This window comes from Pseudomonas sp. MPR-R2A5 (assembly GCF_058793055.1).
The window spans coordinates 1-41,007 of sequence record NZ_JBXAFK010000060.1 but is presented as its reverse complement, the minus strand read 5'-3'; the positions used below and the strand labels follow the sequence as shown (position 1 = coordinate 41,007).

36 protein-coding genes are annotated in these 41,007 nt (G+C 62.7%); 21 read left to right on the top strand and 15 right to left on the bottom strand.

The genetic code is table 11. The annotated features are described in order from the left end of the window. Positions 1-123: 123 nt before the first annotated feature. The 3 genes from AC1Q6I_RS30495 to AC1Q6I_RS30485 all read right to left on the bottom strand — a co-directional run bounded on the left by AC1Q6I_RS30495 (position 124) and on the right by AC1Q6I_RS30485 (position 3,208). The gene (locus AC1Q6I_RS30495) at positions 124-1,152 is read right to left on the bottom strand and encodes a purine-nucleoside phosphorylase (protein ID WP_102650822.1); all 1,029 of its coding nucleotides are present in this window, start codon (positions 1,150-1,152) and stop codon (positions 124-126) included. 14 nt (positions 1,153-1,166) lie between these two features. Continuing rightward, positions 1,167-2,114 carry a nucleoside-specific channel-forming protein Tsx gene (locus tag AC1Q6I_RS30490; protein ID WP_102625151.1) on the bottom strand — a complete coding sequence of 316 codons (948 nt, stop codon included), beginning with the start codon at positions 2,112-2,114 and terminating at the stop codon, positions 1,167-1,169. Between the two features lie 155 nt (positions 2,115-2,269). Beyond that, a complete protein-coding gene (locus AC1Q6I_RS30485; protein WP_024074847.1) occupies positions 2,270-3,208 on the bottom strand; it encodes an AraC family transcriptional regulator in 939 nt (312 codons plus the stop codon). A gap of 210 nt (positions 3,209-3,418) precedes the next feature. Here AC1Q6I_RS30485 and AC1Q6I_RS30480 point away from each other — a divergent pair, with 210 nt between their 5' ends. Beyond that, on the top strand, positions 3,419-4,744 hold the full coding sequence (locus AC1Q6I_RS30480) for an ABC transporter substrate-binding protein (protein ID WP_102625150.1): 1,326 nt from the start codon (positions 3,419-3,421) through the stop codon (positions 4,742-4,744). Between the two features lie 17 nt (positions 4,745-4,761). After that, a complete protein-coding gene (locus AC1Q6I_RS30475) occupies positions 4,762-5,535 on the top strand; it encodes an L-iditol 2-dehydrogenase (protein WP_102625149.1) in 774 nt (257 codons plus the stop codon). 156 nt (positions 5,536-5,691) lie between these two features. On the opposite strand, the gene AC1Q6I_RS30470 is transcribed toward AC1Q6I_RS30475, so the two are convergent. Beyond that, the gene (locus tag AC1Q6I_RS30470; RefSeq protein ID WP_069075773.1) at positions 5,692-6,384 is read right to left on the bottom strand and encodes an NUDIX hydrolase; all 693 of its coding nucleotides are present in this window, start codon (positions 6,382-6,384) and stop codon (positions 5,692-5,694) included. Between the two features lie 146 nt (positions 6,385-6,530). Between AC1Q6I_RS30470 and AC1Q6I_RS30465 the strand changes: the two genes are divergently transcribed. From AC1Q6I_RS30465 to AC1Q6I_RS30450, 4 genes are all read left to right on the top strand, one after another. Further along, positions 6,531-7,178 (top strand): nicotinamidase, encoded by a 648-nt coding sequence (locus tag AC1Q6I_RS30465; RefSeq protein WP_102625148.1) that lies wholly within the window; start codon positions 6,531-6,533, stop codon positions 7,176-7,178. Between the two features lie 11 nt (positions 7,179-7,189). Continuing rightward, positions 7,190-8,407, top strand: a complete 1,218-nt coding sequence (pncB, locus tag AC1Q6I_RS30460; RefSeq protein WP_102625147.1) for a nicotinate phosphoribosyltransferase — start codon at positions 7,190-7,192, stop codon at positions 8,405-8,407. 1 nt (position 8,408) lies between these two features. Then, positions 8,409-9,218: an NAD(+) synthase gene (nadE, locus tag AC1Q6I_RS30455; protein ID WP_024074853.1), complete on the top strand. Its 810-nt coding sequence runs from the start codon at positions 8,409-8,411 to the stop codon at positions 9,216-9,218. A 422-nt stretch (positions 9,219-9,640) separates the two neighbouring features. Beyond that, on the top strand, positions 9,641-10,120 hold the full coding sequence (locus AC1Q6I_RS30450) for a hypothetical protein (protein WP_256582052.1): 480 nt from the start codon (positions 9,641-9,643) through the stop codon (positions 10,118-10,120). 45 nt (positions 10,121-10,165) lie between these two features. Here the strand turns inward: AC1Q6I_RS30450 and AC1Q6I_RS30445 are convergent, their stop codons facing one another. The 7 genes from AC1Q6I_RS30445 to AC1Q6I_RS30415 are packed head-to-tail and all read right to left on the bottom strand — an operon-like array spanning position 10,166 to position 16,605. Next, positions 10,166-11,197 (bottom strand): ABC transporter substrate-binding protein, encoded by a 1,032-nt coding sequence (locus AC1Q6I_RS30445; RefSeq protein WP_024074856.1) that lies wholly within the window; start codon positions 11,195-11,197, stop codon positions 10,166-10,168. 14 nt (positions 11,198-11,211) lie between these two features. Next, on the bottom strand, positions 11,212-12,309 hold the full coding sequence (locus AC1Q6I_RS30440) for an NAD(P)/FAD-dependent oxidoreductase (protein ID WP_102625145.1): 1,098 nt from the start codon (positions 12,307-12,309) through the stop codon (positions 11,212-11,214). Next, the gene (locus tag AC1Q6I_RS30435; protein ID WP_102625144.1) at positions 12,306-13,649 is read right to left on the bottom strand and encodes an FAD/NAD(P)-dependent oxidoreductase; all 1,344 of its coding nucleotides are present in this window, start codon (positions 13,647-13,649) and stop codon (positions 12,306-12,308) included. Before AC1Q6I_RS30435 ends, AC1Q6I_RS30440 begins: the two co-directional genes overlap by 4 nt. Then, the gene (locus AC1Q6I_RS30430; protein WP_102625143.1) at positions 13,646-13,936 is read right to left on the bottom strand and encodes a (2Fe-2S)-binding protein; all 291 of its coding nucleotides are present in this window, start codon (positions 13,934-13,936) and stop codon (positions 13,646-13,648) included. Before AC1Q6I_RS30430 ends, AC1Q6I_RS30435 begins: the two co-directional genes overlap by 4 nt. Next, entirely contained in the window at positions 13,936-14,730 is a 795-nt protein-coding gene (locus AC1Q6I_RS30425; protein ID WP_024074860.1) for an ABC transporter permease, read from the bottom strand. Before AC1Q6I_RS30425 ends, AC1Q6I_RS30430 begins: the two co-directional genes overlap by 1 nt. Before the next feature lie 4 nt (positions 14,731-14,734). Then, complete coding sequence (locus AC1Q6I_RS30420) at positions 14,735-15,580, bottom strand: ABC transporter permease (RefSeq protein WP_069075768.1); 846 nt, start codon at positions 15,578-15,580, stop codon at positions 14,735-14,737. Further along, positions 15,577-16,605, bottom strand: a complete 1,029-nt coding sequence (locus tag AC1Q6I_RS30415) for an ABC transporter ATP-binding protein (RefSeq protein ID WP_024074862.1) — start codon at positions 16,603-16,605, stop codon at positions 15,577-15,579. Before AC1Q6I_RS30415 ends, AC1Q6I_RS30420 begins: the two co-directional genes overlap by 4 nt. Before the next feature lie 245 nt (positions 16,606-16,850). On the opposite strand from AC1Q6I_RS30415, the gene AC1Q6I_RS30410 reads away from it, so the two are divergent. Next, positions 16,851-17,681, top strand: coding sequence for an IclR family transcriptional regulator (locus AC1Q6I_RS30410; RefSeq protein WP_102625142.1), 831 nt, complete (start codon positions 16,851-16,853; stop codon positions 17,679-17,681). Between the two features lie 430 nt (positions 17,682-18,111). On the opposite strand, the gene AC1Q6I_RS30405 is transcribed toward AC1Q6I_RS30410, so the two are convergent. Beyond that, positions 18,112-18,777 (bottom strand): response regulator, encoded by a 666-nt coding sequence (locus tag AC1Q6I_RS30405; RefSeq protein WP_024074864.1) that lies wholly within the window; start codon positions 18,775-18,777, stop codon positions 18,112-18,114. Next, positions 18,752-22,135, bottom strand: coding sequence for an ATP-binding protein (locus AC1Q6I_RS30400; protein WP_102625387.1), 3,384 nt, complete (start codon positions 22,133-22,135; stop codon positions 18,752-18,754). Before AC1Q6I_RS30400 ends, AC1Q6I_RS30405 begins: the two co-directional genes overlap by 26 nt. A 312-nt stretch (positions 22,136-22,447) precedes the next feature. On the opposite strand from AC1Q6I_RS30400, the gene urtA reads away from it, so the two are divergent. From urtA to AC1Q6I_RS30355, 9 genes are all read left to right on the top strand, one after another. Further along, complete coding sequence (gene urtA, locus AC1Q6I_RS30395) at positions 22,448-23,656, top strand: urea ABC transporter substrate-binding protein (RefSeq protein WP_024074866.1); 1,209 nt, start codon at positions 22,448-22,450, stop codon at positions 23,654-23,656. A gap of 184 nt (positions 23,657-23,840) precedes the next feature. Continuing rightward, complete coding sequence (urtB, locus tag AC1Q6I_RS30390) at positions 23,841-24,758, top strand: urea ABC transporter permease subunit UrtB (RefSeq protein ID WP_173903840.1); 918 nt, start codon at positions 23,841-23,843, stop codon at positions 24,756-24,758. Between the two features lie 10 nt (positions 24,759-24,768). Then, positions 24,769-25,929, top strand: a complete 1,161-nt coding sequence (gene urtC / locus AC1Q6I_RS30385) for an urea ABC transporter permease subunit UrtC (RefSeq protein ID WP_102625386.1) — start codon at positions 24,769-24,771, stop codon at positions 25,927-25,929. Beyond that, positions 25,926-26,684, top strand: a complete 759-nt coding sequence (urtD, locus tag AC1Q6I_RS30380; protein ID WP_024074869.1) for an urea ABC transporter ATP-binding protein UrtD — start codon at positions 25,926-25,928, stop codon at positions 26,682-26,684. The genes urtC and urtD overlap by 4 nt, the downstream gene beginning before the upstream one ends. A 10-nt stretch (positions 26,685-26,694) precedes the next feature. Further along, positions 26,695-27,384 (top strand): urea ABC transporter ATP-binding subunit UrtE, encoded by a 690-nt coding sequence (gene urtE / locus AC1Q6I_RS30375; RefSeq protein WP_024074870.1) that lies wholly within the window; start codon positions 26,695-26,697, stop codon positions 27,382-27,384. 108 nt (positions 27,385-27,492) lie between these two features. Then, positions 27,493-28,083 (top strand): antibiotic biosynthesis monooxygenase, encoded by a 591-nt coding sequence (locus AC1Q6I_RS30370; RefSeq protein ID WP_024074871.1) that lies wholly within the window; start codon positions 27,493-27,495, stop codon positions 28,081-28,083. Beyond that, a complete protein-coding gene (locus tag AC1Q6I_RS30365; RefSeq protein ID WP_102625385.1) occupies positions 28,080-29,918 on the top strand; it encodes an amidohydrolase in 1,839 nt (612 codons plus the stop codon). Before AC1Q6I_RS30370 ends, AC1Q6I_RS30365 begins: the two co-directional genes overlap by 4 nt. A 36-nt stretch (positions 29,919-29,954) precedes the next feature. Beyond that, positions 29,955-30,572, top strand: coding sequence for an isochorismate family cysteine hydrolase YcaC (gene ycaC / locus AC1Q6I_RS30360; RefSeq protein ID WP_024074873.1), 618 nt, complete (start codon positions 29,955-29,957; stop codon positions 30,570-30,572). 198 nt (positions 30,573-30,770) lie between these two features. After that, positions 30,771-31,652, top strand: a complete 882-nt coding sequence (locus tag AC1Q6I_RS30355; protein WP_102625384.1) for a LysR family transcriptional regulator — start codon at positions 30,771-30,773, stop codon at positions 31,650-31,652. On the opposite strand, the gene AC1Q6I_RS30350 is transcribed toward AC1Q6I_RS30355, so the two are convergent. Further along, on the bottom strand, positions 31,639-32,676 hold the full coding sequence (locus AC1Q6I_RS30350) for an AraC family transcriptional regulator (RefSeq protein ID WP_102625383.1): 1,038 nt from the start codon (positions 32,674-32,676) through the stop codon (positions 31,639-31,641). The two genes, AC1Q6I_RS30355 and AC1Q6I_RS30350, sit on opposite strands and share 14 nt — an antisense overlap. Position 32,677: 1 nt before the next feature. Further along, positions 32,678-33,592 (bottom strand): GGDEF domain-containing protein, encoded by a 915-nt coding sequence (locus tag AC1Q6I_RS30345; RefSeq protein ID WP_102625382.1) that lies wholly within the window; start codon positions 33,590-33,592, stop codon positions 32,678-32,680. A gap of 777 nt (positions 33,593-34,369) precedes the next feature. Between AC1Q6I_RS30345 and AC1Q6I_RS30340 the strand changes: the two genes are divergently transcribed. From AC1Q6I_RS30340 to AC1Q6I_RS30320, 5 genes are all read left to right on the top strand, one after another. Beyond that, complete coding sequence (locus AC1Q6I_RS30340) at positions 34,370-36,883, top strand: TonB-dependent receptor (RefSeq protein WP_102625381.1); 2,514 nt, start codon at positions 34,370-34,372, stop codon at positions 36,881-36,883. A gap of 138 nt (positions 36,884-37,021) precedes the next feature. After that, a complete protein-coding gene (locus tag AC1Q6I_RS30335; RefSeq protein ID WP_102625380.1) occupies positions 37,022-38,887 on the top strand; it encodes a phytase in 1,866 nt (621 codons plus the stop codon). A gap of 47 nt (positions 38,888-38,934) precedes the next feature. Next, on the top strand, positions 38,935-39,627 hold the full coding sequence (gene tolQ / locus AC1Q6I_RS30330; RefSeq protein ID WP_024074879.1) for a protein TolQ: 693 nt from the start codon (positions 38,935-38,937) through the stop codon (positions 39,625-39,627). A 14-nt stretch (positions 39,628-39,641) separates the two neighbouring features. After that, positions 39,642-40,088 (top strand): protein TolR, encoded by a 447-nt coding sequence (tolR, locus tag AC1Q6I_RS30325; RefSeq protein ID WP_024074880.1) that lies wholly within the window; start codon positions 39,642-39,644, stop codon positions 40,086-40,088. Continuing rightward, a complete protein-coding gene (locus AC1Q6I_RS30320; protein ID WP_024074881.1) occupies positions 40,085-40,852 on the top strand; it encodes an energy transducer TonB in 768 nt (255 codons plus the stop codon). The genes tolR and AC1Q6I_RS30320 overlap by 4 nt, the downstream gene beginning before the upstream one ends. Positions 40,853-41,007 lie beyond the last annotated feature (155 nt).

Below are 41,007 nucleotides of genomic sequence, written 5' to 3'. Positions count from 1 at the left end.
TCAACGATAACGCGCGCTTCCTGAATGAACGCGGCGCCTGTGAGTTTTTCGCGAGCAAGAACTAGGCGTCCCCCTCGCTCCTACAGACGGCGATGGACGCTGCCCCCTACATTTCGCTCGGCACTAGGCGTCGGGAACGCCTTTTTCCCATGCCGACCAGTTCTTCAGGATCGCCTGTACCAACGGATTGCCCGTGCGGTACAGGTTCTCCAACGCGGGTACGAACCCTCCCTGGTCGGCGTATTTGAGCAGGTTGTCCACTTCGCTGTAGCCAGGGTACGGGCGGTCGAAGTCCGATCCGGCACGTACGACGGCCAGGCGCTGGATATCTACTAAGCCTTCACGGCTGGCGCGTAGCAAAGCTTCATAGGTGGAGTTGTCTTCCTGCTGGGTGGTGCAGTATTCGCCTTTGTTGTCCGTGAGCAGCTTGGTCCACACCTCGGCGCGTTCGCTCAGGCGCGTGCCGGAGAACCAGGTATTGCCCGCCAGGGTGTCGCAACGGGTGACTTGCGGCGGCTGGTTGGCGGGGGCGGCGGGGTAGTGTTTGCGCCAGGCGGCGGACTCTTTGCTTTCCGTGAGTTCGACCTTGTGCGACAGGGCGAACGCCTTGGCCTGCAGCTTGGGGTTCAGCTCGAACACTTCGGTCTTGTAGTCCAGCGGCGTCTTTTCGTTGGGCCCCTTGGTGTTGATGCCGATATACCCGGTCGGCCAATCCTTGGGTGCATCCCGCGAATCCAGCTCCCACTGGGTGCCGAATTCCACCAGGTAGTGGGCCCAGGCGGCCGTGCCGAGGGTGCCGTGCTTGGGGCTGATGCCGGCGATCCCGGCGATCAGGAAATAGCTGTGGCGCAGGTCGAACTTGGGCGACAACGCCAGGGCCAGGGTGGACGCGGCGGCGTTGGTCTGGCCCATGCCGGTGACCAGCAGGCATACGTCCTGGGTGTTGCAGCGGATCACTGGGTAGTCGGCGGACAAGCCCGGTACGCGCACCTCCTGCTTGAGTTCCAGGCGCTCGATCCAGGTTTGCGCCTCAGGGGCGAACATGGTGATCAGCATCACTTTCGGTTTGATCGGCGTGGGTGTGTCAGCCAGCACCATGTGGGGCAGCAGGGTCAGGCCGATAGCCAGCGTGAGACGGGTAAACGCTTTCATCCAGTACTCCTTGATCAGAATTGGTAGCCCACGCCAGCGTAGTAACCCCAGCCGTCGGAGCGTGCGCGGAAGTTGCCTTCGCCGAAATTCAATTCGCTGCCATCCTCCCAGTTGCCGCCGTTATGAAAATAACGGCCGACCAGGGTGAAGCGCAAATGGGTGAATGAATACAGCAGCACGTTGGTTGCCACCAGCGCGTTGGCGGTACGGGCCGGGTTGTCCTTGTGCAGGTCCGAGCCGAAATCGTAGTTGGTGAAACCGATATAGGTCAGCGAGGCACCGTTGTCGAACGTGTCGATGGGCACGATGTATTTCATCTGCGCACGGTAGCCGTCCCACGAATATTCATTGCTGGCGCCATAGTTTTCCCACTGGTAACGCCCGTAGAAGTTCGCCGAGAGGTTGACACGCGAGTGGGTGTCGATATCGGTGCCGAGGCCGCTGTACAGGGTGTTGGCACGGTTGGCCTGGTTGCTGCCGTGGTCGTAGATCCAGTCAAAGGCCACGTACCATTCCTTGAAGGGGCCGATGGCCAGGCTGCGGCCGGCCAGGTAATCGATGGAGATACGCGGCTCGTGCTCCATGAACACCGGCGAGCCATGGTCCCACGCGCCTTTGTCGTGACTGTTGCCGATGCCGAGGATCTTCGGCACGTCGATGTAGCCGTACAACTCGAAGGGGCCCTTGCGGCCGAAGTACTCGTATTCCAGGTAGACATCGTCCTGCGGTTTGGGGCCGAGGCTGATGTCCTTGCTGCCGATCAAGGTCAGGTCCTGGTTAAACCAGTCCGACAGGTACACGCCTTTTTTCGCCGGGCTGGCTTCCGGGCTGAGGGTTTCGCCCTGTGCTGAGTCATCGATGGGCGGTTGCTGCGCCAAAATGGGCGGGCTGAGTACTCCCGTAACGGCAACCAGTAGCAGGGAAACACCAAAATAAGCAGGACGCCTTGAGGTCAAGTGCATTGAAAATCCCTATTCGTACGCGGTTTGAACCCGATTCTTCGGGTTGAGGCGAACTTGGCGACCAAGTTCGTTGCGCACACGCTCGCACAGGTCGTACCAACTTTGCGCAATGGCTTGAATAAACTGGAAAAAATCGCGATTAATCGACCTTTTGATCAGAAATGACGCGGTGTCATTGTTTCAATCCGATTGAACAAGTGCATGGCGGTTTCGCGCCGGTATTCGCTGGGTGTCTGGTGCATCTCGATGCGAAAGTGCCGGTTGAAGTTGGACAGGTTGGCGTAGCCCACCTCAAAGCAGATATCCGCCACCGACATCTCGCTTTGCAGCAACAGGCGACAGGCGCGCTGCACGCGGAACTTGCGCATCAGGTCAATGAACCCGTGGCCGGTGTTGCGCTTGAAGAAGCGTGAGAAGCCCGGTTCGCTCATCTCCAGTTGCTGCGCGATGACCGACAGGCGCAAGTCGCCGGTCAGTTCACGCATCAGGTAGTCGAACGCCTTGTTGATGCGCTCGGCGCTGCGCGCGTCCAGGGTTGGTGCGTAGCAGGCGCTGGCCAGGGCTTTCACCTCGGGTGGCGGGGCGTTCCTCAGGGTGTCGAGCAGTTGCAGGAACAGGATCAGGCGTTGCAGGCCGTGGGCGCTGCCGATGGCCTCGAGCAAGCGTGCAGCCTGCGCGGCGGTGTCGCCGCTGAACTCCAGGCCGCGCCGGGCCTGTTCGAACAGCGTGTGCAAGTCGCCGAGCTCCGGCAGGGTCTTGCGCAGGGCGAGGAGGGCGGCGCCGTCGAATTGCAGCACCACATCGCGACCCTTCAGGTATTCGCCGGGTGCCAGCTCGCCAATCCAGTCGTGGGGCAGGTCCGGGCCGATCAGCGCCACATGCCCGGCGCTGAACGCCCCGATATAGTCGCCCGCCACCAGCTTGCCACTGCCCTGGCGGATCAGGTGGATTTCGAATTCGGGGTGGTGGTTCCAGCGCGCCAGCTCAAAAGGGTAGTCATGTTCGAACCAGCGAAAGCCGTGCTCAGGTTCGGGCAGGATCACTTCCAGCTCGGCAGGGCGGTGTTCGAACAGGGCGGCGCGGTCGACGGGCATGCTGATGCCTCTTTTGCTTGTGGAATCGCCTCAAAATACGCGGGTTGGCAACGGCAGCGCTACCTCTGGTTTCGTCCGGCGCTGATACTTTTTTGATCCGGGGCCGGCGGTTAAAAAAGTATCAGTCGTGCATGCGCCATGGGTTTGTTAGGGCCTGGCCAAGCTGCTGTAATCGGCCCTCGACAACAAAAACAACAGGTGCAAACCGCCATGCTCCAGTCCTGCAAAGCCACGTTCCCGCAAGCACTGTTCCTGCTGTCCGGCCTGGCACTGGCCGTGCCCAGCCAGGCCGCCGACACCGTGACCATCGCCACGGTCAACAACAGCGACATGATCCGCATGCAACGCCTGTCCAAGGTGTTCGAGCAGCCGCACCCAGACATCCGGCTCAACTGGGTGGTGCTGGAAGAAAACGTGCTGCGTCAACGCCTCACCACCGATATCGCCACCCAGGGCGGGCAGTTCGACGTGCTGACCATCGGCACCTACGAAACCCCGCTGTGGGGCGCCAAGCACTGGCTGGAGCCGTTGACCCAACTGCCCGCCGACTACGACGCCGAAGACATCTTCCCCTCGGTGCGCCAGGGCCTGTCGGTCAACGACACCCTGTACGCCTTGCCGTTCTACGGCGAAAGCACCGTCACTTATTACCGCACCGACCTGTTCAAGCAAGCCGGCCTGAGCATGCCCGCGCACCCCACCTGGACCCAGCTCGGCGAGTTCGCCGCCAGGCTCACGGCTAAAGACCAAGACCAATACGGGATGTGCCTGCGCGGCAAGGCCGGCTGGGGCGAGAACATCGCGCTGCTCAGCACCATGGCCAACGCCTTTGGCGCACGCTGGTTCGATGAGCAGTGGAAGCCGGAATTGACCAGCCCCGAGTGGACCGCGGCGGCCACCTTCTACGTCAACACCCTCAAGCAATACGGCCCGCCGGGTGTGTCCAGCAACGGCTTCAACGAAACCCTGGCACTGTTCAACAGTGGCAAATGCGCCATTTGGGTGGATGCCAGCGTCGCCGGCTCGTTCACCACCGACAAGAGCCAGAGCAAGGTCGCCGACAGCGTAGGGTTCGTCGCCGCGCCCACGGAAGTCACCGACAAAGGCTCTTCCTGGCTCTATGCCTGGTCCCTGGCGATCCCCGCCACGTCCAAGCACAAGGACGCCGCCAAGACCTTTATCACCTGGGCCACTTCCAAGGACTACATCCAGTTGGTGGCTGACAAGGAGGGTCTCGCCAACGTACCGCCGGGCACGCGCCAATCCACCTACAGCGCGGCCTACCTGAAGGCCGCACCGTTCGCCCAGGTCACCCTGGAGATGATGAAGCACGCCGATCCCGCGCATCCCTCGGCCCAGCCGGTGCCGTACGTGGGCATCCAGTACGTGACCATCCCCGAGTTCCAGGCCATCGGCACTTCCGTCGGCAAGCTGCTTTCGGCGGCGTTGACCGGCGGCATGTCGGTCGATCAGGCATTGCAGCAGGCCCAGTCCACCACCGAGCGTGAGATGAAACGCGCCGGCTATCCCAAATAACGTTGACGGACAAACCCATGAAACGACTCGAAGGAAAGAGCGCGCTGATCACCGGATCGGCGCGCGGCATCGGCCGCGCCTTTGCCCAGGCCTATATCGCCGAAGGCGCGACCGTGGCCATCGCCGATATCAACCTGCAACGCGCCCAGGCCACAGCGGCCGAACTCGGGCCCCAGGCTTACGCGGTGGCGATGGACGTCACCGACCAAGCCTCCATCGACAGCGCGATTGCCGCCGTGGTGGCCCAGGCCGGCAAGCTGGATATCCTGGTCAACAACGCCGCACTGTTCGACCTGGCGCCCATCGTCGATATCACCCGTGACAGTTATGAGCGGCTGTTCTCGATCAACGTTGCCGGCACGTTGTTCACGTTGCAGGCGGCGGCACGGCAGATGATCAGCCAGGGCCATGGCGGCAAGATCATCAACATGGCCAGCCAGGCCGGGCGTCGTGGCGAGCCGCTGGTGGCGATCTACTGCGCGACCAAGGCGGCGGTGATCAGCGTCACGCAATCGGCGGGGCTGAACCTGATCAAGCAGGGCATCAACGTCAACGCCATCGCGCCGGGGGTGGTGGATGGCGAGCATTGGGACGGGGTGGATGCATTGTTCGCCAAGCACGAAGGGCTGGCGCCGGGCGAGAAGAAGCGGCAGGTGGCGGCCGAGGTGCCGTTTGGGCGGATGGGGACGGCCGAGGATTTGACCGGGATGGCGATTTTCCTGGCGTCGAAGGAGGCCGATTATGTGGTGGCGCAAACCTATAACGTCGATGGCGGCAACTGGATGAGCTGAAGCCATACCCCAATCAAAATAATGTGGGAGGGGCGGTGCGACGATTCGACTTGCCCCCGATGGCAGTGTGACAGTCAGTACATATATAGACCGATCTACCGCCATCGGGGGCAAGCCCCCTCCCACATTGGATGATCGGTGTTCTTTAAATCGAGGCTAGTCAGCAAAACTGCGATCAAAGAAATAAACCTCCCCAGGTCTCAGGTTCTCCACCGTCGCCTGGGGCCTGCCGCCTTCGCCTTGCTTCTTGCGCCCCGTCTCGCGCAAGTACCCTGCCTCCGTCAGTTTCAACAAGCGCTGGCGAATACTGGTCTTCAACACTGGCCGCGCCAGCACCAGCGAGAAGATCGTCGTCGCTTCCGGCGCGCTGAACTCATGGCCCAGGAACATCAAGGGCAAGTTGCTGTACAGCGACTTGGACAACAGCCGCTCCTGCACGGCCGCGACGATGCTGTTGTGATCGAACGGCAACTTGATGCTGCCATCGGCCACCGCCTTCAGCGAAAACCAGCCCTGATGCTCACCCAGCGCCACCTCATCGGCGACGATCGCCAGGTAATAAGTGGACGACGACCAGCAACGCGGGTCGCGAAACGCATCGCCCACCGTGCCCACTTGCTCGCTCCAGGCCAACGCCAGGCCAACCTTGCTGCTGGCGCGCAAGCGTTCCACGGCATCCTGGAGGCTCAGATCCTGCACCCCACCATTCACCACCACGCCCGGCAGCGCCCAATGCCCGGCGAACGGCTCGGCGTCGCGTTTATTCAGCAGCAGCTTTAATTCTCCCGCCGCGCGGCAGTAGCACAGCACGCAGAGGTCGACGGTGTGGAGGTAGGCGCTCAGTGGCATGTGGAGTCCTTGTAAACAGCGGTGGGGCACAGTCTAACGGATCGAATAGATATGTCATGTACTGAGTCCAGAATAGATAAACAAATGTTTCTTGCAATGAAAGTACATGACGTGTACTTTTGTTTCCAGGCCACAGGAGAACCGCCATGACCCTCTCGAAAACTGCCATCGCTTCATTCGACGTCGACGCCCAGAAGAGCTTTACGCCGCTGTGCCCCAACGAGTTGCCGGTGGCGGGTGGTGACCAGATCGGTGCCGAACTCAACTACATGGCCAGCCTCGCCGGCCACCGCATCGGCAGCAAAGATGCTCACAGCCCGCACGCCCCCTGGGTGGTTGCCCAGCCCAGCGAGATGCTGCAACCCACCGGCCTGGCGCACGCCGATGTCACCTGGGTCAGCCACTGCGTGCCGGGCACCGAGGGTTTCACCCTGCTGGACGAGTTGCCCGCCCCATATGACTACGATTACTTCATCTGGAAAGGCGTCGAACCCGACCTGCACCCTTACGGCGCCTGCTACCACGACCTGCACGACAAGCTCTCCACGGGCGTGATCGAATACCTCAAGGCCCAAGGCGTGGTCCGTGTGATTGTCGGCGGCCTGGCCCTGGACTACTGCGTCAAGACCACTGCGCTGCAACTGCTCAAGGCTGGCCTGGAGGTGGTCCTGCACCTGCCGGCATGCCGGGGAATCAGCGACGAGGGGAGCGTGCAGGCCGTCAATGAGTTGCTCAAGGCCGGGGCTGTGATCAGCAGCACCCGCGAAGAACTGGCCGCGATGGCCACGTGTTAAGGAGACACACCATGGAAAGTGCCTACGACTACGAAGCCTCGGTGATCCAGGGCTTGCTCGACACCGACTACTACACCTTCACCATGATGCAGGCGGTGTTGCACCAGCACCCCAACGTCGACGTCGAATACAACTTCATCGTGCGCTCCAGGGAAAAACTCGGCCACTTGATCCCTGAGTTGCGCGCCGAGCTGGAGAAACTCGCCGGCCTGCAAATGCGCGAAGGCGAGCTGCGCTTCCTGTTCAACCCACGCTTTCGCGAATACCTCACCCCCGACTACGAACGCTTCCTCGGCCTGTTCCGCTTCAACCTGCGCTACATCCACGTCAGCGAAATCGACGGCCAGCTGAATATCCGCGTGGTCGGCCCGATGCTGCACTGCATCATGTTCGAGCAGCCGGTGCTGGCGCTGGTCAGTGAGTTGCGCAACCGTGACAAGTACCCGGACGTGACCCTGGAAGACGTCACCCGCAAGCTCTACCAGAAATTCGATTGGCTGGAGAAACACCTCAGCCGCGACGAGCTGGCCGACCTGCGCGTCTCTGACTTTTCCACCCGTCGGCGCCTGTCATTCAAGGCCCAGCGTGAAGTGGTGGACATCATGCGCCGCGACTTCCCCGGCCACTTCGTGGGCACCAGCAACGCGCACCTGGCCTACGAATTCGACCTGCCGCTGATTGGTACCATGGCTCACCAGTGGATGATGGTGCACCAGCAACTGGGGCGCTTGCGCGAAAGCCAGAACGCCGGCCTGGAAAACTGGGTACGTGAATACCGCGGCCGCCTGGGCATTGCCTTGACCGACACCATCAGCACCGACTTTTTCCTCAAGGACTTCGACCTGTACTTCGCCAAGTTGTACGACGGTTTGCGCCAGGACTCCGGCGATCCCATCGCCTGGGCCGACAAAGTCCTGGCCCGCTATAAAGCATTGGGCATCGACCCGATGACCAAGGACCTGATGTTCTCCGACGGCCTGAACTTCGAAAAATGCCTGCCGATCCTGCGTCACGTGCGTGGCAAGGCCAAGTTCGGTTTCGGCATGGGCACCAGCCTGGCGTGCGATGTGGAGGGCGTCGAGCCGCTGAGTATCGTCATGAAGCTGGTGCGGGTGCACGGCGAACCGGTGGTGAAATTCTCCGATGATCCGATCAAGAATGTCTGCGAAGACGCTTCGTTTTTGCAGTACGCGGCACAGGTGTTCAACGTGGGCAGGGTGGAGGTGTGACATGCAAGAACGTATCGCGCAGGAACTGAATATCGATCGGCAACTGGTCAAGGGCGGTGAAGCCAAGGAAATCCAACGGCGCATCGACTTCATCAAGACCACCTTGCGCCACTCAGGCTGCAAGGCCCTGGTACTGGGCATCAGCGGCGGCGTCGATTCGCTCACCGCCGGTCGCCTGTGCCAGTTGGCGGTGGAGCAACTGCGGGCCGAGGACTACGCCGCGCGTTTTATCGCCATGCGCTTGCCCTACAAGAGCCAGGCCGACGAACACGACGCCCAGGCCTCCCTGGACTTCATCGCTCCGGACCAGATCGACACCCTCGACATCGCCGCCAGCGTCGACGGCCTGATGGCCAGCCTGAGCGCCACTGAAGCCAGTGCGGAGCATGTCGACTTCATCAAAGGCAACGTCAAGGCCCGTACCCGCATGATCGCCCAGTACGCCGTGGCCAACCTGCACAACGGCCTGGTCGTCGGCACCGACCACGGCGCCGAGGCATTGATGGGCTTCTTCACCAAATTCGGCGACGGCGCCTGTGACCTGGCACCGCTGTCGGGCCTGACCAAGACCCAGGTGCGTCTGTTGGCCAGTGCCCTTGGGGCCCCGACGAACCTGGTGCACAAGCAGCCCACTGCCGACCTGGAAGAACTCGTACCGGGCAAGCTGGATGAACATGCCTATGGCTGCACGTACGAAGAGATCGATGCCTACCTGATGGGCGAGCCGGTGAGTGAGCGGGTGAGGACGATTGTCGAAGGGGCGTACAGCAAGACAGCGCACAAACGCGCGCTGCCGATAGTTCCCGCTTGAACGGACGATCAAATGTTGATGTGCTCGCGAATATTCCAGCCGAACCGGATCGGCCCGCCATCGGCTTTCTGCGGCGGTACCTTTCCCATTCCCAGGATTGACTACAAGGCGCTGAGACCAGATCGGGAAGTGCCTGTCTTAAAAAAGGAAACCTTCCTACATTCTTGACGGATATTGATTCTTTACGCTCTGCGCTCTTGTGAGTTCAGGAGTAAAGGAATGGCTAGCAGCGTATTGAAGGACGGTTTCCCCTGGGCCCACCTCACGCCCCGTGAACGGGTAGAAAGTCGCAGGGTTCGACGTTTCAACGAACCATTAAACGATGTTCTGGGCGGGATTTCGGGGCTGGCTGGAAGTTATCAACAGGGTCACGTTGGAAATGCCACGACGATAGTTGTGGGCTGGTACGAGGAGATTTCAGCGTGAATGAGTCACCTCTCCGTTTTCTCCGCCGTAACTTTCCAGTGTTCATGAGCACGATATTCATGGCTATCTTCTCAACCGCTATGGTGACCGTGCTGGTTGATGATCACTATTTGCGCAAGCTCGAGCCGTCACTGAGAACCGAATTGATGGGGTGGGGGCTTCTGTCGCTGACGTTTTTCTTCGGGTTTTCCAATTTCATGATTGTGCGTGGCTTCAACTGGGCAGTTGGACTCCTGGCGGGCTATTTCGCTTTCTGCCTGATGCTGGTCATACCAACGATTCAATACCGCCCGCATACCGTGGCGTTTTCTCTGGGCGTTGTATTTCCACTCCTGGGATTGCTTCTGCTCAATACCGAACGCCACCGGGAAATGCGGCAAAAATTATTTGAAATCCGCATTCAACGAAATACCGCGAGAGCGATCTACAAAAATTACTGCAATAAACTCAAGGCCAGGGCGGGCAGGGAAGGGTAACGGCGGCTCCCACGTCAACAACGTGGGAGCGCAAGCTATACCCGCCTACCGCTCAATCGACCGACTCCACCGCGCATTCCACTCCGGCCGCGCCTGGTTCACCTGGTCCCAATCGATCGAAATCGCCGTCTGCAAATACCCCTGCATCGCCTCTACCCGCGCGCGGGTCTTGTCGGTGGTCGGGGTGGTCGGGTTCGACGGGATCTGGTCGCCTTCCTCCAGCGCCGGGGCCTGGGCCTCGGCGGTCAGCAAAAAGGCGGCGAGTTTCTGTGCCAGTTCCGGTTGGTCATTACGCGCGATCACACACTCGGCCACGTTCAGCACCACGGCGCCTTCCTTGGGTTGCGCGTATTCCATTGGCACACCGAGCAGTTTCTGGGTGGCCACCTGGGTTGGGGTGAGGGGGAAGATCGCCGCTTCGTCGGTTTGCACCATCTCGGAAATTTTCGCGGAGCTGGCGATATATTCCAGCACGTTGGGGCCAACGGTTTTTGGCCAGGCCTTGAAGCCGGGCTCCACGTTGGTTTCGTCGCCGCCCTGGAGGCGGTTGAACATGAGGAAACCGTGCAGGCCGAAAGTGGAAGAGGCTACGGACTGGAACACCACTTTGTCCTTGAAGCGCGGGTCGGCCAGGTCCATCCATGAGGTGGGGGCGGCCCAGCCTTTTTCCTTGAACATCCTGGCGTTGTAGCCCAGGCCGGTGACGCCCAACGTCACGGCCACGGCCTGGTCCTTGATCTTCGCCTTGGCCGGGATCTGTTCCAGGGTCGGGCTGGCTGCCAGTTTGTCGCACAAGCCCATGGAGATGGCGCGGTACATGATGCCGTCGTCGAGGAACATCACGTGCATCTGCGGGTTGTCTTTGTTGGCCTGGACCTTGGCGAGGATGTCCGACGACGTGCCGGGCACGATCACCACCTTGACGTTGTTGGCCTTCTCGAACGCAGGCAGCACCTTGTCGGCGTACACCCGTTCCATGGTGCCGCCGTTCATGCCCAGGTACAGCGTCGGCGCGGCATGGGCGGTGGAGGCGAGCAGAGCGAGGGACAAGCAGGACAGCGCAATACGAGTGTTCATGGATGTTTTTCCTCTCAGGCTTGGAAACGACGGATGGAAAACGCTTCGATGGGTTGGCGGCTGGCCCCGTCGCAGACGATCTCTGCCAGGGCTTCACCGACCGCTGGGCCCAGCTGGAACCCGGCGCCGGCAAAGCCGAAACCGTGGAGCAGGCCAGGTTGGGTGCTGCTGGGGCCGATCACCGGCTCGTGATCGGGTAGGTAACCTTCGGTGCCGCTCCAGGTGCGAATCGCCTGGGCGCCCTTGAGGAACGGGTACAGCTCGGCGGCATTGCGCAGGATTTCCAGCACTGCCGCTTGCCCGGGTCGCGCCTGCCGGGGGCCAAGGGCAAAGCCGCGCCCGCCGCCAAGGATGCAATTGCCGCGGGCCACCTGGCGTGCATAAATCCCACCGCCTTCGACACCGGTGCTCACGTTCATCACCACCGGCAGCGGTTCGGTGACCAACATGGCCGGGTGCGCCGAAATGATCGGCACCGGCTCGCCAAATTGCGCGGCGAGGGTGCCGGCCCAGGCGCCGGCGCAGTTCAATAACCAGGGGGCTTGCAGGTGCAGGCCGTTGGCGCAGTGCACGCGGAAATGGCGGCTGTCATGTTCGATGCGGATCACTTCGGCCTGCTCGTATACCGATGCGCCCAGGCGTTGCGCCGCACGGGCGAAGGCGGGGGACACCAGTCGCGGGTTGGCGTGCCCGTCCTCAGGGCACAGTGAAGCCCCCACTGCGATATCGCCGACCCAAGGGAAGCGGGCGCGCAGTTCGGCGTGATCGAGCAGCTGCAAGCCCAGGCCAAAACCTCGGGTTTGCTCGGCATAGGCCTGCAACGCGGCGAAATCCGCATGGCTGTGCGCCAGTTTCAGATGCCCGGAGCGCACGTATTCGCCCTCGATACCGATCAACCCCGGCAGGTCGGCCCACAGCTGGTGGGCACGCTGCGACAGCGGCAACTGATGCAACGGCCGACCCTGGCGCCTGACGCCGCCGTAATTCACGCCACTGGAATGCGAGCCACAAAAGTCCCGCTCTACCAGGGCCACGCGCTGGCCTTTGTGCGCCAGCATCAAGGCCGCCGAAGCCCCGACGATCCCGCCGCCCAACACGATGACGTCGATCATGGCTGCACCTGCACGCCAAACGGCAGCGGCTTGATCGGTGCCTGGCCACGCAAGCGGCCGACGTGTTCAATCCCGCGGCCACTGCGCTCAGCGACGATCTCGGCTGCCGCCAGCCCGCACATGCGGCCCTGGCAGCGGCCCATGCCAACCCGGCAATGGGCTTTGACCCGGTTGATCTCCCAGTGGCCTTCATCCACCACGGCGCGTACATCGCCGACGCTGACTTCTTCACAGCGGCACACAATCAATTCATCCGGTGCCTGCGCCGCCCAGTCTTCAGGGAAGGGGAACGCAGTCTCCAACCCCTGGCGAAAGCGTTGGATGCCTGCCAATTGCTGCTCCAGCACAGCGGGGCGGCGATGATCGATGGCCACGCCTGCGTCTTCCAACACCGCCAACGCCGCCCGCTCGCCCGCCAGCTGTGCGGCATCCGCGCCCATGATCCCGGCACCGTCGCCTGCCAGGTACACGCCTGCGAGGCTGCTGCGCCCAGCGTTGTCCCGGCGCGGCAACCAGGCACGGTTCAAGGCATTCCATTCAAATTCACAGCCGAGCAGATCCGCCAGTTGGGTTTCGCTGCGCAGGGCGTGGGCGAAGGCCACGGCGTCACAGGCCAAATCTTGCCTATCCCAACGAATACCGCTGACCCGCTGTTCGCCCTCGATCTGCTGGAGCGTCACGCCCTGATGCACGGGAACCCCATGGGCGCTCAGCCAGGCGCGGTAATACAAGCCCTTGGCCAACGTCGCCGGTTGACCGAGCAGCGCCGGCAACGCACGGCATTGCGCACGGAACGGCGCACTGTCGAGCACCGCCACCACCTTGGCCCCGGCCTTGGCGTATTGATAAGCCACTAAATACAGCAATGGCCCGCTGCCACAAAACGCCACCCGTTCGCCGATGGCGCAGCCCTGGTACTTCAAGGCGATTTGCGCGGCGCCCAGGCTGTAGACGCCGGGCAAGGTCCAGCCCGAAACAGGCAGGATGCGGTCGGTGGCGCCGGTCGCGACGATGATCCGCGAATACTCGAGGCTCTCGGCACGGCCGCTCTTGAGCGTGTCCAGGCGACCGTCCTCGGCATTCCACACCAGGGTTTCGGGCCGATAGTCGATCAAACCGGCCAACTCATCCATCGTGCGGTGCACGGCGTCTGCCTTGCGCGCGTCAAAACCGTAGACCTGCTTGGCTGAGCGTTGGAAACCCGCTGGTTGGCGCCGATAGATCTGCCCGCCACCGCGCAGGCTTTCATCGATCAGGCAAGGTTTGATGCCGTGGTCGAGCAGGGTGCGCGCCGCGCTGATCCCCGCCGGGCCTGCGCCCACAATCACCACCGGCTTCATAGCTGGCGCCCCGGATCACGGCTGATCACCTGGCCTTCTTCCAGCAACGTCGAGCAGGCGCGTACCCGCCGCCCATCCTCCAGGCGCACCCAGCAGTCCTGGCAGGCGCCCATCAGGCAAAACCCGGCGCGGCGCTCGGCGCTGAAATCGCTGCCGCGCAGGTGCTCGGTGCAGGTCAGCACGGCGGTCAGCAGGGTGTCGCCGCGCAGGCCGGTGGCCGGTTGCCCGTCGAGGGTGAAGGCCACGGCAGGGCGCGCGGTCTCGGCCAATCGTTTGAACAGAGCCATCAATGTTTCCCCACCAGCACGCGGTCCAGGCCGTAGACCCGGTCGAGCAGAATCATGGTCGCCGCCGTCAGCGCAATCACCAGCGCCGACACCGCCGCCATCATCGGGTCGATGGACTCGGTGGCGTACACATACATGCGCACCGGCAGGGTTTGCGTGGCTGGCGAGCTGACAAAGATCGACAAGGTCACCTCATCAAAACTGTTGATGAAGGCCAGCAACCAGCCACCGGCCACGCCGGGCAAAATCATCGGCAACGTCACCCTGAGAAACAGCGTGATGCGCCCGGCGCCGAGGGACTCGGCCGCCTGCTCGGCGCTGCGATCCATGCCGACCGCCGCCGCCAATACCAGGCGCAGCACATAGGGCGTGATGATCACCACGTGCGCCAACATCAGCCAGGTGAAGCTGCCATTCACCCCCATCAGCGCAAACAGGCGCAGCATCGCCACGCCCAGTACCAGGTGCGGGATGATGATCGGTGACAGGAACAAGGTGCTGAAGAAGTTGCGCCCCGGGAACTGATAGCGACTGATCGCCAACGCTGCCGGCACCGCGATCAGTGTCGCCAAGGTCGCGGCGGTAAACGCCAGGATCAGACTGTTATAGAACGCCTGGATAAAGTCGGCCCGCTCGAACACGGCGCGAAACCAGCGCAGTGAGAAACCCGAGGTGGGCAGGCTCAAGGTGTTTTCCGGGGTGAAAGCCACCAGGCACACCACCACCAGCGGCGCCATCATGAACAGCACCACCAAACCATGGAAACCGAGGGCCAAAGGACCGTTTCTGGACATGCGCTTAAACCCCCAGGGACTTTTTGTAGCGGCCTTCGACCATGCGGTTCCAGCTCAGCATGATCAGCAGATTGACCAGCAACAGCACCACCGCGATGGTCGCGCCCATGGGCCAGTTGAGTTCCGAGAGGTACTGGTCGTACACCACGGTGGCGACCATTTTCAGGCGGCGTCCGCCGAGCAGGCCGGGGATCGCAAAGGAGCTGGCGGCCAGGCCGAACACAATCAAGGTGCCGGACAGCACGCCGGGCATGACCTGTGGCAACACGATCTTACGCATCACCGTGGCCTGGCTTGCGCCCAGCGACAACGCCGCCTGTTCGGCCGAGGGGTCGAGCTTTTGCAGCGAGGTCCACACCGGAATGATCATGAACGGCAGCATCACGTGCACCAGCGCAATGATCACCGCGAACGGCGTGTACAACAGCTTCACCGGGCGCCCGCCCAGCGCCTGGATCATCTGGTTCACCAGCCCGTCGGCACCGAGCAGCAGGCTCCAGCCGAACGCCCGCACCACCACCGAAATCAACAGCGGCGTGAGGATCAAAATCAGGAAGATCGAGCGCCACGGTGTGCCCATGCGGCTGAGGATGTAGGCCTCGGGCACGCCAATCACCACGCACAGCAAGGTCACCAACGCGCTGATCCAGAAGGTGCGCCAGAAGATCTCGTAGAAGTACGCATCGCTGAACAACGACAGGTAATGGGCCAAGGTCCATTCATCCGCCTTTACACCCACCTGATAGTCGAACACGTTGAACGACAGCACCAGCGTCAGGCCCAACGGCAGGATCAGCAGCCCGGCGAACAGCACCAGCGCCGGCAGCGAGAGCCAATAACCCCGACTCATGCGTGCACCTCATCCGTCGCCAATACCCGCAGCAGGTCGGCCTGCCAATCCAGGCCGACCGTTGCGCCATGGCCCAACGGCGCGCTGCCGTCGTTGCTACGCACCACGGTGATTTCGCCCAGCGCGGTCTGGAGGCGGTACAGCCACTGGCTGCCGAAGAAGTAGCGGTTGACGACCTGGCCTTGCAGGCGGCCGGTGCCGGCGTCCACCAGCTGGATTTTTTCCGGGCGCAGGCTCAACACCAACTCGCCGTCGCCCTTGGCGTGGCGGACCTGCGCAGTGCCGAGCTCGTCATAGTCGCCGGGCAGCAGGTTGGCCTTGCCGACGAAGTCCGAGATAAATCGCGTGCGGGGGTGTTCGTACAGGGTGTACGGCACATCGATCTGGGTCACGCGCCCGGCTTGCATCACCACCACACGATCGCTGATGGACAGCGCCTCGGCCTGGTCGTGAGTGACCATCAAGGTGGTGATGCCCACCGCGCACTGGATACGGCGGATTTCAAACTGCATCTCTTCGCGCAGGTTGGCGTCGAGGTTGGACAGCGGCTCATCCAGCAGCAACACCGGCGGCTCGATCACCAGGGCGCGCGCCAGGGCCACGCGTTGGCGCTGGCCGCCGGATAACTCCCGTGGGTAACGGTCGGCGTGGGGCGCCAGGCGCACCAGCTCCAGCACGGTCTTGACCTTGGCGGCGATCTCGCTGCCCGGCACCTTGCGCATCTTCAGGCCGAAGGCGACGTTGTCGCGCACGCTCATGTGCGGGAACAGCGCGTAGCTCTGGAACACCACGCCCAGGCCACGGCTGGCGGGCTTGGCATGGGTGATGTCGCGGCCGTCGAGCAGGATCTGGCCGCCGCTCACCTCGACGAAGCCGGCGATCATTTGCAAGGTAGTGGTCTTGCCGCAGCCCGAGGGGCCGAGCAGGGAAACGAACTCGCCTTTTTCCACCGCCAAGTCAGTGGCGACCACCGCGTCGACGGCGCCGTAGCGTTTGCTCAAGGCGTTGAGTTGGAGAAATGCCATGTCTGCGTTCCACCTTTTTTTTCAGTCGCGTCGAAACGCGCTTTTTTTGTTTTGGGCAGATGCGAAAAGAGTGTTGCGGGTGCGTTGGCGCTCGATCTCAAGTCGGCTGCCGGTTGTTGTTCATTTCGCCCCTGTGGACGCAGATTAGGACGAAGACTAGGATGGGCGGAAGATGGAATTTCACTGGGTGAGCAATTATTTTAAGATTTATTCACTGAACAGAATTACTTATGAGATAGCGTGTTATGGATTCCACTGAGCGGAATAACAACAGTAAGGAAGTAGGGGCGGGCGGGGTGTCCCGTCTGTTCGCGTTGCTGCGTACCCTGGGTGAGGTGCCGGAAGGTGGTGAGCGCGTCACCCAGCTCGCCCAACAGGTCGGCCTGTCCCAGCCCACCACCCACCGCCTGCTGCGCAGCCTGAAGGACGAAGGCATGGTCGAACAGGACGCGCGCAGCAAACGTTATCGCCTGAGCCTGGAGTTCTTCGCCTTGGCGGCGAACGCGGGCAAGACCGGCAACCTGCGCGACCTGGTGCGCCCGAGCATGCTGCGCTTGAGCGCGTCCTTGGGCGACTCATTGTTTTTGCTGGCGCGCAGCGGCTTTGACGCGATCTGCCTGGACCGCAGCGAGGGCCCGTACCCGATCCGCACCTTCACCGGCGACATCGGCGGGCGCGTGGCATTGGGCGTGGGGCAGGGCAGCCTGGCCATCCTGGCATTCCTGCCGGAAGAAGAGCGCGAGACGGTGATCCGCTACAACTTGCCACGGCTCAAGGACTTCCACCTGTATGACGAGGTGCTGTTGCGTTCGGAGGTGGAGAACGTGCGCAACCTGGGCTATGCGGCGCGCAACACCGGGGTGCTGGAAGGCATGGCGGGGCTGGCGGTACCGATCCTCAACCGGGACGGGCATGCGGTGGCGGCATTGAGCGTGGCGACCATCAGCGATCGCCTGGGGCCGAGCCGGTTGCCGATGGTGGTGGAGTTGTTGAAACGCGAAGCGGCGGCGATCGGTCCCAGGATCAACCCGTTTGACCCGACATTGCGCCGGCCTTCACAAACCTTCGGCGGTTAACTTATTCCCGGCAATGAAGATCCCATGTGGGAACCGCACTTCAGTGCCGAGCGGACTGTTGTGGCATGTGGGCTGTTATGGCAGACGGGCTAACTGTGGCGAGCGGGCTTGCCCTAATGCCGTTCAGTTAAGCGTACATCGACTTCTGTAGGAGCGAGCTCGCTCGCGAAAAACGTCAACGATAACGCGTGTTTCCTGAGTGAACGCGGCGCCTGTGAGTTCTTCGCGAGCAAGCTCGCTCCTACAAAAAAGCCTTAACTGAACGGCATTAGGGCTTGCCCCGCGTTGGGCTGCGAAGCAGCCCCAATAAGGCCGCCGCATTCCTTCTGGTAGAACCGGGAGACTGGTTTCAGGGCCGCTTCGCGCCCCAACGCGGGGCAAGCCCGCTCGCCACAGGGGGGGGGCCGCAGATTTGGCGGGACCTTCCACATCAGATTGCCGCTAACGCCACTGACGTCGCGGCGGTGCGGGTCTCCACTCCCAACTTCACATACACATGCTCCAGGTGCTTGTTCACCGTGCGCGGGCTCAACCCCAGGATATCGCCGATATCCCGGTTGGTCTTGCCACACGCGACCCAGCGCAACACCTCCACCTCACGCTCGGTCAGTTGGAACCTGGCGGACAACAGCCGGTGCGCCGGCTCATCCTCCAGGGTCAACGCACTCGGTTGCGTCGCCGCCCGTGCAGACATCAGGATGCGTGAGGTGCGCAAGTGCGCCGCCACCCGCGCCAGTACTTCGTCGGTCTGGATCGGCTTGGTCACGTAGTCGCTGCCACCGACCTCGAAGCCTTGCACAACATGCTTGCTGTCGGTCAGCCCGGTCATGAACACCACCGGGATATCCGCGCTGGCCGGCATTGCCTTGAGCCGGCGGCAGGTTTCGAAACCGTCCAGGCCCGGCATCATCGCGTCCAGCAGGATCAGATCGGGGCGCCGCCGTTGCACGCGGTTCAGCGCGCTGAGGCCATCGAGAGCCACCAGCACCATGTAGCCGGCGTCGTCGAGGGCGTCGGAGAGCATCGCCAGGTTGTCCGGCGTGTCGTCGACGATCAGCACCACGCCAGGTTCAGTGCTGCGGGTGAGAGCATTCATCTTCGGCCTCCTTGAGGGTTCGGTTGAGTTCATCCAGGCGAAAACCCTTGAGCAGCCCGCGGACTTGAGTGATGAACGGCTCTACGTCGGGGCGCTGGGCAAGGATCGTGTCGAGTTTTTCGTGCAGGCCACGCACATAGCCAATGGCGCTGAGTTCGGCGAGTACCGCGAGGTCGTCGGCGCTGGGCAGTACGCTGGGTGGCGGCGGCGGGACCAGGCTCTTGGTGCGCCGTACCCACTGCAAGCCCAGGTGCTGTTGCAGGCACCCGAGCAGCTCCGGGGTACGCACTGGCTTGGCCAGGTAGTCGTTGCAGGCGGCGGCGATGCTGCGTTCGCGATCGTCGGTAAACGCGTTGGCCGAAATCACGATGATCGGCGCCGTGGACAGCGCATTGCGCCGGATCAGCCGGCTGGTCTCCCAGCCGTCCAGGGTCGGCATCGACAGGTCCATCAGGATCAGGTCCGGCGCCAGCAACGCCACCTGGCGAATGGCGTCCTGGCCGTTGCTCGCCTGGATCACCTCGAAGCCCAACGGCGTGAGCATGCCGCTGAGCACCTTGCGGTGGTCCACATGGTCATCCACCACCAGGATGCGTCGGCGCTCGCCTTGATAGCCGATGATGTCGTGTTCCACATGCACCACCGCTTGCGGCGCGCGCACTTGCGACAGGAACAGCCGCACCTGGAAGCAGGTGCCCTTGTCCAGCTCGCTGGTCACGCGCAATTCGCCGCCCATCAAGGCAGTGAGCATGCGCGTAATGGTCAGCCCCAGGCCCACGCCGTTGTCCTGGCGCATCAGGTCGCCACGCTCGAACGGCTGGAAAATCCGCTCGATCTGCCCCGGATCAATACCGATACCGGTGTCGATGATTTCAAAATTAGCCGTCTCGCGCATGTAGCTGACCCGCAGGCACACTTCGCCGCTGTCGGTGAAATTCACCGCGTTGCCCAGCAGGTTGATCAGGATCTGGCGCACGCGTTTTTCATCGCCGCGCACCACCGCCGGGATCTTGCCCACGCAGTCCAGGCGAAAGCGCAGGCCCTTGTCCTGGGCCTGGGGGGTGAACATCTGCTCCAGGTCGTGGATCAGTTCGGGGAAGGGGATTTCCGTCAGCTCCAGGCGCAGCTTGCCGGCCTCGATCTTCGCCACATCGAGCAGGCCATCGATCAGCGACAGCAAGTGCGAGCCACTGCGCAGGATGGTCGCCAGTGCGTCCTGGTGCTGCTCGGGCATGGCGCTGTCACGCTGCAGGATCTGGGTGAAACCGAGGATGCTGTTGAGCGGCGTGCGCAGTTCGTGGGACAAGCCGGTGACATAGCGGCTTTTGGCGGCGTTGGCCGCTTCCGAGGCTTCCTTGGCCTGTTGCAAGGCCTGGTCGGTGAGGCTGTGGGCGTCGATTTCCTGCATCAGCAACAGGGTCTGGCGGTCGGATTCCTGCTGGGCGACGCGGCGGCTTTCGCGGGTCAGCACCACCCACCAGGCGAGCACGGCGGCCAGCACCGAGAGGGTGAGGAACGCCTTGAAGAACGCCTGGTACAACGTCTCCGAATGCGGCAACCCTTGGGCGGCCTGCACGTAGATCAAGGCCAAGGCGCCGGCGAGCAGCAACACCAGGACCAACAGCAGCCCCAGGTAATGGGCCAGCCGCGTATGCAGGCGCGGCATCAGCGTGTTGGGCAGCAACCCGCGCAATACGCCTTCGAACTGGCTGACCAATCGCGCATGGGGTTTGCAGCGGTCGCCACAGCGCGCATCCAGCGAGCAACACAACGAGCAGATCGGCGTGCTGTAGGCCGGGCAGAACGCCATGTCGGCGGTCTCGAACGGGTTACTGCACAGCCCGCACACGGCATGGGTCGCCGGTGCAACCGGGTGAATCAAGCGCACGTCGCTGCTGCGCGCGATGTAGTACTTGCCCTTCGTCAGCCAGGCCAACAGGGGCGCCATGATCAATGCCGTGCCCAGCGCTACGAAGGGCGGCGCCGCCTGTGCCAGGGCGCCAAACAGGCCGAAGTGGGCGAGGATCGACAGCAGCGAGGCAATCAGCATCGAGCCGACGCCCACCGGGTTGATGTCGTACAGATGCGCGCGCTTGAACTCGATATGTTTGGGTGACAGCCCCAAGGGTTTATTGATCACCAGGTCGGCCACCAACGTGCCGATCCAGGCAATCGCAATATTGGCGTACAAGCCCAGCACCTGGTCGATCACATCGAACACGCCCAGCTCCATCAGCATCAGCGCGATCGCCACGTTGAACACCAGCCACACCACGCGCCCAGGGTGGCTGTGGGTCACGCGGGCGAAGAAATTCGACCAGGCCAGGGAGCCGGCGTAGGCGTTGGTCAGGTTGATCTTCATCTGTGAAATGAACACGAACAGCACCATTGCGCCGAGGGCCCATTCCGGCGAGCTGAACACATAGCGGAAGGCGACCAGGTACATCTGGGTCGGCTCGGCGGCGCGCTCCATGGGGATTTCATGTTGCAGGGCGAGAAAGGCCAGGAACGCCCCGCCAAACATCTTCAACGCGCCGGGGATAATCCAGCCGGGGCCGGAGCAGAGCAGGGCGGCCCACCAGCGCTTGCGGTTGGCCGCGGTTTTTTCCGGCAGGAAGCGCAGGTAGTCCACCTGTTCGCCGATCTGCGTCACCAGCGACAGCGCCACGGTACAGGCGGCGCAGAACGCCAACAGGTTGAAACCGCCGCCATCGCCGCTGCGCCCGACAAAACTGGTCCAGTCGCTGAAGGCATCGGGGTTTTTCCACCACACGAAGCCGTACGGCAGCACCAGCAACAGCAGCCACAACGGTTGCGTCCACAGTTGCAGGCGGCTGATCAGGGTCACGCCGTAGGCCACCAGCGGGATCACCAGCAACGAGCAGATCACATAGGCAAAGGCCAGCGGTATATGGAAATACAACTCCAGGGCCAGGGCCATGATCGCCGCTTCCAGGGCGAAGAACAGGAAAGTGAAGCTGGCGTAGATCAGGGAGGTGATGGTCGAGCCGATATAACCGAAGCCGGCTCCACGGGTCAGCAGGTCCATGTCCACGCCGTAGCGCGCCGCGTAGTAGCTGATGGGCAGGCCGGTCAGGAAGACCACCAGGCTGATGGCAAGGATCGCCCAGAAAGTGTTGGTGAAGCCGTAGCTCAGGGCCAATACACCACCGATGGCTTCCAATGCGAGGAACGACACCGCGCCCAGGGCGGTGTTGGCAATGCGCAGCTCCGACCATTTGCGAAAGGATTTGGGCGTGTAGCGCAGGGCATAGTCTTCCATGGTCTCGTCGGCGACCCAGGTGTTGTAGTCGCGGCGGATCTTGACGATGCGCTGGGTGCCGGGAGGGGATTGCACGGTGGGGAGGCTCCGCAGGGTGGACGAAGGGAGTGAGCAAGTTCCATGCCCTCGCGGGCGCTGCGAGTCAAATGTGGGAGGGGGCTTGCCCCCGATGAGGGAGTGTCAGTCACTTATTTGTTCGCTGACCCGGCGCTATCGGGGGCAAGCCCCCTCCCACATTGGTCAGCGGTGGCTGGGCGGACGCGATCCTGCCCTGCATTGGTGCGCAGTGGCATACGTCAAATGACGTATCCCGTTACGTCAGGCTGCGTATACCCGCGTGGGTCGGCTGCCGCCATGCTGGAGCCCTCATTGCAGAGGAGTCGCCCCATGGAACCACGATTGATCCGCTCCAAACCGCTGTTGGCCCTGTCATTGCTGGCGGCCGCGCTGTTCAGCCAGGGCGTGCTGGCCGATAACGAAGGCTTGGCCGTGACGCCTACCGAAGTCACTGTCGGCCAGTTGCACTCGGCCACCGGCACCATGGCGATTTCCGAGACTGGCTCGATCCAGGCCGAGCGCCTGGCCATCGAGCAGATCAACGCCTCGGGCGGGATTCTGGGACGGCAGATCAAAGTGATCCAGGAAGACGGCGCGTCCGACTGGCCGACCTTCGCTGAAAAAGCCAAGAAACTGCTGGTCAACGACAAGGTGGCTGCGGTATTCGGCTGCTGGACCTCGGCCTCGCGTAAAGCGGTGCTGCCGATCTTCGAGAAAGAAAATGGCTTGCTCTACTACCCGACCTTCTACGAGGGCCTGGAACAGTCGAAAAACGTGATCTACACCGGGCAGGAAGCCACCCAGCAAATCCTCGCCAGCCTCGACTGGATCGCCAAGACCAAGGGCGCCAAAACGTTTTACCTGGTCGGCTCCGACTACATCTGGCCGCGCACGTCGATGAAGATCGCGCGCAAGCACATTGAAAATGTGCTGCACGGTACCGTGGTCGGCGAAGACTACTACCCGCTGGGCAACACCCAGTTCGGCTCGCTGATCAACAAGGTCAAGCTGAAAAAACCGGACGTGGTCTTTGCCGCAGTGGTGGGCGGTTCCAACGTGGCGTTCTACAAACAGCTCAACGCGGCGGGTGTGAACGCGTCCAAGCAAACCCTGCTGACCCTGTCGGTCACCGAAGACGAACTGCTCGGCATCGGCGGCGAAAACATGGCCGGCTTCTATGCCTCGATGAAGTACTTCCAGAGCCTGGACAACCCCAACAACAAAGCCTTCGTCGAAGCTTTCAAGGCCAAGTACGGCAAGGACGCGGTGATCGGCGACGTGACCCAGGCGGCCTACCTCGGCCCTTGGCTGTGGAAAGCGGCGGTGGAGAAGGCCGGCAGTTTCGACGTGGACAAAGTCGTCGCCGCCTCCCCGGGCATCGAGCTGAAAACCGCGCCGGAAGGCTACGTGAAGATCCACGAAAACCATCACCTGTGGAGCAAGTCGCGCATCGGTGAAGTGCAGCCGAACGGGCAGTTCAAGGTGATCTACGAATCGGATCTGATCGAGCCGAACCCGTTTCCCAAGGGTTACCAATAACCCTCAGGCATAAAGAGATCTAAATGTGGGAGGGGCGGTGCGACGATTCGACTTGCCCCCGATGGCGGAGTGTCAGTCGACATTTCTATAACTGAACCACCGCTATCGGGGGCAAGCCCCCTCCCACATAGAGCAAAAGCAGATCGCATTCTAATTACCACCTCCCGCTCAGGAGACCATCATCATGGAATGGCTATCGGAATTTGGAGCCATCGCGGCGATGCAGGGGTTCAACGGCTTGTCCGTGTTCTGCGTGCTGCTGTTGATGGCATTGGGGCTGGCGATCATTTTCGGGCAGATGGGCGTGATCAACATGGCCCATGGTGAATTCCTGACGATCGGTGCCTACACCACCTACGTGTGTTCCAGCCTCACCGCGCACTTTGCGCCGAGTTTCCAGCCCTATTACTTCTTCTTCGCCATCGCCCTGTCGTTCCTAGTTGCCGGCGCCGTTGGCTGGCTGGTGGAATGGGCGATGATCAGCCGCTTGTACAAGCGCCCGCTGGACACCTTGCTGGCGACCTGGGGCCTGTCCCTGGTGATGCAGCAAACCTTCCGCTCGGTGTTCGGCGCCCGTGAGGTCAGCGCTGAACCACCGGCCTGGTTGATGGGCTCGGTGAACTTCACCGACGCCATCGAGATCCCGCGCAACGGCCTGTTCATGATGGGCCTGACCCTGCTGCTGACCGGTGCGATCTTCCTGATGCTGTACCGCTCGCGCTGGGGCCTGCAGGTGCGCGCCACGGTGCAGAACCGCTTGATGAGCCGCGCGGTGGGGATCAACACACGCAAGGTCGACCGCATGACCTTCGCCCTCGGCTGTGGCGTGGCCGGGGTGGCCGGTGCGGCGTTCACCACCATCGGCTCCACCGGCCCCATGGCGGGCTCGCAGTACATCGTCGACACCTTCCTGGTGGTGGTGTTCGGCGGCGCGCAAAGCCTGTTCGGCACGATTGCCTCGGCGTTCGTGATCGCCCAGACCCAATCGCTGTCGGAGTTTTTCCTCAGTGGCTCGATGGCCAAGGTACTGACCTTGTCGTCGGTGATTCTGATCCTGATGCTGCGCCCGCAAGGGTTGTTCTCCATCAAAGTGCGCAAGTAGAGGCGAGCAGATGAAGGCTTTAGACAAGCTGCTGGGCGGCCAGCAAAACCTGATCGGCATCGTGCTGTTGGCGCTGTTGATCCTGGTGGTGTTTCCCCTGACCCTGGATGCATTCCGGCTGAACATGGTCGGCAAGTACCTGACCTACGCGTTCGTCGCGGTGGGGCTGGTGCTGTGCTGGGGCTATGGCGGCATTCTCAGCCTGGGGCAGGGCGTGTTCTTTGGCGTTGGCGGCTATTGCATGGCGATGTTCCTCAAGCTGGAGGCCTCGGACCCGGAGAGCACCAAGATTCAGTCCACCCCCGGCATTCCGGACTTTATGGACTGGAACCAGATCACCGAATTGCCCTGGCTGTGGCAGCCGTTCCACAGCTTCAGTTTCACCCTGGTGGCGGTGATCGCGGTGCCGGTGCTGCTGGCCTTTATCATCGGCATGGCGCTGTTCAAGCGGCGCGTGGGCGATGTGTACTTTTCCATCGTCACCCAGGCGATTGCGCTGATCCTCACGGTGCTGATCGTCGGCCAGCAAGGCTTGACCGGTGGCGTCAACGGCATCACCGACCTCAAGACCCTGCTCGGCTGGGACCTGCGCACCGACAGCGCAAAAATGCTGCTGTACTTCATCAACGCCGGCTTGCTGTTCGGTTGCATCTTCATTGGCCGCTTTATCCTCGCCTCCAAGCTGGGCCGGCTGTTGATGGCGATGCGCGACAAGGAAGAGCGAGTGCGTTTCTCCGGGTATGACGTGGCCAGCTTCAAGATCTTCGTGTTCTGTGTGGCGGCGGCGTTCTCGGCCATCGGCGGGGCGATGTTTGCCTTGCAGGTAGGCTTTATGTCGCCGTCGTTCGTCGGCATCGTGCCGTCGATCGAGATGGTGATCTTCGCGGCGGTGGGCGGGCGCATGTCGCTGCTCGGCGCGGTGTATGGCGCGCTGCTGGTGAACTACGGCAAGACCTATTTCTCCGAGTCCTTCCCCGAGTTGTGGCTGTACCTGATGGGCGGGTTGTTTATCGCCGTGGTCATGTACTTCCCCAATGGCCTGGCCGGGTTGTGGGACAGCCACGGGCGCCAGGCGCTGGCCAAGCTGCTGCGCCGCCCACCGCCGATGAAAGCCGTGGTCCCCAAGGCCAGACCCAAGGCTGAAAGCAAGATCCTGGAGACCCAACCATGACCGCCGTTGGCTTTGAAATGAACAAACCGGTGCTGGCCATCGAGGGCCTGACGGTGTCCTTCGACGGCTTCAAGGCGGTCGACAACCTCAACCTGTATATCGACCGCAACGAAGTGCGCGTGGTGATCGGCCCCAATGGCGCGGGCAAGACCACGGTACTGGACCTGATCTGCGGCAAGACCCGCGCCACCAGTGGCAGCATCCAGTTCGATGGCCAGGAACTGACCAAGATGCGCGAGTACAACATCGTGCGCGCAGGCGTGGGGCGCAAGTTCCAGAACCCGTCGATCTACGAAAACCTCACCGTCTTCGAAAACCTCGAGATGTCCTACCCGGCCGGGCGCAAGGTGTGGGGCGCGCTGTTCTTCAAGCGCAACGCCCAGGTGATCGCACGGGTGCAAGAGGTAGCGCGGGAGATCTTCCTCGGCGACCTGTTGCAACAACAGGCCGACCTGCTGTCCCACGGGCAAAAGCAGTGGTTGGAGATCGGCATGCTGCTGATGCAGGACCCCGAGCTGCTGATGCTCGATGAACCGGTGGCGGGCATGAGCGTCAACGAGCGCGCGCAGACCGCCGAGCTGCTCAACCGCATCAGCCAGGGCCGTTCGGTGCTGGTGATCGAGCACGACATGGAATTCGTCAAGAGCATTGCCCACAAGGTCACGGTGCTGCACCAGGGCAAGGTCCTGGCCGAGGGCAGCATGGAGTCGGTGCAAAGCAATCCGAAAGTCATCGAAGTGTATCTGGGCCACTGAGGAGCCGCGCATGTTCAAGATCGACCAGTTGTCCTGCGGCTACGGGCAGAGCCAGATCCTCCACGACCTGGACCTGCACGTGGCCAAGCGCGAGATCGTCGCGGTGATGGGCCGCAACGGCATGGGCAAGACCACCCTGTTCAAGAGCCTGATGGGCATCCTGCCGCAGTGGCAAGGCCAGGTCAGTGTGGACGGCCATGAGGTGTCGGCGCTGGAAACCCATGAGCGGGTAGCGCGGGGCATTGCCTATGTGCCCCAGGGCCGCATGATTTTCCCCAGCATGAGCGTGCTGGAAAACATCCAGACCGGCCTGCCGGCCTCGGCCCGAGGCAAGGTGCCGGAGGACTTGTATGCGCTGTTCCCGGTGCTCTACGACATGCAGTCGCGCAAGGGCGGCAACCTGTCGGGCGGGCAGCAACAGCAGTTGGCGATCGCGCGGGCCTTGGCGACCAACCCCAAGGTGTTGCTGCTGGATGAACCGACCGAGGGCATCCAGCCGTCGATCATCAAGGACATTGCACGCACGCTGAAGGAAATCCGCAACCTGCGCGACCTGACCATCGTGGTGTCGGAGCAGGTGCTGTCCTTCACCCTGGAGATCGCCGACCGTTTCCTGGTGATCGAGAAGGGCCGCTTTGTGATCGAAGAGACCCGTGATCGAGTGGACGAGGCGACCATCAGTCGCTACCTGTCGGTGTGACGAGGGCGGTCCCGGGGCCGCCGCATAGACAGCACGTACATGCAATTTTCCCCTGCCCGATAGCGCCACACTTCCCCCATCGCTCAACGTTCCAGGGGGGAAGACACCATGGACCCGACACCTAAGACCAGCCCTGACGAAGTCGTCACCCTGGTCGTCAAACACCGCATCAAGCCAGGCCTTGAAGCCGACTACGAAGCCTGGCTGCGGCGTATCGTGCGCATCGCCGGCGAGCGCCCCGGCCACCTCGGTGTAGACGTGGTGCGCAGCAAGCAGGGCGGCCTGGCGCTGTTCACCTGCGTACTGCGCTATGGCACCACCGCTGCGCTGGAGCAGTGGCTCGACTCCCCCCAACGCAAACAGCTGATCGCTGAAGCTGCGCCGATGCTGGCCGACGGCGACCAGACTGAAATCGGCGCGGCCAACGAGTTCTGGTTCACGCCCCTGGCCGACAGCGCCGCCAAGCCGCCGCGCTGGAAGCAGGCGGTGGTCAGCCTGTGTGTGATTTTGCCGCAGACCTTGCTGTTGCCGTTTATCTGGGGGCCGATCCTGCGTCTGCACCCGTTCCTGTCCAACTACGTGGTCTCCACCTTCCTGGTCACCCTGACCATCGTCCTGCTGGTGGTCTACCTGCTGATGCCGGCGGCTACCCGCCTGTTCGCTCCCTGGCTTGAAGCCTCTGTAAAGGAAACCCTATGAACGCCGATCTGATTCTGTTCAATGGCCAGTTCCACACCGTGGACCGTGAAAACCCGCGCGCAACCGCCGTCGCCATTCGCGAGGGGCGCTTCGTCGCCGTCGGCACTGACGGTGAGGCCATGGCCCTGCGCGGCAGCGGTACCCAGGTCATCGACCTCAAGGGGCGTACCGTGATCCCCGGCCTTAACGACTCGCACCTGCACCTGATCCGGGGCGGGCTGAACTATAACCTCGAACTGCGCTGGGAAGGCGTGCCATCCCTGGCCGATGCCCTGCGCATGCTCAAGGATCAGGCCGACCGCACCCCCACGCCGCAATGGGTGCGCGTGGTCGGTGGCTGGAACGAATTCCAGTTCGCCGAAAAGCGCATGCCGACCCTGGAAGAGCTCAACCAGGCCGCGCCGGACACCCCGGTGTTCGTGCTGCACCTGTATGACCGCGCCTTGCTCAACCGCGCCGCCCTGCGCGTGGCCGGCTACACCAAGGACACGCCGAACCCGCCGGGTGGCGAGATTGTGCGTGACAGCCAAGGCAACCCCACCGGCATGCTGGTGGCGCGGCCCAACGCGATGATTCTGTATTCGACCCTGGCCAAGGGCCCGAAACTGCCCCTGGAATACCAGGTCAACTCGACCCGCCAGTTCATGCGTGAACTCAATCGCCTGGGCCTCACCAGTGCGATCGACGCCGGTGGCGGTTTCCAGAACTACCCCGATGACTACGCGGTGATCGAGCAACTGGCCAAGGATGAACAGCTGACGGTGCGCATCGCCTACAACCTGTTCACCCAGAAGCCCAAGGAAGAGCTCAGCGATTTCAAGAACTGGACCGGCAGCGTCACCCTGCACCAGGGCGACGACTACCTGCGCCACAACGGCGCTGGCGAGATGCTGGTGTTCTCCGCGGCGGATTTCGAAGACTTCCTCGAACCGCGCCCGGACCTGCCGCTGACCATGGAGCAGGAGTTGGAACCGGTGGTGCGTCACTTGGTGGAGCAGCGCTGGCCGTTCCGCCTGCACGCCACCTATGACGAATCGATCTCGCGCATGCTCGACGTGTTCGAGAAGGTCAACCGCGATATTCCGTTCAATGGCCTGCCATGGTTCTTCGACCATGCCGAAACCATCACCCCGAAAAACATCGAGCGCGTACGCGCCCTGGGTGGCGGCATTGCGATCCAGGACCGCATGGCGTTCCAGGGTGAGTACTTTGTCGAGCGCTACGGCGCCAAGGCCGCCGAAGCCACGCCGCCGATCAAACGCATGCTGGCCGAAGGCGTGCCGGTGGGCGCGGGCACCGATGCCACGCGGGTGTCGAGCTATAACCCGTGGACCTCGCTGTACTGGATGGTCAGCGGGCGTACCGTCGGCGGCCTGGAGCTGCATGCCGAAGGCTTGCCACGCCTGACCGCGCTGGAGCTGTTCACCCACGGCAGCGCCTGGTTCTCGTCGGAGCAGGGCAAGAAGGGCCAGATCAAGGTCGGCCAGTTGGCGGACGTCGCCGCGCTGTCGGCGGATTTTTTCAGCGTCGATGAAGAAGCCATCAAATGGATCGAATCGGTGCTCACCGTGGTCGGCGGCAAGGTGGTGTACGGCGCCGGCGACTTCGAAGGTTTCGCGCCACCGCGTGTACCGGTGCTGCCGGACTGGTCGCCGGTGGTCAAGGTGCCAGGGCACTGGCGTCCGTCTTCGCCGTTGCAAGCTCAGGTCCACCAGTGCAGCGGCCCCTGTGGCGTGCATTCCCATAGCCACGAAAAGGCGCGCCTTTCCAGCGTGCCGGTCAGCGACTTCCAGGGTTTCTGGGGGGCGTTTGGCTGTTCTTGCTTTGCCTTTTAATCAACTCGCCTCTTTCGACAAACAGGAGCAACTCCCATGACTTACAAACGCCTGAATAAAGATGATGCCGTGGTGCTGTTGGTGGATCACCAGACCGGCCTGATCTCCCTGGTGCAGGATTTCTCCCCCAATGAGTTCAAGAACAACGTACTGGCCCTGGCCGACGTGGCGAAGTTCTTCAACCTGCCGACCATCCTCACCACCAGTTTTGAAGGCGGTCCTAACGGCCCACTGGTACCCGAGCTGAAGGAACTGTTCCCGGACGCGCCGTATATCGCCCGTCCTGGCCAGATCAACGCCTGGGACAACGAAGATTTCGTCAAGGCCGTCAAGGCCACCGGCCGCAAGCAGATCATCATTGCCGGGGTGGTAACGGATGTGTGCGTAGCGTTCCCGACCCTGTGCGCCCTGGAAGAAGGCTTCGAGGTATTCGTGGTCACCGACGCCTCCGGCACCTTCAACGAAACCGTGCAACAAGCCGCCTGGGCGCGTATGACCGCCGCCGGTGCGCAACTGGTGAACTGGTTCGCCGTGGCCTGCGAGCTGCAAGTGGACTGGCGTAACGACATGGAAGGCCTGGCCAACCTGCTGTCGCCGCGCATCCCGAACTACCGCAACCTGATGAACAGCTACTCGGCGTTCACTGCCAAGTAACCGGTTCTCAAGCCTGTCGGTAATCCCCTGTGGGAGGGGGCTTGCCCCCGATTGCGGTGTGTCAGTCTCAGTATTGTGGACTGATGCACCGCTATCGGGGGCAAGCCCCCTCCCACATTTGATTGTGTTCCCACATTAGGTTTGTGGTGTGCCCATGAACCCGCTATAAATCAGCCCATCGTCCACCGAGAAGCGACAATGAACCCCTTCGAAGACATGCGCCTGTTCTGCCAGGTCATGGAGTCCGGCAGCTTTACTGCCGCCGCCGAGCAACTCGGCCTGTCCAAGCAATTTGTCAGCCGCCGCCTGATCCAGCTCGAAGACCGCCTCGGCGTGCGCCTGCTCAACCGCTCCACCCGTCGCCTGGATGTCACGCCCCTGGGGCAAAGTTACTACGAATCCGCCTTGCGCCTGCTCAACGACGTCGAGCAAGTGGAGCAGGGCATCGCCGGCCAGAACAGCGAACCGCGCGGCACCCTGCGCCTGAGCGCGCCGCTGTCGTTTGCCATGGCGCACCTGGGCTGCCTGCTGCCGCAGTTCTTGCAGCGCCACCCCCAGGTGTCGGTGGAGGTCGACCTCAGCGACCGCCCTGTGGACCTGATCGGCGAAGGCTACGACCTGGTCCTGCGCATCGGCACCCTGGAAGACTCCACCCTGATCGCCCGCCGTATCGCCAGCATCCCGCGGGTGTATTGCGCCAGTCCCGACTACCTGGCCCTGCGCGGTACCCCGCAAAAACCCGAGGACCTCGCTGACCACGACTGCCTGCCCTATGGCCATGGCCGCCAGGTGCAGTGGCGCTTCAAAGGCAAGGTGCAGGCACTGCAGGTCAGTGGCCGCATGCGTGTGAATAACGGCGACCTGCTGCGCGACACCGCCATCGCAGGGCTGGGTGTGACCTACTTGCCGACCTTTATCGTCGGCGATGCCTTGAAGGACGGGCGCCTGGTGAGCGTACTGGACGACTTCGCCCCCGAAGACCTGACCTTGTCGGCGGTGTATCCCCAGCATCGGCAAAGCTCACGGCCGGTGCAGGCGCTGGTGGAGTTCCTGCGCGAGCGCCTGGCTAGTGGCTGTTGAATAGCTGGCGGATCAGGCTCGGCGTGCTGCCGGTCCAGCGCTTGAACGAGCGCCGGAAGTTCGCCGCATCGTTGAAGTTCAGGTACGCCGCTACCTCATCATTGCTGTAGCCCTTCACCTGATACAGGTGCAACGCGACTTGCTTGCGCACCCGATCCACCTGCTCCTGGAAGCCGGTGTCGTGTTTGTGCAGCTTGCGCTTGAGGGTCGCCGGGCTCATGGCGAAGGCCTGGGCTGCCTGTTCCAGGCTCGGCGGCTGGCGCACCTGGTCGTGCAGGTAGTCGTACAGGCAGTCGAGAAAGCTGCAGGCAAAACCCAATTGTTCGATCTGCTCGCGCGCTTGCTGGCGGGCGACCTGGCCAGCGGTGGCCGAGGCGCCCGGCCAGGCGCGGGTGAGGTATTCGCGCGGGATGCTCATCATGTCCAGCGGGCGCTCGAAGCGCGTGTGTTCGCCCAGGTTGACCCAGTACTGTTCGACATAGCGCGGCTCGCGGTGGCTGAAACTGCACGCCCACGGCAGGCGCTGGCCGCTGAGCCATTGGCTCATGGCAACCAGCGAGGTCATGCTCGCTTCCAGCAGGAAGCGCCAATGCTCGCCGGCGCCGCAACTGTCCCGCCAGTACAGGTAGGCGTGGTGTTCATCCAGCTCCAGTTGCAGCGTGGCCAATGGGCTGAGCAGCACCTGTTGCTGGATCAGGATCTCCAGCGCCTGGTGCAGGTGCTGCGCATGGCCCAGGGCGTGACTGGCCGCGCCGAAATAACCGGGCAATAGCCGCTGCCCCAACAAAAAGCTGCTGTCGTCGGCGTCCAACAGCTTGCGGCTGTTGCCGATCAAGCCGAGAAACTGCTGCGGGCTCAGGCGTGCGGTACCCGCCAGGATGTCCTCATGAAACAGCCCGGTGCCGCGCAGCAGGCGGTGGCTGTCGATTTCGCGGGACAGCGCCAGGTCGATCAGCGTGGCGGGTTGGTAATGGCCGGGGATGAAGCGGCTGTCGGCTTCATACCAGCTGGTTTTCACGGCCATCTCAGGCACTTTTCGCAAGCGGTTGCTTGGCCCTGGCCAACGCCAGGTTCAGGCGCTTGAGCAAGTCCTGGGGCGGTTCTTCAAGCGCCATCACCACGGCGGTGGTCGCGGCCAGTTGCAGGCGTTCGCCCTGTTGCCGGGTCTTGTGGGCCAGGCCGCGCACCGCTTGCTGCAACTCCAGCGCCAGCTCCTTGGCCTGGCGTTCGCCGGTATTGGGCAGCAGCACGACAAAGCGGTCACCGGCCAGGCGGCACAGCAAGTCCTGGCGGCGCAGGTTGAGCAGGAGCAATTGGCTCAACGCCTGCAACACCGCATCGCCCTCGGCGTGGCCGTAGGCCTGGTTGATGGCGGCGAAATTGTCCAGGTCCAGGGCCAGCAACGACAGCGGTTGTTGTTGCTCGCGGCTGTCTTGCAGGCTGTCGGCCAACTGACGCTTGAGGTAATCGGCGCCGGCCAGCGGCGTGAGTTTGTCGAACAGGCGATGCTCGCGAAACAGACGTTCGCGTTTCTCCATCTGCGCGCTGATCGCCAGTTGTTCGCGGTGCCAATGGTAGATGCCGATGGTCAGCAGGATCATGCCCACCGGCATTGGCCCGGACTCCAGCCAGTGGTCCCAGGTGATGCTGTCGGGCAGGCGGATGAATTCGTCGAGGCTGTCGATCCACCAGGAGAAAAAGATGCACGACAGGCCCAGCGCCAGGTAGTTGGTGACGCGGCCGGCGGGGCGGCTTTTCAGCACCAGGCCCAGCCACACCAGGGCGAGCAGGGCGGAACCGCCTTCGCCGAAGATATCCAGCCATACCCACTCACTGACGCTTTTCAACTCGCCACAGGCCAGGTGCAGGATCAGCCCGAGGTTGGCGGCGATCAGCAGCAACGAGAGTTTCCAGCGGTGGGGCTTGAGCACGGAAAACATGGCCGCGGGTCCTTGGACAAGTGAGCGAGGAGGCCAGCACAGCAGATGCATGTGACCGTTGGATGACGGTGGGGGAGGGTCGAATCAGCTCATCTCACAGACAACAAAGGTCAAAAAATGTGGGAGGGGGCTTGCCCCCGATGGCTGTGTATCAGTCAACAGATATACCAGCTGACCCACCGCCATCGGGGCATGGGTATCTACACAATGTTGTATTAGCCAACGCTAACCACGATGCGAAGCGAGCCGCTCTTGATCTTGCTTTAGATCTTGATCTCAGGCGCCCCGTTAAACCACGCTGGCCGCAATTCGACAGTGATTTGGGGGGTAAACCGGCAGGGATGCCGGTTTAGCCGCCCCGCGCCATGGATGGCGCGTGGCGGCGGCCCCCCAAATCACTGTCGGATTGCGGGCACACCGAGCCTGGGCGAGGTGCCGAGTGGTGGGGCAAGAGCCCTTTGCTTACTTTGGGGCTTTTCCAAAGTGAGCCGCCGTAAGGGCGGAACCCTAAGTGGCCGTTACCGCAGCAACGGATATGTACCCGGTCCAAACCAAAAAAATAGTCGGCCCAGAGGCCGCCATCGGGGGCAAGCCCTCTCCCACAGGGGATCTTCACAGGTCATATCAGCTCATTCCACATCCAGAATCGGGCAAAACCCCCGGTTTACGGGGCTTCGCGCCGATCCCTGTCACAGAACCGTCATCCCCCACCCCTAGCTTGCCCTCCCAGTTGCCGGGCCACTTGCCTGGCGCCAACGGACTCTTGGGGAGGATTTCATGTACAAGCGCACCGGGCTCGTCAGCTTTACGCTTACTGCCTTGGCCCTGGCCATCGCCAGTGAACGACTCAACGCGGCGGAAGCGGCCACCACCGAACACGTTGAAGTGGTCGGCCAGGCTGCGGCCATCGACAAGGCCCTCAAGGAGCAGCGTTCCTCCGACAGCATCAAGAGCGTGGTGCATGCCGACGGTGTGGCGCAGTTGCCCGACGAAAACGTTGCCGAAGCGGCGCAGCGCCTGCCGGGGATCAGCGTCGAGCGTGACCAGGGCGAAGGGCGCTTTGTCAGCGTGCGCGGCCTGGGCCCGGACCTTAACAGCGTGACCATCAACGGTACCCTGGTGCCATCGCCCGAGAGCAAGCGGCGCGCCGTGGCCCTTGATGTGCTGCCCTCGGAACTGGTGCAGTCGCTGTCGGTGATCAAGACCCTGACCCCAGACATGGACGCCAACTCCCTGGGCGGTACCGTCGACGTGAAGAGTCTCTCGGCCTTCGACCACAACGGCCTGTTCTACACCGGCAGCACCGAAGCCAGCTACGACAAGAATACCGGGCAGACCAGCCCGAAATTCTCCGGCGCCGCCAGTAACCGTTTCAGCCTCGGCGACGGCATCGACAACTTCGGCGTGGCGGCGGCGCTGAGCTGGCAAAAGCGCGACTTCGGCTCGGACAACGTCGAAACCGGCGGCGCCTGGGACTTCAGTCGGGGCGCGCGGCTTAACGAGTTCGAACAGCGCGACTACGACATCAGCCGCGAACGCGCCGGCGGTGGCCTGAACTTCGACTACAAGCCCGACGACCTCAGCAGCTACTACCTGCGCACCCTCTACAGCCGCTACAAAGACAGCGAAACCCGCAACTCCACCAGTATTGAATTTGCCGACCCCCAGGCCCCTGGCGAACTGGGCGATGCCGAGGGCAAGCGCAAGCTGAAGAACCGTGAAGAAACCCAGGAAATCCAGTCCTACGTGTTCGGCGGCGAACGCATGCTGGGCCTTTGGACCTTGAGCGGCCAGGCCGGTTACAGCCAGTCCAGCGAAGACAGCCCGGCGCATATCGCAGGCGCCACCTTCGACGGCGGCGACTTTGCCAACAGCGGTTTCTACGACAAGGACAAGCCCCGCCCGATCATCGGCAGCGGCTTCTACGACGCCAGCAACTTCACCCTCGACAAGGTCGACTGGGAAAAGCAGAACACCCGCGACACCGAGAAAAACCTGCGCCTGGACCTGGCCCGCGACTATGACCTGAGCGGTTACGCCTCCCAGGTCAAGTTCGGCGGCAAGGTCAGTCGCCGGCACAAGGACAACGACCTCGAAGCCTGGGTCTATAAAGACTTCGACACCCTGGGCTACAGTGCCGACCAGCTCAACCTCACCCAGTTCCAGAAGGGCAGCGTCGACTATCGCCTCGGCAACTACGGCCCAGGCATCAGCCCCGGCGCCATCAAGCAGCTGATTGGCAGCCTCAACCCGTCGGACTTCTACGACGAGACCGAATCGCGGGTCAACGACTTCACCCTCCGCGAAGACATCAACGCCGGCTACCTGATGAACACCATCGACATCGACGACTGGCGTTTTATCGCCGGCCTGCGTTACGAAGGCACCGAGTTCGAAGCCAAGGGGACCGGCGCCACCGACGGCCAGTTCACCGCCACCGAGACCAAGCGCCGTTATCACCACTGGCTGCCGGGCCTGCATGCGCGCTACCAGATCGACAAGAACACCCAGGTGCGCGCGGCCTGGACCAAATCGGTGGTGCGCCCGACCTTTGGCCAGCTGGCACCGGGCTTTGTGATCGACGATGACGAAGCCACCTTCGGCAACCCGGACCTCAAGCCGCTGGAGTCGAGCAACCTGGACCTGGGCATCGAGCATTTCATGGGCCGCGCCGGGACCGTGTCGGCGTTCGTGTTCTACAAGGACATCAAGCATTTCGTCTACAACACCGACCTCGCCGGCACCGGCGCCTGGGCCAACTTCGCCGAGGCCCATACCTACGCCAACGGCGACAGCGCCAAGCTCTACGGCCTGGAACTGGCCTACTCACAGAAGTTCGACTGGCTGCCCGCACCGTGGAACGGTTTGCTGATCGGCGCCAACAGCACCTTCAGCCGGTCCAGCGCGGATATCGAAGGCTTCGACGCCGCCAGCGGCACGAACCGCAAGCGCACTATCAGCCTGCCCAACCAGTCGGACACCGTCGGCAACCTGATGCTCGGTTGGGAAGACGACACGCTCAGCCTGCGCCTGTCGGCCAACTACAAGTCGGCCTACCTGTATGAACTGGCGTCGATCAACGACAAGGCCCACGACCGGCACGTCGACGCGCAGACCTTCGTCGATTTCAGCGCGCGTTACTCGCTGACCAAGAACCTGCAAGTCAGCTTCGAGGCCCAGAACCTCACCGACGAGTCGTACTTCGTCTACACCGGCAACCGCAGCTACAACGGCCAATACGAAGAGTACGGCCCGACCTACAAAGTGGGCCTGACCTTCACCCATTTCTAACCCACCCCATACCCCACTGTAGGAGCGAACTTGCTCGCGAAAAAGCCCGGAACACCGCGTGCATCCAGACAGCTCGCGACATCGTTGACGTTCTTCGCGAGCAAGCTCGCTCCTACAAGACAAGGATTTTGTTTGTTCATGAGACTTTCCAAGCTATACCTGCTGATCGCCCTGGCCACCGGCGGCAATGCATTCGCCGCCGACCTGGCGCTGACCCCTTGGGCACCCAGCCTGAAGGCCGAAGCCGTGGCCTTCCTGCCCAACGCCAGCGAGCGCGTGGCCGCCAGCACCCGTGACGGCCTGCAACTGCTCGACAGCAAAGGCGCCGAACTGGCGCGTTTCAAAGGCAACTTCAGCAGCCTCGACACCCGCGCCGCAGGCACCCATGTGCTGGTCGCCAGCCTCGACAACGACCGCCAGCAGGCGCTGCTGATCAACCTGGACAGCGCCAGCAAAACCTGGGGCACGCCGGTCTACCTGCCGACCCGCGACTACCCGGTGAATGGCCTGTGCCTGTACCGCGACGCAGCGGCCAACCTGTTTGTGTTCCTGGTGGGCGAGGAGGGCAAGGGCGAGCAATGGCTGGTGGGCAACGGCTCGACGTTGCTCGCTGAACCCCAGCGCGTACGCGGTTTGCCGCTGCCGCCGTCGGCGCAGTTCTGCCAGGTGGACGACGCCACCCAGCAATTGGTGGTGAATGAAGAGAGTGTCGGCTGGTGGGCCTACCCGGCGCACCCGGAAGCCGATGTGAAACGCACCCCGGTGGCGCTGTTCGACAACCCCAAACGCGAAGCCGGGGCCATGGCGCTGGTACCCGGTGGCGTGGTCGCGCTGGACCCGAAGACCGCCCAGTTGCACCTGTTCCAGCAAACCGGCGAGCGCTGGGTGGAGCAATCGAGCCTGAGCCTGCCGGGCCTGAAAGAGCCGGAACAACTGGCGATCAATGGCCGCCAACTGCTGGTGCGCGATGACGACAGCGGCGCGCTCTACCAGGCCAGGCTCGACTGGCAGGCCAAGCCCGTCGCGGTGGCGCCGCTGCTGCCGGAGGTCGCGGCCTTGCGCCAGAGCGACCCGGTTGGCCGCCAGGGCGATGCGGCGGATGACCCGGCGATCTGGATTCACCCCGAAACACCGGGCAAAAGCCGTGTGCTCGGCACCAACAAAAAGCAAGGCCTGCTCGCCTACGACCTCGACGGCAAGCTGTTGCAGGAACTGGCGGTGGGCCGCCTGAATAACGTCGATGTACGCCCCCGCTTCAAGCTCGGCCAGCAAACGGTCGACCTGGCCGTGGCGAGCAACCGCGATCACAACAGCCTGAGCCTGTTCAGCATCGACCGTCAGAGCGGCGAGCTGCGTGAAGCCGGTGAAGTGCCCACGCCGCTCAAGGAAATCTACGGCATTTGCCTGTTCCAGCCAGCCAGCGGCGAGATCTACGCAATCGCCAACGGCAAGGACGGCACCTTCCTGCAATACCGCCTCAGCGCGCCGGACGGCCGGGTGCAGGGCGAGCTGGTGCGCCAGTTCAAGGTCGACAGCCAACCCGAAGGCTGTGTGGCCGACGACCAGCGCCAGCGCCTGTTTATCGGTGAAGAAGATGTGGGCGTGTGGGCGGTGGATGCGCGTGCCGATCAACCGTCGACATTGATCAGCGTGATCAAGGTCGGCCCACAGTTGCATGCGGATGTCGAAGGCCTGGCGCTGTACCAGAGCGATAAGCATGACTACCTGGTGATCTCGAGCCAAGGCAATGACAGCTACCTGGTGGTGGATGCCGAGCCGCCGTTTGCCGTGCATGGCGGCTTCCGCGTCGGCTTGAACGCCGCTGCCGGGATCGACGGCGCTTCGGAAACCGATGGCCTGGAAGTCACCGCCATCAACCTCGGCGGGCCGTGGAGCCAAGGCATGCTGGTGGTGCAGGACGGGCGCAAGCGCATGCCCGAGCAAACCCAGAACTTCAAGTTCGTGCCCTGGGCCGAGGTCACCCGCGCATTGAAATTGCCGTGAACCGTCATCAACCGGTCATCACTTTTTAATCGAATGGGAGATTCACTATGCACGCGACGATGGAACATATGACGATCTGGGGTTTGATCAGCGACGCCAGCCTGTTGGTCAAGGCGGTCATGGTCACCTTGCTGTTGGCGTCCTTGCTCAGCTGGTACCTGATTATCCAGCGCGGCAGTGTGCTGCGCCGCCTGGAACGGCAGTTGAACGGTTTTGTGCAACGCTTTCGCGCCGCGCCGGACTTGCAGGCGCTGTACCGCGACACGTTGCAGGCGGGCGAGGGCGGCGTGGCGCCGATCTTTATTGCCGGGGTCCAGGAATACCAGCACCTGCACAGCCATGATCCGCAGGTGCTCGAAGGCGTCGAGCGGGCCTTGCAGGTAGCGATCACCGAGCAGGAAATCGAGCTGGAAAAGGGCCTGCAATTTCTCGCCACCGTGGGGTCGGTCAGCCCGTACATCGGTCTGTTCGGCACGGTGTGGGGCATCATGAATTCCTTTATCGGCCTTTCCCAGGTGCAGCAGGCCACGTTATCCACCGTAGCGCCGGGCATCGCCGAAGCCTTGATCGCCACGGCCATCGGCCTGTTTGCCGCCATCCCGGCGGTGATCGCCTATAACCGTTTCGCGGCGCGCGGCCAGACTCTGCTCACCCGTTACTACGCGTTTGGCAATGAGCTGCAAGTGCGCCTGCACCGCAGCCTGCGCGGTGCCGCGATCAACCTGGCCGTGGCCGCCTGAACAGGAGCGCTCCCATGTTAGTAAGGCCGCAACGCAAGCACGGGCCCAAGGCCGAGATGAACGTGGTGCCGTATATCGATGTGATGCTGGTGCTGCTGGTGATCTTCATGGTGACCGCGCCGATGTTGACCCAGGGCGTGAAGATCGAACTGCCCAAGGTCGCCGCCGAGGCGTTGGCCACCGACACCCGCCAGCAGATCCTCACGCTGTCGGTAAAGGCCGACGGTGGCTATTACTGGAACCTCGGCGGCGAACTCGATACCCAACACCAGACCGACAGCGCCGTGAGCCTGGAGGAAATGGGCGCCAAGGTCATGCAGGTGGTGGCCGCGCGCAGCGACACCCAGGTCTACATCCGCGCCGACGACAACGCCGGTTACGGCCGTGTGGTCGCGGCCATGGCGGTGTTGCAGAAGGGCGGGGTCAGCAACCTGGGGCTGGTGACCGAGGCCCCGCAATGACGGCGATGATCATGCACAGTCCGACCCTGCCGATGGCGCCCCGGGATGCTTCGGGTTTTTGCAGAAACAGCCTCGCCGCCAGCCTGGCGGTGGCGCTGCACGTGGGCGTGCTGGCCGCGTTGATGCTGGGCTGGTCGACGGAGAAGCCTGTGGTGGATGCCCCTCGGGTGATGCACACGCAGTTGGTCATGCTGCCACCGGCGCCAGCGCCCGAGCCTGAACCGGTGGTGGCCGCGCCCGCACCGTCGGAGCCGCTGGTGGTACCGGTGCCGGCCCCGGCAAAGCCCACGGTCGACCCGCAGATCCAGGCGCAAAAACTCGAGAAAGCCGCCTTGGCGCGTAAACGCGTCGAAGACAAGAAAATCGAGCAGCAGCAGGAACGCCTGGCCACCGAACAACGCCATCGTGAGCTGGAACAACAGCGCCTCGATCAGCAACGCCTGGCCGCTGAAAAAGCCCGAGCTGCTACCCCAGCCCCGGCAGCGGCCTTCGACAGCCGCCAATACCAACCCCTGAGCAAGGAGGCACCGGACTATCCCGAACGCGCCCTGGACAAGCACATCGAAGGCGACTGCTCGGTGGAATACACCGTCAACCCCCAGGGCCGGGTAGAGAACCCCAAGGTGCTGGACGGCTGCCACCCCTTGTTTATCCGGCCTTCATTGGCGGCGGCGAATACTTTCCGTTACCAGCCGCGGATCGTCGAAGGCAAGGCCGTGGCCGTACCAGCGGTGCGCAACACCTTCCACTACCGCATCAAATAAGATTTTCCAATGGACACAGGCGCCATGTGGGAGAGGGGGCAAGCCCTAATGAGGAACACTGTAACTGTGGCGGGCGGACTTGTTGTGGCGAGCGGGCTTGCCCCGCGTTGGGCTGCGAAGCGGCCCCAAAACCAGGCAGCGCGGTGTGTCAGTTA

Bases quoted from the DNA above. Each gene is read 5' to 3' on its own strand.
- AC1Q6I_RS30495 (WP_102650822.1), bottom strand. From the start codon at position 1,152: ATGAAAGCGTTTACCCGTCTCACGCTGGCTATCGGCCTGACCCTGCTG.
- AC1Q6I_RS30490 (WP_102625151.1), bottom strand. From the start codon at position 2,114: ATGCACTTGACCTCAAGGCGTCCTGCTTATTTTGGTGTTTCCCTGCTA.
- AC1Q6I_RS30485 (WP_024074847.1), bottom strand. From the start codon at position 3,208: ATGCCCGTCGACCGCGCCGCCCTGTTCGAACACCGCCCTGCCGAGCTG.
- AC1Q6I_RS30480 (WP_102625150.1), top strand. From the start codon at position 3,419: ATGCTCCAGTCCTGCAAAGCCACGTTCCCGCAAGCACTGTTCCTGCTG.
- AC1Q6I_RS30475 (WP_102625149.1), top strand. From the start codon at position 4,762: ATGAAACGACTCGAAGGAAAGAGCGCGCTGATCACCGGATCGGCGCGC.
- AC1Q6I_RS30470 (WP_069075773.1), bottom strand. From the start codon at position 6,384: ATGCCACTGAGCGCCTACCTCCACACCGTCGACCTCTGCGTGCTGTGC.
- AC1Q6I_RS30465 (WP_102625148.1), top strand. From the start codon at position 6,531: ATGACCCTCTCGAAAACTGCCATCGCTTCATTCGACGTCGACGCCCAG.
- pncB (WP_102625147.1), top strand. From the start codon at position 7,190: ATGGAAAGTGCCTACGACTACGAAGCCTCGGTGATCCAGGGCTTGCTC.
- nadE (WP_024074853.1), top strand. From the start codon at position 8,409: ATGCAAGAACGTATCGCGCAGGAACTGAATATCGATCGGCAACTGGTC.
- AC1Q6I_RS30445 (WP_024074856.1), bottom strand. From the start codon at position 11,197: ATGAACACTCGTATTGCGCTGTCCTGCTTGTCCCTCGCTCTGCTCGCC.
- AC1Q6I_RS30440 (WP_102625145.1), bottom strand. From the start codon at position 12,309: ATGATCGACGTCATCGTGTTGGGCGGCGGGATCGTCGGGGCTTCGGCG.
- AC1Q6I_RS30435 (WP_102625144.1), bottom strand. From the start codon at position 13,649: ATGAAGCCGGTGGTGATTGTGGGCGCAGGCCCGGCGGGGATCAGCGCG.
- AC1Q6I_RS30430 (WP_102625143.1), bottom strand. From the start codon at position 13,936: ATGGCTCTGTTCAAACGATTGGCCGAGACCGCGCGCCCTGCCGTGGCC.
- AC1Q6I_RS30425 (WP_024074860.1), bottom strand. From the start codon at position 14,730: ATGTCCAGAAACGGTCCTTTGGCCCTCGGTTTCCATGGTTTGGTGGTG.
- AC1Q6I_RS30420 (WP_069075768.1), bottom strand. From the start codon at position 15,580: ATGAGTCGGGGTTATTGGCTCTCGCTGCCGGCGCTGGTGCTGTTCGCC.
- AC1Q6I_RS30415 (WP_024074862.1), bottom strand. From the start codon at position 16,605: ATGGCATTTCTCCAACTCAACGCCTTGAGCAAACGCTACGGCGCCGTC.
- AC1Q6I_RS30410 (WP_102625142.1), top strand. From the start codon at position 16,851: ATGGATTCCACTGAGCGGAATAACAACAGTAAGGAAGTAGGGGCGGGC.
- AC1Q6I_RS30405 (WP_024074864.1), bottom strand. From the start codon at position 18,777: ATGAATGCTCTCACCCGCAGCACTGAACCTGGCGTGGTGCTGATCGTC.
- urtA (WP_024074866.1), top strand. From the start codon at position 22,448: ATGGAACCACGATTGATCCGCTCCAAACCGCTGTTGGCCCTGTCATTG.
- urtB (WP_173903840.1), top strand. From the start codon at position 23,841: ATGGAATGGCTATCGGAATTTGGAGCCATCGCGGCGATGCAGGGGTTC.
- urtC (WP_102625386.1), top strand. From the start codon at position 24,769: ATGAAGGCTTTAGACAAGCTGCTGGGCGGCCAGCAAAACCTGATCGGC.
- urtD (WP_024074869.1), top strand. From the start codon at position 25,926: ATGACCGCCGTTGGCTTTGAAATGAACAAACCGGTGCTGGCCATCGAG.
- urtE (WP_024074870.1), top strand. From the start codon at position 26,695: ATGTTCAAGATCGACCAGTTGTCCTGCGGCTACGGGCAGAGCCAGATC.
- AC1Q6I_RS30370 (WP_024074871.1), top strand. From the start codon at position 27,493: ATGGACCCGACACCTAAGACCAGCCCTGACGAAGTCGTCACCCTGGTC.
- AC1Q6I_RS30365 (WP_102625385.1), top strand. From the start codon at position 28,080: ATGAACGCCGATCTGATTCTGTTCAATGGCCAGTTCCACACCGTGGAC.
- ycaC (WP_024074873.1), top strand. From the start codon at position 29,955: ATGACTTACAAACGCCTGAATAAAGATGATGCCGTGGTGCTGTTGGTG.
- AC1Q6I_RS30355 (WP_102625384.1), top strand. From the start codon at position 30,771: ATGAACCCCTTCGAAGACATGCGCCTGTTCTGCCAGGTCATGGAGTCC.
- AC1Q6I_RS30350 (WP_102625383.1), bottom strand. From the start codon at position 32,676: ATGGCCGTGAAAACCAGCTGGTATGAAGCCGACAGCCGCTTCATCCCC.
- AC1Q6I_RS30345 (WP_102625382.1), bottom strand. From the start codon at position 33,592: ATGTTTTCCGTGCTCAAGCCCCACCGCTGGAAACTCTCGTTGCTGCTG.
- AC1Q6I_RS30340 (WP_102625381.1), top strand. From the start codon at position 34,370: ATGTACAAGCGCACCGGGCTCGTCAGCTTTACGCTTACTGCCTTGGCC.
- AC1Q6I_RS30335 (WP_102625380.1), top strand. From the start codon at position 37,022: ATGAGACTTTCCAAGCTATACCTGCTGATCGCCCTGGCCACCGGCGGC.
- tolQ (WP_024074879.1), top strand. From the start codon at position 38,935: ATGCACGCGACGATGGAACATATGACGATCTGGGGTTTGATCAGCGAC.
- tolR (WP_024074880.1), top strand. From the start codon at position 39,642: ATGTTAGTAAGGCCGCAACGCAAGCACGGGCCCAAGGCCGAGATGAAC.
- AC1Q6I_RS30320 (WP_024074881.1), top strand. From the start codon at position 40,085: ATGACGGCGATGATCATGCACAGTCCGACCCTGCCGATGGCGCCCCGG.